The 57,168-nt window shown below is 57.2% G+C and carries 52 protein-coding genes and 2 tRNA genes (1 of these 54 only partly in view); 25 read left to right on the top strand and 29 right to left on the bottom strand.

Features of this window, described 5'->3' with window-relative positions; all coding sequences use genetic code 11:
• The 7 genes from C7J97_RS11210 to C7J97_RS11180 form a co-directional block, all read left to right on the top strand.
• Positions 1-1,000, top strand: the 3' portion of a protein-coding gene (locus C7J97_RS11210) for a C40 family peptidase (protein WP_113993089.1). Its footprint begins 986 nt before the window's first position; only the last 1,000 of its 1,986 coding nucleotides appear in the window; its start codon lies off the left edge, out of view; it ends in the stop codon at positions 998-1,000.
• 18 nt (positions 1,001-1,018) lie between these two features.
• Positions 1,019-1,270: a DUF4315 family protein gene (locus C7J97_RS11205; protein ID WP_097769763.1), complete on the top strand. Its 252-nt coding sequence runs from the start codon at positions 1,019-1,021 to the stop codon at positions 1,268-1,270.
• Entirely contained in the window at positions 1,260-1,982 is a 723-nt protein-coding gene (locus C7J97_RS11200; RefSeq protein ID WP_113993088.1) for a DUF4366 domain-containing protein, read from the top strand. Before C7J97_RS11205 ends, C7J97_RS11200 begins: the two co-directional genes overlap by 11 nt.
• Entirely contained in the window at positions 1,979-4,096 is a 2,118-nt protein-coding gene (locus C7J97_RS11195; protein WP_113993087.1) for a DNA topoisomerase 3, read from the top strand. The genes C7J97_RS11200 and C7J97_RS11195 overlap by 4 nt, the downstream gene beginning before the upstream one ends.
• A 98-nt stretch (positions 4,097-4,194) precedes the next feature.
• Positions 4,195-7,389 carry a YodL domain-containing protein gene (locus tag C7J97_RS11190; protein ID WP_113993086.1) on the top strand — a complete coding sequence of 1,065 codons (3,195 nt, stop codon included), beginning with the start codon at positions 4,195-4,197 and terminating at the stop codon, positions 7,387-7,389.
• A gap of 3 nt (positions 7,390-7,392) precedes the next feature.
• Positions 7,393-8,337 carry a hypothetical protein gene (locus tag C7J97_RS11185; protein WP_455709120.1) on the top strand — a complete coding sequence of 315 codons (945 nt, stop codon included), beginning with the start codon at positions 7,393-7,395 and terminating at the stop codon, positions 8,335-8,337.
• A 3-nt stretch (positions 8,338-8,340) separates the two neighbouring features.
• Positions 8,341-8,541, top strand: coding sequence for a transposon-transfer assisting family protein (locus C7J97_RS11180; protein ID WP_113993085.1), 201 nt, complete (start codon positions 8,341-8,343; stop codon positions 8,539-8,541).
• Positions 8,542-8,658: 117 nt separating this feature from the next.
• On the opposite strand, the gene C7J97_RS11175 is transcribed toward C7J97_RS11180, so the two are convergent.
• The 5 genes from C7J97_RS11175 to C7J97_RS11155 all read right to left on the bottom strand — a co-directional run bounded on the left by C7J97_RS11175 (position 8,659) and on the right by C7J97_RS11155 (position 12,081).
• Positions 8,659-8,874, bottom strand: coding sequence for a hypothetical protein (locus C7J97_RS11175; RefSeq protein WP_113993084.1), 216 nt, complete (start codon positions 8,872-8,874; stop codon positions 8,659-8,661).
• A 20-nt stretch (positions 8,875-8,894) separates the two neighbouring features.
• A complete protein-coding gene (locus C7J97_RS11170; RefSeq protein ID WP_113993083.1) occupies positions 8,895-9,788 on the bottom strand; it encodes a BRO-N domain-containing protein in 894 nt (297 codons plus the stop codon).
• Positions 9,789-9,899: 111 nt separating this feature from the next.
• On the bottom strand, positions 9,900-11,228 hold the full coding sequence (locus C7J97_RS11165; RefSeq protein WP_113993082.1) for a relaxase/mobilization nuclease domain-containing protein: 1,329 nt from the start codon (positions 11,226-11,228) through the stop codon (positions 9,900-9,902).
• Positions 11,189-11,518, bottom strand: coding sequence for a plasmid mobilization protein (locus tag C7J97_RS11160; RefSeq protein ID WP_113993081.1), 330 nt, complete (start codon positions 11,516-11,518; stop codon positions 11,189-11,191). The genes C7J97_RS11165 and C7J97_RS11160 overlap by 40 nt, the downstream gene beginning before the upstream one ends.
• Before the next feature lie 194 nt (positions 11,519-11,712).
• The gene (locus tag C7J97_RS11155) at positions 11,713-12,081 is read right to left on the bottom strand and encodes a helix-turn-helix transcriptional regulator (protein WP_113993080.1); all 369 of its coding nucleotides are present in this window, start codon (positions 12,079-12,081) and stop codon (positions 11,713-11,715) included.
• A gap of 143 nt (positions 12,082-12,224) precedes the next feature.
• On the opposite strand from C7J97_RS11155, the gene C7J97_RS11150 reads away from it, so the two are divergent.
• From C7J97_RS11150 to C7J97_RS11135, 4 genes are all read left to right on the top strand, one after another.
• Positions 12,225-12,887, top strand: a complete 663-nt coding sequence (locus tag C7J97_RS11150; RefSeq protein ID WP_097779868.1) for a response regulator transcription factor — start codon at positions 12,225-12,227, stop codon at positions 12,885-12,887.
• Positions 12,884-13,900 (top strand): sensor histidine kinase, encoded by a 1,017-nt coding sequence (locus C7J97_RS11145; protein ID WP_113993079.1) that lies wholly within the window; start codon positions 12,884-12,886, stop codon positions 13,898-13,900. Before C7J97_RS11150 ends, C7J97_RS11145 begins: the two co-directional genes overlap by 4 nt.
• A gap of 126 nt (positions 13,901-14,026) precedes the next feature.
• Complete coding sequence (locus tag C7J97_RS11140; protein WP_113993078.1) at positions 14,027-14,797, top strand: ABC transporter ATP-binding protein; 771 nt, start codon at positions 14,027-14,029, stop codon at positions 14,795-14,797.
• Positions 14,784-16,799: an FtsX-like permease family protein gene (locus C7J97_RS11135; protein WP_113993077.1), complete on the top strand. Its 2,016-nt coding sequence runs from the start codon at positions 14,784-14,786 to the stop codon at positions 16,797-16,799. The genes C7J97_RS11140 and C7J97_RS11135 overlap by 14 nt, the downstream gene beginning before the upstream one ends.
• An 88-nt stretch (positions 16,800-16,887) precedes the next feature.
• Here the strand turns inward: C7J97_RS11135 and C7J97_RS15050 are convergent, their stop codons facing one another.
• Positions 16,888-17,067, bottom strand: a complete 180-nt coding sequence (locus C7J97_RS15050; protein ID WP_170126666.1) for a hypothetical protein — start codon at positions 17,065-17,067, stop codon at positions 16,888-16,890.
• A 338-nt stretch (positions 17,068-17,405) separates the two neighbouring features.
• Between C7J97_RS15050 and C7J97_RS11130 the strand changes: the two genes are divergently transcribed.
• The 4 genes from C7J97_RS11130 (at position 17,406) to C7J97_RS11110 (ending at position 20,431) form a co-directional block, all read left to right on the top strand.
• Positions 17,406-17,837: a sigma-70 family RNA polymerase sigma factor gene (locus tag C7J97_RS11130; protein ID WP_113993076.1), complete on the top strand. Its 432-nt coding sequence runs from the start codon at positions 17,406-17,408 to the stop codon at positions 17,835-17,837.
• Positions 17,838-17,843: 6 nt separating this feature from the next.
• Positions 17,844-18,089 carry a helix-turn-helix domain-containing protein gene (locus C7J97_RS11125; protein ID WP_113993075.1) on the top strand — a complete coding sequence of 82 codons (246 nt, stop codon included), beginning with the start codon at positions 17,844-17,846 and terminating at the stop codon, positions 18,087-18,089.
• A 264-nt stretch (positions 18,090-18,353) separates the two neighbouring features.
• Positions 18,354-18,623 (top strand): hypothetical protein, encoded by a 270-nt coding sequence (locus C7J97_RS11115; RefSeq protein ID WP_113993074.1) that lies wholly within the window; start codon positions 18,354-18,356, stop codon positions 18,621-18,623.
• A 98-nt stretch (positions 18,624-18,721) separates the two neighbouring features.
• Positions 18,722-20,431 (top strand): recombinase family protein, encoded by a 1,710-nt coding sequence (locus tag C7J97_RS11110; protein WP_113993073.1) that lies wholly within the window; start codon positions 18,722-18,724, stop codon positions 20,429-20,431.
• Positions 20,432-20,487: 56 nt separating this feature from the next.
• On the opposite strand, the gene C7J97_RS11105 is transcribed toward C7J97_RS11110, so the two are convergent.
• A tRNA-Leu gene (locus C7J97_RS11105) sits at positions 20,488-20,574 on the bottom strand.
• Between the two features lie 271 nt (positions 20,575-20,845).
• Between C7J97_RS11105 and C7J97_RS11100 the strand changes: the two genes are divergently transcribed.
• Positions 20,846-21,868: a threonine aldolase family protein gene (locus C7J97_RS11100; RefSeq protein WP_113993072.1), complete on the top strand. Its 1,023-nt coding sequence runs from the start codon at positions 20,846-20,848 to the stop codon at positions 21,866-21,868.
• A gap of 171 nt (positions 21,869-22,039) precedes the next feature.
• Here the strand turns inward: C7J97_RS11100 and C7J97_RS11095 are convergent, their stop codons facing one another.
• The 9 genes from C7J97_RS11095 to C7J97_RS11060 form a co-directional block, all read right to left on the bottom strand.
• Positions 22,040-23,065, bottom strand: a complete 1,026-nt coding sequence (locus C7J97_RS11095; RefSeq protein WP_113993071.1) for a Gfo/Idh/MocA family protein — start codon at positions 23,063-23,065, stop codon at positions 22,040-22,042.
• The gene (locus C7J97_RS11090) at positions 23,058-24,182 is read right to left on the bottom strand and encodes a Gfo/Idh/MocA family protein (RefSeq protein WP_113993070.1); all 1,125 of its coding nucleotides are present in this window, start codon (positions 24,180-24,182) and stop codon (positions 23,058-23,060) included. The genes C7J97_RS11095 and C7J97_RS11090 overlap by 8 nt, the downstream gene beginning before the upstream one ends.
• Before the next feature lie 54 nt (positions 24,183-24,236).
• On the bottom strand, positions 24,237-25,175 hold the full coding sequence (locus C7J97_RS11085; RefSeq protein ID WP_113993069.1) for a GTP-binding protein: 939 nt from the start codon (positions 25,173-25,175) through the stop codon (positions 24,237-24,239).
• A gap of 61 nt (positions 25,176-25,236) precedes the next feature.
• A complete protein-coding gene (locus C7J97_RS11080) occupies positions 25,237-28,272 on the bottom strand; it encodes a putative bifunctional diguanylate cyclase/phosphodiesterase (protein WP_113993068.1) in 3,036 nt (1,011 codons plus the stop codon).
• A 34-nt stretch (positions 28,273-28,306) separates the two neighbouring features.
• Entirely contained in the window at positions 28,307-28,429 is a 123-nt protein-coding gene (locus C7J97_RS15520; protein ID WP_278320579.1) for a hypothetical protein, read from the bottom strand.
• Between the two features lie 76 nt (positions 28,430-28,505).
• Complete coding sequence (locus tag C7J97_RS14880) at positions 28,506-28,601, bottom strand: twin-arginine translocation signal domain-containing protein (RefSeq protein WP_147232769.1); 96 nt, start codon at positions 28,599-28,601, stop codon at positions 28,506-28,508.
• 285 nt (positions 28,602-28,886) lie between these two features.
• Positions 28,887-29,438, bottom strand: coding sequence for a TetR/AcrR family transcriptional regulator (locus C7J97_RS11070; protein WP_097782328.1), 552 nt, complete (start codon positions 29,436-29,438; stop codon positions 28,887-28,889).
• A gap of 96 nt (positions 29,439-29,534) precedes the next feature.
• Complete coding sequence (locus C7J97_RS11065) at positions 29,535-30,053, bottom strand: transcription repressor NadR (RefSeq protein ID WP_113621426.1); 519 nt, start codon at positions 30,051-30,053, stop codon at positions 29,535-29,537.
• 176 nt (positions 30,054-30,229) lie between these two features.
• On the bottom strand, positions 30,230-31,591 hold the full coding sequence (locus C7J97_RS11060) for an alpha-amylase family glycosyl hydrolase (protein ID WP_097778647.1): 1,362 nt from the start codon (positions 31,589-31,591) through the stop codon (positions 30,230-30,232).
• A 230-nt stretch (positions 31,592-31,821) separates the two neighbouring features.
• On the opposite strand from C7J97_RS11060, the gene glgB reads away from it, so the two are divergent.
• The 7 genes from glgB to C7J97_RS11025 all read left to right on the top strand — a co-directional run bounded on the left by glgB (position 31,822) and on the right by C7J97_RS11025 (position 42,702).
• Positions 31,822-33,777, top strand: coding sequence for a 1,4-alpha-glucan branching protein GlgB (gene glgB / locus C7J97_RS11055; protein ID WP_113993067.1), 1,956 nt, complete (start codon positions 31,822-31,824; stop codon positions 33,775-33,777).
• A gap of 135 nt (positions 33,778-33,912) precedes the next feature.
• A complete protein-coding gene (locus C7J97_RS11050) occupies positions 33,913-35,835 on the top strand; it encodes a hypothetical protein (RefSeq protein ID WP_113993066.1) in 1,923 nt (640 codons plus the stop codon).
• Between the two features lie 30 nt (positions 35,836-35,865).
• The gene (gene tig / locus C7J97_RS11045) at positions 35,866-36,840 is read left to right on the top strand and encodes a trigger factor (RefSeq protein WP_113993065.1); all 975 of its coding nucleotides are present in this window, start codon (positions 35,866-35,868) and stop codon (positions 36,838-36,840) included.
• Positions 36,841-36,844: 4 nt separating this feature from the next.
• The gene (locus tag C7J97_RS11040; RefSeq protein WP_113993064.1) at positions 36,845-38,152 is read left to right on the top strand and encodes a 4Fe-4S dicluster domain-containing protein; all 1,308 of its coding nucleotides are present in this window, start codon (positions 36,845-36,847) and stop codon (positions 38,150-38,152) included.
• Positions 38,153-38,174: 22 nt separating this feature from the next.
• The gene (locus C7J97_RS11035) at positions 38,175-39,902 is read left to right on the top strand and encodes a class I adenylate-forming enzyme family protein (RefSeq protein ID WP_113993063.1); all 1,728 of its coding nucleotides are present in this window, start codon (positions 38,175-38,177) and stop codon (positions 39,900-39,902) included.
• A gap of 33 nt (positions 39,903-39,935) precedes the next feature.
• On the top strand, positions 39,936-40,973 hold the full coding sequence (locus C7J97_RS11030; RefSeq protein ID WP_113993062.1) for a GDSL-type esterase/lipase family protein: 1,038 nt from the start codon (positions 39,936-39,938) through the stop codon (positions 40,971-40,973).
• A gap of 310 nt (positions 40,974-41,283) precedes the next feature.
• Complete coding sequence (locus tag C7J97_RS11025) at positions 41,284-42,702, top strand: AAA family ATPase (RefSeq protein WP_113993061.1); 1,419 nt, start codon at positions 41,284-41,286, stop codon at positions 42,700-42,702.
• A gap of 242 nt (positions 42,703-42,944) precedes the next feature.
• On the opposite strand, the gene C7J97_RS11020 is transcribed toward C7J97_RS11025, so the two are convergent.
• The 6 genes from C7J97_RS11020 to C7J97_RS10995 all read right to left on the bottom strand — a co-directional run bounded on the left by C7J97_RS11020 (position 42,945) and on the right by C7J97_RS10995 (position 47,512).
• Complete coding sequence (locus C7J97_RS11020; RefSeq protein WP_097784825.1) at positions 42,945-43,340, bottom strand: metal-dependent transcriptional regulator; 396 nt, start codon at positions 43,338-43,340, stop codon at positions 42,945-42,947.
• 137 nt (positions 43,341-43,477) lie between these two features.
• Positions 43,478-43,633, bottom strand: coding sequence for a FeoB-associated Cys-rich membrane protein (locus C7J97_RS11015; RefSeq protein WP_005927399.1), 156 nt, complete (start codon positions 43,631-43,633; stop codon positions 43,478-43,480).
• A gap of 24 nt (positions 43,634-43,657) precedes the next feature.
• Positions 43,658-45,844, bottom strand: a complete 2,187-nt coding sequence (feoB, locus tag C7J97_RS11010) for a ferrous iron transport protein B (protein WP_113993060.1) — start codon at positions 45,842-45,844, stop codon at positions 43,658-43,660.
• Between the two features lie 29 nt (positions 45,845-45,873).
• Complete coding sequence (locus tag C7J97_RS11005; protein ID WP_005927392.1) at positions 45,874-46,095, bottom strand: FeoA family protein; 222 nt, start codon at positions 46,093-46,095, stop codon at positions 45,874-45,876.
• A gap of 52 nt (positions 46,096-46,147) precedes the next feature.
• Complete coding sequence (locus C7J97_RS11000; protein ID WP_005927389.1) at positions 46,148-46,363, bottom strand: FeoA family protein; 216 nt, start codon at positions 46,361-46,363, stop codon at positions 46,148-46,150.
• A 561-nt stretch (positions 46,364-46,924) separates the two neighbouring features.
• Complete coding sequence (locus tag C7J97_RS10995) at positions 46,925-47,512, bottom strand: DUF3793 family protein (RefSeq protein ID WP_015536681.1); 588 nt, start codon at positions 47,510-47,512, stop codon at positions 46,925-46,927.
• Positions 47,513-47,831: 319 nt separating this feature from the next.
• Between C7J97_RS10995 and C7J97_RS10990 the strand changes: the two genes are divergently transcribed.
• Entirely contained in the window at positions 47,832-48,431 is a 600-nt protein-coding gene (locus C7J97_RS10990) for a uridine kinase family protein (protein ID WP_113993059.1), read from the top strand.
• A gap of 178 nt (positions 48,432-48,609) precedes the next feature.
• On the opposite strand, the gene rfbB is transcribed toward C7J97_RS10990, so the two are convergent.
• From rfbB to C7J97_RS10955, 7 genes are all read right to left on the bottom strand, one after another.
• Positions 48,610-49,674 (bottom strand): dTDP-glucose 4,6-dehydratase, encoded by a 1,065-nt coding sequence (gene rfbB, locus C7J97_RS10985; RefSeq protein WP_055187037.1) that lies wholly within the window; start codon positions 49,672-49,674, stop codon positions 48,610-48,612.
• 20 nt (positions 49,675-49,694) lie between these two features.
• Positions 49,695-50,165 carry a hypothetical protein gene (locus C7J97_RS10980; RefSeq protein WP_113993058.1) on the bottom strand — a complete coding sequence of 157 codons (471 nt, stop codon included), beginning with the start codon at positions 50,163-50,165 and terminating at the stop codon, positions 49,695-49,697.
• 44 nt (positions 50,166-50,209) lie between these two features.
• A complete protein-coding gene (rfbD, locus tag C7J97_RS10975; RefSeq protein WP_005927376.1) occupies positions 50,210-51,127 on the bottom strand; it encodes a dTDP-4-dehydrorhamnose reductase in 918 nt (305 codons plus the stop codon).
• 22 nt (positions 51,128-51,149) lie between these two features.
• Positions 51,150-52,037: a glucose-1-phosphate thymidylyltransferase RfbA gene (gene rfbA / locus C7J97_RS10970; protein ID WP_015536678.1), complete on the bottom strand. Its 888-nt coding sequence runs from the start codon at positions 52,035-52,037 to the stop codon at positions 51,150-51,152.
• A gap of 233 nt (positions 52,038-52,270) precedes the next feature.
• Complete coding sequence (locus tag C7J97_RS10965; protein WP_236130904.1) at positions 52,271-53,122, bottom strand: glycosyltransferase; 852 nt, start codon at positions 53,120-53,122, stop codon at positions 52,271-52,273.
• Positions 53,100-55,514 (bottom strand): glycosyltransferase family 2 protein, encoded by a 2,415-nt coding sequence (locus C7J97_RS10960; RefSeq protein WP_113993056.1) that lies wholly within the window; start codon positions 55,512-55,514, stop codon positions 53,100-53,102. The genes C7J97_RS10965 and C7J97_RS10960 overlap by 23 nt, the downstream gene beginning before the upstream one ends.
• A gap of 126 nt (positions 55,515-55,640) precedes the next feature.
• Complete coding sequence (locus C7J97_RS10955; RefSeq protein ID WP_113993055.1) at positions 55,641-56,687, bottom strand: SpoIID/LytB domain-containing protein; 1,047 nt, start codon at positions 56,685-56,687, stop codon at positions 55,641-55,643.
• Positions 56,688-57,061: 374 nt separating this feature from the next.
• Between C7J97_RS10955 and C7J97_RS10950 the strand changes: the two genes are divergently transcribed.
• A tRNA-Leu gene (locus tag C7J97_RS10950) sits at positions 57,062-57,140 on the top strand.
• The last annotated feature ends 28 nt before the right edge of the window (positions 57,141-57,168 follow it).

Below are 57,168 nucleotides of genomic sequence, written 5' to 3'. Positions count from 1 at the left end.
CTTGATAACGGGTTTGCAGTCCTGCACCGTGATGGCGGGCACCGCTGGAACCGGCGTGACGGCATCTTCTTATTTTTCCAAGGACAAGGATATGCTGGGTGCAGAGAAGGCTTATGCCAAGCTGGAACAAAAGCTGCAACGGTATCTCGACACCTACGAGGCCACCCACAACTATGACGAGTATCATTTTTATCTGGATGAAATCGAGCATGACCCCTATGTGCTGATCTCGATTTTGTCCGCGCTGCATGACGGCGTGTTCACACTGGCCGAGGTGCAGGGCGAACTTGAAATGCTCTTTGAAAAGCAATACATCCTGACCGAGACCGTGACCATGCAGATACGCTACCGTACAAAAATGATGGTCATTATTGGCCCGTATGGTGTGCCGCAAGTTATCACCTACCAAGAACCGTATGAATACTACATCTGCACGGTCAAGCTGAAAAACAAGGATTTGTCCCATTTGCCCGTGGAAGTGCTGACCGAAGAACAACTCAGTGCTTATTCGCTCTATATGCGCACGCTGGGCAACCGGCCGGATTTGTTCAGGCAGGCACAGTACCCCAATGCGTCCACCATCAAGCAGCCCACCTATTACGACATTCCACCGGAAGCCCTCAAAGATGATAAGTTTGCCGCCATGATGGAGGAAGCCACCAAGTACATCGGCTACCCGTATGTGTGGGGCGGCAGTTCGCCCAGCACCAGCTTTGATTGCAGCGGCTACATTTCGTGGGTGCTGAATCACTCCGGCTGGAACGTGGGCCGCCAGACCGCACAGGGCCTTTACAACCTCTGTGCTCCTGTTTCGACGGCGCAGGTCAAACCGGGCGACCTTGTGTTTTTCAAGGGAACCTACGATACCCCCGGCGTGAGCCATTGCGGTATCTATGTGGGCAATTCCATCATGCTGCACTGCGGCGACCCGATCTCTTACACAAACCTCAACTCGAAATATTGGCAAGAACATTTTTACAGCTATGGGCGTTTACCGTGACGCCAGAAAGGATTTTGTATGGCAAAAAGACTTTCCCGCATTGAGCGCGACATTGAACGGCTCAAAGAAAAAATCAGCGAATACCAGCAGCAGTTGAAAGAACTGGAAGCTGAAAAGACCGAACAGGAAAATTTGCAGATCATTCAGTTGGTGCGTAGCATGAATATGAAGCCGGACGAGTTTGCGGCCTTCCTGCGCAGCGGTGCGCTGAACGCCGCTCCTACCGTCACCCCGTACCACAAACAGGAGGATGCCGCCGATGAAACCTGACAACTGGAACCGTTTCGCTGCCGGACTGCTGGCTATCCTGCTCTGCCTCTGCTCCTTTTCCATGCCCGCTTTCGCAAGCGGTACTGACCCTGCCCCGGAACCTCTGCCGGAGATTATCGAAGAAGAACCCACTACGGGCGGCATGGAGCCGGAGGGTGTGCCCATCACGCCCAAAGGCAACGCAACACTGGTGGATGATTTTTACGGGGACAAACAGCTTATCACCGTGACCACCAAAGCCGGGAATTATTTTTACATTCTCATTGACCGTGCCAACGAGGACAAGAAAACTTCTGTTCACTTTCTGAACCAAGTGGACGATGCCGACTTGCTGGCCCTGCTGGATGAAGAACCGCAGGATATCGAAGTCTGCACCTGCACGGTGAAATGTGAGGCAGGGAACGTCAACGAAAACTGCCCCTTGTGTGAAAAGAGCCTGCGGAACTGCACGGCCCCGGAAGCGGTGAAAACCGACACCGAAACGCCGCAGGAAAAGCCGAAGTCCAACATGGGCAGTCTGATGATCCTGCTGGTGCTGGCTTTGGCGGGCGGCGGCGCGGCCCTCTATTATTTCAAGTTCCGCAAACCCAAGGCCGACACCACCGGGCACGATGATCTGGACGAGTACGATTTTGGCGAGGACGAGGATGCAGACGAGGAACCGGCTGAAATCGAGATTCATTCGGAGGACGGACAGGAGGATGAAACATGAGTTTTCAGCTGGTGATTGCCGAAAAGCCCAGTGTTGCCCGCAGCATTGCCACCGTGATCGGAGCCACTGAAAAGCAAAACGGCTATTGGCAGGGCAGCGGGTATCTGGTCAGCTGGTGCATCGGGCACCTTGTGTCCTTTGCCGAGGCGGGCCAGTACGATGAAAAATACTGTAAGTGGCGGTATGAGGATTTGCCCATCCTGCCCCAGCCGTGGCAGTTCATCGTGCCGGACGAGAAGAAACAGCAGTTTGAAATCGTCCGCGCCCTGCTCAACCGCCCGGATGTGGACAGTGTGACCGCCGCGACCGATGCAGGCCGGGAGGGAGAACTGATTTTCCGTTTCGTCTACCAAATGGCCGGTTGCACAAAACCTGTAAAGCGGCTCTGGATTTCCAGCATGGAGGATGCCGCCATCCGGGAGGGCTTTGCAAACCTGCGCCCGGATTCGGATTATGATGCTCTGTACCAATCGGCCCTCTGCCGTGCAAAGGCGGATTGGCTAGTGGGTATCAATGCAACACGGCTGTTTTCGGTGCTGTACCATAAGACCCTAACCGTGGGCCGGGTGCAGACCCCGACACTGAAAATGCTGGTGGACCGGGATGCAAAAATTCTGCGCTTCCAGAAAGAAAAGTATTATACGGTCGGCATCCATTCCGGCAGCCTGAAAGCAGACAGTGGGCGCATTGCCAGCATGGACGAGGCCAACACTTTGAAATCTACTTGTGCCGGAACATCTGCCATCTGTACTTCTATCAAGCGTGAGAGAAAGGCAGAACAGCCGCCCAAGCTCTATGACCTGACCACCTTGCAGCGGGAAGCAAACCGCCTGTTCGGATTTACGGCAAAGCAGACCCTTGATTATGCCCAGCAGCTTTACGAAAAGAAACTGCTGACCTATCCCCGCACCGACAGCCAATATCTGACCGAGGATATGGGCCAGACAGCACAACATCTTGTGTCTGACCTGCTGGGGCTGCTGCCCTTTACCCAAGGGCTTGACTTGACCCCGGAAGTGGGCCGGATTCTGAACAGCAAAAAGGTATCGGACCACCACGCCATCATCCCCACGTCCGAATTTGTAAAGCAGGGTTTCACTGGTCTTGCCGAGAGTGAATGCAAGCTGATGAACCTTGTCTGCTCCAAACTGCTCTGCGCGATAGCCGCGCCCCATGAGTACAAAACTGTGACTGCTGTGTTCTCCTGCGCCGGGAACGAGTTCACCGCCAAGGGAAAGTCCGTGCTTGTCCCCGGCTGGAAAGAGATCGACCAACGGTTCCGCTCCACCCTGAAAGCAGACACCGAGGAAGAAGTGCTGAACACCCTGCCGAAACCGGCCGAGGGGCAGAGTTTTTTCGTGACAGCGGACGTTTCGGAACATTTCACGTCCCCACCGAAAGCCTACACCGAAGATACGCTCCTGTCAGCAATGGAGCGGGCCGGGGCCGAGGATATGCCGGAGGACAAGGTGAATTGCTCCGCAGGAGCAAGAGAGTGTGGCCTGGGCCACGCAGAACGCAAAGGACTGGGCACTCCGGCCACCCGTGCCGCGATTCTGGAAAAGCTGGTGCAAATGGGCTTTGTGCAGCGCAAGGGCAAACAGCTTGTTCCCACCAAGGATGGCATCAATTTGGCGGTGGTTCTGCCGGAAAGCCTGACCTCTCCCGCCCTGACCGCTGAATGGGAAAATCGCCTGACCGAGATTGCCAAGGGCAATGCAGACCCGGACGATTTCATGGCCGAAATCGAGGCACAGGTGCGCCAGCTGGTCAAGACCTATTCCTGTATCAGTGCAGACAAGCAAAACCTGTTCCAGTCGGAACGGGTTATCATCGGCAAGTGTCCCCGGTGCGGAGAAAACGTCTATGAGGGCAAAAAGAATTTTTATTGCGGGAACCGTGGCTGTCAGTTCGTGATGTGGAAGAATGACCGCTTCTTTGAGCAGCGCAAAAAGGCGTTCACACCGAAGATCGCCGCTGCTCTGCTCAAAAACGGCAAGGCAAAGGTCAAGGGCCTCTATTCCGAAAAGACAGGCAAAACCTATGATGCAACGGTGCTTCTGGCAGATACGGGAGGCAAGTACGTCAATTACCGGGTAGAGCGCAAAGAGTAAGGCAAAAATACGAGGGCCGGTTATGGTAAGGTGAAGCATTCATTTTGCCATAACCGGCTCTCTCTATCCGTAGGATAGCAAAAAAGGAGTGTGACCAAATGAGCGAATTATTTTCCATCCAGCTGCAAAATCGGCAGCAGCAAGGCAGGGATAGCGTCTGGCTGGACCTGCCCACTACAACCGAACAGGTACAAGCGGCCCTGCGGCAAATCGGCATTTCGTCCGATAATCCGCAGGGCCTTTTCATTTCTGGCTACTTTGCCGAGGAAGAAAAGCGTTTTGCGATTCCCTACAACATGGTACTGGCATCCAATGTGGACGAACTGAACTTTCTGGCATCACGACTGGAAACGCTTTCTGCCGGGGAACGCACAGAGCTGAACGCCGCCCTGCAAGCCCCGCAGAGTGAGCTTTTCAGCATCGGGAGAATCACCGACTTTCCTGAAAACGTGGACTACTATGTGCATCTGCCGGATGTGCACGGGCCTGCCCAGCTAGGAGATTACTACCTGAATCGCTCCGGCATGGTGGATATGCCGGAAGAATGGAAAGGCGGCATCGACACGGCGCAGTTCGGCCGATATGTGGCCCAGCAGGAGCAGGGCGTGTTTACCGAGTATGGCTACCTTGTCAAAAGCGGGGACGCGTGGCACAAAGTCCACGAGGGCCAGCCTGTGCCGGAGGAATACCGGGTACTGTCCTTTCCTGCGCCGGAAGTTTTGCGAGATTCGGCCAACATCCCGCCACCTGTTCAGCCTGAAACGGAACCGCAGAAAGTTATTCCCATTATCCTAAACGGCAAGGACAGCGCGGAACGCATGAAAGAAATCACGGACCGGCTGGAAACAGGCATTCAAGAATTATTCCACAGTGACCGCTACAAGGCCTACCTCACCACGATGGCGAAATTCCACAATTACAGCTTCAACAACACCTTGCTGATCGCCATGCAGGGCGGGCAGCTGGTGGCGGGCTTCAACAAGTGGAAAGACACGTTCCACCGCACCGTAAAGAAAGGCGAAAAGGGCATCAAGATTCTGGCTCCTGCGCCGTACAAGGTCAAGCAGAAGATGGAAAAGCTGGACGAACAGGGCAAGCCGATTCTGGACAAGGACGGCAAGCCGCTGACCGAAGAAAAAACGGTACAGATTCCGGCCTTTAAGGTGGTTTCCGTGTTCGATGTCAGCCAGACTGAGGGTGAACCACTGCCGTCCATTGCTGTGGATGAACTGTCCGGCAGCGTGCAGGACTACCAAGATTTTTTCAAGGCATTGGAGCAGACATCCCCGGTGCCCATCGGGTTTGAGGACATCGAGGGCGGGGCGCACGGCTACTTTCATCTGCTCGACAACCGCATTGCCATCCAAGAGGGCATGAGCCAGTTACAGACCATCAAGACGGCTATCCACGAAATTGCTCATGCCAAGCTGCACGCCATCGACCCCAACGACCCGGAACAGGCCAACCGCCCAGACAGCCGCACCCGCGAGGTACAGGCCGAAAGTGTGGCCTATGCTGTTTGCCAGTACTACGGGCTGGACACATCCGAGTATTCCTTTGGCTATGTGGCCGGGTGGAGTTCTGGCCGGGAACTGGCCGAACTGAAAGCCTCTCTGGAAATTATCCGCAGCGCGGCCCATGAGCTGATCTCCGCGCTGGACGAACATCTGGCAGAACTTCGCCAGCAGCGGGAAGCAGACCTTTCCGCTGCACAGGAGGCCGCATTTGCACTGGATAATGGCAATACGCTGTTCATCCAGACCTGCGATTCCGGCTATGACTACACCCTGTACGGACCGGACAATAAAGCTCTGGACGGCGGGCAGTTGGACGCGCCCGGTCTGACCCTGCCGGATGCCGGGCAGGAAGCGCTTAATCTGTTGGGGCAGACAGCCGCGGTGTCGGAAGTCCTGTTGGGCGATAAGCTGGCGGCATTCCAAGAGGCCGCAGAAAAGGCCAACGAAATTCCCGCACCCGTTAAAATTCCAGACCCCGCCGCAGAGCCTACGGTCACAATTCTGTGGAGCGAAAGCGACAAGCTGCAGGACGGCGAAATCATGCCGCTGTCCGTGGCAAACCGCGTCTTTGAAGAACTGGACACCACCCAGCACACGGAACGGGAAAAGGACGGCTACACAGGTGGCTGGTACGACAAGACCGCATTCCGCATTGATTTTACCCTGAACGGCCAGCCAGACAACTACGAGGGGCGGCAGGATTTTGGTGACGGAGAGGGTTCTTTGGTTCAACACATCCAGAACTACCACGAATACTACGCCAAAGATGAAAACTGGAAGAATTTTGTTCTGCATAACAAAGGCCCGAAAGCATGGGAGCAGGACAAGGCAGAGCGGGAAATGGTGCTGACCGAGTTTATCCCGTACCTCAAACAGCATTGCAATCTTTCCGCTATGGAGCAGACGGCTACCGCCGCTTTGCGAGAGGGACAGAACATTTCGCCGGAACAGGCGGCCTATTACAACGCTGTTGTGGCCTATGTGCAGGACTGCCGCCCGCTGCTCAACCAAGGCCAGTATAACTTGCCGGAACCGCCCAAGCTGGCCGACTTCGACCAGAGCTTGCAGGATTACAAGGCACAGGTGCAGGCCGAGATCGCGCAGGAAGCGGCGGCCGCCGGAATGACCGTAGAGGAATACGCAGCGGCAGGCTTTGAAGCACCGCAGCAGGGCAGCTTTTCCATCTACCAGCTGCGCAATGAAGATTCCACCCGCGATTACCGTTTTGAGCCCTACGACCGCCTGCAGGCCGCTGGCCGGACCGTGGACAAGGCCAACTATACGGAAGTATACGCCGCGCCGCTGGCTGCGGGTACCACATTGGAGGACATCTACCGTACATTCAATGTGGACCATCCGGCAGATTTCAAGGGACACTCGCTGTCCGTTTCGGATGTGGTAGTGCTGCACCAGAACGGACAAAATACCGCTCACTACTGCGATAGTGTGGGCTTCCAGCAGGTGCCAGAGCTCTTGCGGGAAAACCCGCTGCGCACCGCAGAACTTTCCACCGAACAAAACGAAAACATGATTGACGGTGTGCTGAACAATGCGCCCTCTTTAGGTGAGTTGGAAGCCAAAGCAAAGGCCGGAGAACAAATTTCTCTGACGGACCTTGCCGCCGCAGTCAAGGCCGAGGAAAAGGCACCAAAAGCCAAGAAGTCACGCACAGCCAAGCCGAAAAAGCCGTCCATCCGGGTACAGCTGGATGCCGCAAAAAAGGAGCAGAGCAAGCAATCGCAGCCACGGGAAAAGACAAAGGAATTGGAGGTATAAGCCGTGCAAAAATTTGAAAATATGGATGTGATCGCTGCGCTGGAAGCCATTATGCACCAGAACACCGCATACTATCAGAGCGATTTTGCCTATGACATCAAGATGCTGCGGGAGGCCACCCGCAGCGACCAGCCGGAAGATAAGCTGCTGTTGTGGCTGTCCCGGCCTTCTGGAACATTCTGCTTCCGGGAACGGGACGTGCTGCTCGAAGACACGCAAGCCTACAACACATGGAAATTCTGCGGCGAACAGACCCATGACAGGATTCTTGCCTATGCGGTGGAGCCGACCGGCGCGGCCAACGGAACCGTGCAAGGCAATCTGTATGAACTGGACTATCAGCAGCACTTCCAGCATATCCGGGATGCCGCCCTGCCTGTGGGTGCCAATCGCCTGATCTACGAAAGCGGGATGCGGGAGATTGGCCCGAAAGAGCATTTCGACAGTCGCCCGGACAAATATTTCGGGGAATTCGTGCGGTATGAAATGCAGCCCCTTGACCCGGAACTTCTGCAAGCGACCATCCGACAGGAGCAGCGCAGTCGAGAACCGGCACGGCTCGGTGACTTCAAAGAACATCTTGCGGCACTGCACACCGGGCTGATCGAGGCCGAGGCACAGCGCATTGTGGCCGGTATGAAGCGGCTGGCTGCTCCCAACAGCCCGGACAAGAATCATTTTATGGTGGAGGTATCACCCTATTTCACCAAGCTGGCATCCAGCCGGGACACGGACCAGCTGCTTGCCATGTTGCCGTACAAGTCCCTGCACCTGTCCAGCGTGAAAGACCGTTTTGGCATCTACGCGCTGATTGACAAAAACGAGAATCGGGACAAGGGCATTTGCAAGCCCCGCGCTTCTGTCCGCAAGCAGCTTTCCGAAACAAAGCAGGCCGCCAGCCCGAAAAGGGCAGCAGCCCGCAGTAAACAACATGAAATGGAGGTCTGACGCATGAATTTCAGCGTAGAAGAAGAAAATTTGATCTGTATGTACCACACTTCTGACCGCTGCCGTACGATGGCGCGGATGCTGGCCGCCCTGCCGGACATGGACACGGAAATGCGGCGGCTGGCAAATGGCACCATTGCAAAATTGGAGCGCATGACCGATGCTGATTTTGATGGACAGAGGTTTGATTTTGCGGGTGAGTGATACTTCCAGCTTGACAATGGCACATTATTTTCAGCAAAAGTAATGTGTCATTGTCAACGCAAAAATAGCCGGACACGGTGGCCTTGCGGCTGCTGTGTCCGGCTATTTTTCTGTCAATCACTTCCTGATAAAGCGAATGATATTTCCTCGTACCGAAATGTATTTTTCCTTTTCCAATGCTTTTATATCGTTGTCAAAACTAGCCGCTACGCCCTGAATTACACCGGGCTGCTCAGGCGGGAGGTATCGTTGCTTTAATTCTTCACAAGAAATTTCTCCTGCCTCTGAAATAAGGGCTAAAAGTCCCAGATTATAGGGTTCGGTCACTTTCATATTAAATCCTCCCAATCTTATTATTTTTCTTTCTTCTCGGTAGATTGCTCCGGCAGTTCGGCGGCATCTTCTACAATGTCAGTCACAAGCTGCTGGAAGTCAAACGCATTCTTTTCCGTGATAACGGGTTTGCCGGTTTCCGCTTCAAGAGCCTGCCGCGCAATGCCGGCCACCTTGCCGCCGCGTTTGGCAACCTGCTTGTTTTCTTCAAAGGTCTGCGGCTTTGCAGTCTTGGAAATATCCGTAGTGGAGGCTTCGGCCAGCATGGTCAGAACAAGCTCTAAATCGGTCATATTGTCACGGAGATTTTCTTTCGTCAGACCTTTCAGCCGCTTATACTGCCCTGTGGTCATACCAGACCATGCACGGGAGATTTCATCGGTCAGAATGGCGTACTCCCTGCCTTTTTGCACTCCGCGCTTCTTCCATTCATCTGTCAGTTCGTTGCGGATGCGGATTGCCAAAAGCCGCTGGTGAATCCATTCTTCGGAGTAGCCTTTCTTCAAATAGGTATCAAGCGCACGGTCAATGGCCTGTTCCGGGTCGATGGTTTCTTCGATGCGTTCCTTGCCTACCATTGCCAGCCATGCCTTGAACGGCTCAGCTTTTGGAGACGGAATAGACTGGATAATGCGTAGGAGCTGTTCAGTGTTAGCAACATCCGTCTTATACCGTTTTCCATCAGAGGATAACATTTTCAGTTGTACGATTTTTTCGTACAACTCATTTGCTCCCTCAGTTTTCAGCTTACGTTTCAGGTCGCTCCAATATCGCCGTGGATTTGCTGTTCCAGTTAAAACAGAAATAACATCAATAATTGAAAAATACCATTCTTCCTTTTCTGCATCCCATGCAGTACGGATTTTCTGATCTTCAAAAAGCTGGATAGAGCTATTGTCTTTCACTTCTGCCATAGAGGGTTCCTCGCTTTCGTTGTCTGGTTCTATTTTACATGATTTCGGGTGGAAACGCCACCCAGTCTAAGCGTTTGTAGTTCAAAAATCCAACCAATATTTTGTGCAAATTTACCGTTCCTGCATCTGCTCCTTTCCCGGTGTTGTCCGCAGGATGCCATCCACATTCTGCTTGATGATACCATACTCCTGCATCTGGCGTTTGGCTTCGCTGTACCGCCGCTGCATCTGGTCTTTCTGCTCGGCCAGTTGCTTATACTCGTTTTTCAGGGCGTAGAGGTCGGGTAGCTTTTGAAAGCCCTGCTCTTTTAGAGCTTTCGCCGCTGCTTCATAGAGAATCAAGGTTCCTTCATGTTTACGTCGGAACTGCTTTTTGTCAGCAGCCCGCTGATACTCCTGCAACAGTGGGCGCAGTTCTTTACAGGTGGTGACATCCTTTATCAGCACGGCCATTTCAGCAAGTCGGCGCTCTGCTGCTTTCAATGCGGCGGCAGCTTCGGTGCTGGCGGCGGTGATCTCGGCCACCCGGCTTTCCAAATCCGGGTAGCTTTCGATTTCATGCTCGGTCAGGAAGTTCAGCGTCCGGGCCGCCTGTTTCAGATTGTGGAGTTTTGCCCACTTCTCATACCCTGCGGACTGCTGGGCCTTGATGCTGTTCTCCAAATCAATCCGCAGCGAAATTTTGCGGTTTTCTTTGGGCTTCCGCTCCACGAACCGCCCTTTGATGCGTTCGATGATGGCTTCCTCGGTGTAGGCTTCGCCCAGCGTTTTGCAGCGGGTGAACCGTTCCTGTCCGGGCGCGCGGAACGAAACATACTTGCCACGCTTGACCTCGTAGCCCTGCTCCTGCAGGAGCCGCAGAAAATCGTCAAAATCCTTGGCCTGCGGGATGGCTGCATCTATGGCAGCTTTCAGCTTTGCCTTCCAGCTTGTGCCCTTGCGGTGTGCGTCCCACTCGGCATAGCTCTTGCCCCGGTCTTGACCGGGCATCACCACGGACAGGCCGTGTTCTTTGCACAGACGGTCACTGGTGCGCCGGATGTAGGCATAACTCTGTCGGTTGGAAACATACTTGCGCTGGTTCACCATGTCCACTGCACAAAAGATAATGTGGTTGTGGACGTGCCCTTTGTCAATGTGGGTGGTCAGCACATACGGGTATTTGCCTTGCAGGACTTCATCTGCAAGCTGCCGGCCGATCTCGTGGGCCTGCTCCGGCGTGGTTTCGCCCGGCGCAAAAGACTGTATCAAGTGGTGGGCCAGATTGTTGCCTTTCTGCATGGCCTGTGACAGCAGCAGTTCAAATTCGATGTCGGCGGTTTCGTAGGAGCAGGCAAAGGAGGATACCAGCATTTTTTCATCCGTCTTTGCCGGATTCTCGATGTAGTCCAGTGCCTTTTTCAGCGTTGACTTGATAGGATGTATCTTTGTAACTGCCATATCTGCGCCAATGCTCCCTTGATGTCCGCAACATCTTGTGTGTACAGCGGCCCCATGCTGTTCAGCCGCCGCGCAATCTGATTGATGTTGACACCAATCTTCTGCAGTTCGGCGGTTTGCGCCCGGATGTCGGTGGTGTCGATGTGGACAACATATCCGTCTATCAGCATCTTCCGGGCGTAGGCAGAAAAATTCCGTGTGTGCAACAGAGCCATCTTCTGCCGGATAAGTTCCTGTTCCTCCGGCATCACGGGAACACGCAGAACAATTTTTCGGGTTCGGTTCGCCATAGTTTCACCTCGTTTCTTGGGGGTCTGGGGTACTCCCCAGCAAGCATTTCTGCCGGGAGTGGCTACACTCCCTATGCTTGCTACGTTACCTTTCCCCACTACTATGACACCACAACGCCCCCGTTTTGCCCGCAAAATGCAAAAAAAAAAATAAGAGGACGCTTTTGCATCCTCTCAATGACCGTGCATGACAATCAGACACACACGGGCTCTTTTTCCTGTTCATGGATTCGTAAGGCACCGTCAATGGCACCTTCTACGATAGGTAAGTATTCTTCCGGGCAAAGCTGCAGCTTGTGGCTGACCCGCTGACGTTCCGCACTTTCTTCCCGCATGAGTTCCGGGTTGAAGTACCGCTCCACGGGCAGACCACATATTTTTATCAGCTGAATCACCACCGGCAGGCTGGGCAGCGTGCCTTCATTCTCGATATTGGCAAGATACCGGCTGTCACAATGTATTATGTCAGCCAGCGCACTGCGGGAAAGTTGTTTTGCCTTTCGAGCTGCCTTGACATCCGCTCCGAACGTTTCAAAGCCGGGACAGTCCTCAATTTTCGCCATTCTGCATCACCCATATACATTTTATAGTTCATGAGCGATTGGCGAAATGTTGCAAAGTGCATTGCTGCTAAACTTTATTGTTCATGGCTTGAGCATTGTATTCTCTGGAAAATCGAAATATAATAGAATATGGAGGTGTGAGCATGAAAATCTTCATTATAGAAGATGAACCGGCAATCCGCGAGGAACTTGTTCAGCTTCTTCAAAAGTACGGCTACCAATGCGACAGCAGCGATGATTTTCACCACATTGTGCAAGCTGCTCTTTCATCAGGGGCTAACTTGATTCTCTTAGACATCAATCTGCCCTATCAGGATGGTTTCCGAGTATGCAGAGAAATCCGACAGAAATCCAATCTTCCTATCATTGTACTTACCAGCAGAAACAGCGATTTTGACGAGTTGATGAGCTTGAACATCGGCGCAGATGATTATATTGCAAAGCCGTACAATGCACAGATTCTTTTGGCGCGAATCCAAAAACTTCTGGCTCGGACCTATGAAGTACAGGACAACATCGTTCTCACGCACAAAGGCTTGACCTTAAATTTGCTCAAGGCGGAAATCAGCTATCAAGGAAACAAAAAATCACTTACCAAAAATGAACTTGGGATTTTGCGCCTGCTTATGGTGAATAAGGGCAACATTATTCCCCGTGACGCTATTATTGATGAACTCTGGCAGAGTGAACAATTTATAGACGAAAACACATTGAATGTCAACATCGTTCGGTTACGGAAAGCACTGACCGAAATCGGTCTGCCGGACTATCTGGAAACGAAACGTGGTTTAGGGTATTGCGTATGAAGTTATCCGAGTATCTGCTTGACCGTATCTTTTCCCTGATTTGTATGCTGGTGGCTGCACTCGTGCTGCTTGCGCTCCTCTGGCTGATTGAAACACCTGCTGTGTTTATTCTGTTTGCCGAGGTGATTTTACTTGCAGCGTACAGTACAGCGCTGCTGTATGACTTTTTTCGCAAGCAGAGTTTTTATAATCTGCTTCAAAAAATGACAGAGCAGCTGGACATAAAAACACTTTTAGGTGAGTTAATGGTACCGCCTCATTTTTTAGAGGGGCAGATTTTGGTGGACGTTCTGCGGTGCTGCAACAAATATCAGAACGACCAGCTTGCCTGTGCAGAACAGGAGAACCGTGAATATCGGGAATACCTTGATTCATGGGTGCATGAAATCAAAACGCCTATCACCTCTGCCCGACTGATCGTTGAAAATGAAAAGAATCCCACCACACTGCGAATTGACGATGAACTGCGGAAAATTGATGCTTATGTGGAGCAGGTGCTATATTACGCCCGCAGTACCGATGTGGAAAAGGACTTTAAGGTGGAGAAAACCACCTTGCAGGCATTGGTGTACGCTGCGCTAAAAACGTACTCAAAGCCGTTGATTCAGGTCGGTGGAAAGCCGGTTCTAAAGGAACTGGATATTCCCGTGGCCGCAGACAGCAAGAGCTGCACCTTTGTGATCGGACAGATTCTTTCCAACGCTATCAAGTATCGGAAAGATAATTTACAAGTTGAATTTTCAGCCAGAGCAGAGAAAAACACGGTATCTCTTTTCATTTCCGATAATGGCATTGGTATTTCTGCTGCTGACTTGCCGCGTGTGTTCGACAAAGGCTTTACCGGTGAAAACGGCCGCCGTTATTCCAAATCAACCGGCATTGGTTTGTACTTGAGCCAAAGGCTATGTCGAAAAATGAATATTTCACTTTCTATTTCCAGCGTTCCGGGACAGGGAACGACTGTGACGATGGTTTTTCCTACGGAAAGCTATTTGCAGGCGGCGGGGCTGTAAAGCCCCGCTTTTTTCAACCTTACATTTTGGTAATACAAATGTAATCTAACTTAATGGCATCGGAAAATTCCTTGTGGTAGAGTAAAAGCACAAAAGCAAGGCGCTTTTGAGAAAGGAGCCTGACCTATGGGCGATACGATCTTACGGGTGGATGACATCCAAAAATTTTACGGTAACAAAGGCAACCTGACAAAAGCCATCGACCACATTTCTTTTTCTGTTCGCAAAGGAGAATTTCTCGGCATCATGGGTGCTTCTGGCTCTGGCAAAACCACCTTGCTGAACTGCATTTCCACGATTGATACCGTCACCAGCGGTCATATCTATGTAGAGGAAAAGGATATCACGATGCTGCATAGAGCACAGCTTGCAGATTTCCGTGGGAAAAAGCTGGGGTTTATTTTCCAGAATTTCAATCTTCTGGACACCTTGACCGCCTATGAAAATATCTCTCTAGCCCTTTCCATCGCAGGTGCCAAACCCAGTGAAATAGAGCAGCGTATTCCACAGATTGCCCAAGCGCTGAACATTCAGGATGTATTGGATAAATATCCCTATCAGATGTCTGGCGGTCAGCAACAGAGAGTAGCTGCTGCAAGAGCGATGGTGACAAATCCGGCAATCGTTCTGGCAGATGAGCCGACCGGCGCACTGGATTCCAACTCTTCCCGAATGCTGTTGACAATGTTGACCGAATTGAATGAACGGCTTTCAGCAACGATTCTCATGGTAACGCATGACGCTTTTTCTGCCAGCTATTGCAATCGCATTTTATTTATCAAAGATGGGCAGGTGTTCAACGAACTGCATCGTGGGACGGATACGCGCAAAGAATTTTTTACAAAAATTCTGGAAGTAGTTTCCGTCTTGGGAGGTGAACAGAGTGAACACATATAAGCTGATTTTCCGAAATGTGTGCAAGAACATTCGTGACTATCTGATTTACTTTCTTACGCTGACCCTTTCGGTCAGTTTGTTCTATGCGTTCAATTCCATTTCTGACCAGCCGGCTTTTTCCAATATGGGCATGACTGGCACGCTCTTATATCGTCAGCTCGGCATTATGCTTTCTACGCTTTCCACTATGATTGCGGTTGTTCTGGCTTTTCTGATTCTTTATGCCAATCAGTTTTTATTGAAACGTCGCAAAAAAGAATTAGGCGTGTATATGATGCTCGGCATGAAAAAAGGGCGTATTTCCCGGTTGTTTGCAGGCGAAACGCTTTGTGTTGGCATCATTGCGCTGGGCACAGGATTGCTTTTGGGCTTTTTCTTTTCGCAAGGGTTTTCTTTGATTGCATTGCGGCTTTTTGCAATCAATCTTGAAAAGTTTCGGATCGTGTTTTCAGCCAGAGCGCTTCGCCAGACCGTGTTGTGTTTCACAATCATCTTTTTTATCGTCATGCTTTTCAATATTCGGTCTGTCACCAATGTTAAATTGATCGACCTATTGACGGACGGCAGAAAAAACGAAAGTATGCAGACTGAAAACCGTATCTTGCCGGTTTGTCTGTTCCTGCTCTCACTGCTTTGCATCGGAATTTCTGCCGCGCTGTTCAACAAAAACGGGATTCTGCCATCGCATGAAAATAATCTGTTCCAGTTGGCAGCGGCGGCATTGGTCGCGGGAACTTTTCTGCTGTTCTACTCACTGTCAGCCGTTTTCATGCAAGTAGCAAGTGCAAGGAAATGCTTTTACCTGAAAGGTCTGAATACGTTCCTTGTCCGTCAGATTGGCAGTAAAATCCGAACCAATTATCTTGTGGTAACGGTTGTATGCGGATTGCTGACCATCACGATCTGCGCCGTGTCGATTGGCGCGAGCACAGCGCTTGCTATGAACAAAATGTCTCAATCTGCAACGCCCTATGATTTGAACGTGCTTTCCAATGTTTCTGTTGATGGGGACAGCGATATTGCTGCCTATCTCGCTGCACACGATATTACCATAAGCAACTACGCCAAAGCTACAGAGCAAATCAGTGTTTACGAGGCCGATATGACCTACTCTGAACTATTTGAAGGACAGAAAGTCAAATTTTGGCCAATTGATGAAAAAGTTCCTGACAGCAAGGTTTCCGTAATCTCCATTTCGGACTTGAATCGTGCCTTAGCCATGCAGAACAAAGCACCCATCACGCTGAACGATGGCCAATACCTCTTGAACTGCAACTACAATGGAACGTATCGGTATATTGCTGCTGCATTGCAGAGCCACCCGGAAATCACGGTTGGTGGGGCGACTTTACAGCGTGCAGAAGATAAAGTGTTGCAGGAAACATACATTATGACGTCGGTTGGCAACAATGACCGCGGCACCTTGATTGTTCCCGATTCCGTCACCGCATCACTTGAAAAAGATGTAAATGCGCTTTTGGTGCAATATGAGCCGAATGCAGATTCCAATGAAATTTTGCAAAAGATGATTCCGATTGGATTGGATAGTACACACGGCTATCGGTATGCCGAAAAGAACATGATGTATGAGACATTCTACGGCCTTGATGCCTTGGTGAGCTTCCTTTGCTGCTATATCGGGTTGGTCTTTTTGCTGATTTGCGCCGCACTTCTAGCGTTAAAACAGCTTACCGAAACGACCGACAATGTGTATCGTTATGGCTTGCTGCAAAAGCTGGGTGCAGGCCGCAGGCAAATCGATCATACGCTTTTTGTGCAGACAGTCGTGTTCTTTGCCATTCCGCTAGTCGTCGCTGGCGTGTATTCTGCTTTCCTGATTGGCAAAGCAATGGCTGTGGTGGAAGAATTTATGAATATCCATATCGCAACCAATATCGGACTGACAATCGTCCTTTTCCTGCTTGTCTATGGAAGTTATTTCCTTGCAACGTATCTTTCCTGTAAACGTATTGTCACAGAACAGCGAGAATTGGAGGTCTAAACTATGTTGCCCGAAAATGTAAACTGGAATGCCGTATTGCAAAGCATCACCGACACATGGCTTCCTTTAATTGGTATGATCGCCGCAATTATTTTAGTTGCCATAATCGTCCATGTGGCACAAAAGAATAAAAAGTAAAAACACCTGCCGCACGACGGCAAAAAAAAAAAGCCGTCGTATAGCAGACATATCCGCGCGCCCATTTTGAACCGGCGGCTTTTGAGAAACTCAAGGCCGCCGGTTCTTTTTGCTTATCAAAGCGTTTCATCGTCCGTATGGCGGCCACTAGGAGGATGCCGCCATGCGTCTGATATTCTATCGAACGCCTAGCTTTGAACTGTCAAAAAAAGCCTTGCTCCCGCACAGGGTCAGCAGGGCTTTTACTATGTACTATACGATGTAACTGCTGCGCGTTTCGTGCTGTCATTATGTCCAGTTGGCCGTTTTCGGTCTGCTGGGCTTTTCTATTGCCGCCTGAAAATCTACCTGTTTCAAAAAATATTTTTGGAAATTTTCAAAAAAGCGGGTAGAATCGGGTATTTCAGGTGTCATATTAGCGGAAAGGGAAAAATCCACCCGACATCCCCACGGAAAGGGGGTGAGAAGATGGAAGCTATCCCTCGCAACGATGGCGAACAGTACCGATTCGATGCGTTCTGCAAAGCGGTGCTGCGAAATGAGGCCCGGAACTATCACCGAAATAAGAAACGTCTGCTTGACCGTGAAAAGTCATTCAGCGTTCTGTCGATGGAAGAACTGGGGCAGCTCACGAGTGTAGACCATTATCCGTGTGAAGAATTTGTATTTTCGTCCTACGGCTGTGATCTGCACATCGACAATGAGCTTGTTGCCAATGCGTTTGCCGCTCTGCCAAAGCAAGAACAAAGCATTCTGATTCTGTTTTGTGTTCTGGAACTGGGCGACGGTGAGATTGGCGACCTCATGGGAATGTCCCGGAGTGCTGTTCAACGGCACCGGGCAAAAACGCTGAATGAGCTGCGAAAAAAGCTAAAGGCGCACTTGCCGGAGGGAGGTTAGGCGTAAATGGGCTCCTATGAACACACAAGCAGAGAGCTTTTACCGCTCTCGGTGATTCGCTCTGCCTGCGCTGGGGATACCGATGCTGTTGAACAAGTTTTGCAGCATTACAGAGGTTACATCAACAAGCTCTGTACAGGCGTTCTCTATGACAAGCACGGTCAGCCTCATGTGTGCATAGACGAGTACATGAAACGCCATCTGGAAATCAAACTTATTTCCTCTATTGTGACCAGAGCCGAAACGGTCTGACCCTTTCCACGTTTCGGGACAGCACCTTGAAAAATATGCCCGCAGGACAATGGCGGTGCATCATAGGGCAAACGGACACGTTGCTGTCTGTATCGAGCCGGACGGCGGGTGCGCCAAGATGCTTTTCTTTGAAAAGTGGAGCGATCATCACCACGCCGCAATGCAAGCGCGGCTGCTTGCGGGCCATGACATACCGACAGGCTGATACTCCCTTACCGTCAAAGTCCGAGCGTTCAGAGCGTCGCAGGCAATGAGTAGGGCTGCATGAGGAATGCAGGGGTGAGATTCCCGTGGGTTGCTGCCAGCAGCCATCCGTTGGCTCATTTTTTGATTTTTAAGAAAGGGGATTTTACGATGCAAGCGAAAAAGACAAACCCTGAAAAAACAAAAAATCCAGAGGTGCTTACTCTGGATTCAACTTATCGTATTGGCAATCGCTCCTTTATCGTTGAGCCGGTGTTCAAAGAAGAAAGTTTCCAGACCTTAGGAGAAGTTCTTCTCCGGCTGATGAAATCCGAAAGCGAAAAATTATAATGACCTTTCGGGAGGCAGCGGACAGAGAAAGCGGATTGTGTTATAATATAGGTGTACAAGTGAATTTGCTATTCGACTGTCCCAAGAAAGGAGCGAATATGAAACAGTCGAGTAACAAGAAATCCCGTGAAGCAACCGCTTTTCTCTATGAGCGTCTTTCCCGTGATGATAATTTGGAGGGCGAGAGTTACAGCATCGGCAACCAAAAGAAGCTGCTCACCAAAGTTGCAAAGGAAAAAGGCTATACCAATCTGGTTCACTTTCTGGATGATGGCATTTCCGGCGTGACCATGAACCGTCCCGGTTTCGTTGAAATGATGCAGCAGCTCGAACAAGGGAAAGCCTCCGCTGTGTTCGTCAAAGACCTTTCCCGTCTGGGCCGAAACTATATTGAGGTCGGACGGCTGACAGAAGAATTTTTCCCGGACCATGACATCCGACTTGTTGCCGTTTCGGACAACATCGACACGGCCGAGGGAGAAAATGAACTGGCACCCATCCGAAACCTGTTCAATGAGTGGTATGCCCGCGACATCAGCAAGAAACGCCGTATCAGTAATAAAATCAAAGGCAACTCCGGCGAACCGATGGGACTTCCTCCCTATGGGTATATCAAGGACCCGAACAATCCCAAGCATTGGGTCGTTGATGAAGAAGCTGCACAAGTTGTCCGGCGCATTTTTGATATGACGTTGGAGGGCTTTGGCACGGAACAGATTGCCACCCAGTTTGAAAAGGAAGGCATCCTGACGCCGCAGGCCTACTGGATTCAGAAAGGCATCGGCCGTCCCGGAAGGAGCAAGATTCGTCCAGCAACCAAGTGGAATGGTTCCACGATTACCCTTCTTCTGTATCAGCAGGAGTATTGTGGAGATGTTTTGAATTTCAAAACCTACTCCAAATCCTACAAGAATAAGAAGCGGATTCATAACGACCCGGAAAATTGGGTAGTGTTCCAAAATGTTCACGAACCCATTATTGAACGTGCCGTGTTTGAACAGGTACAGCAGAAGCGTGGAAAGATGCGCAAACGCCGTACCAGCAACGGAGAACACAATATGTTCTCCGGCCTGCTTGTCTGCGCAGACTGCGGCTGCAATCTGCACTTCCACTTCAATCAGGGCAACCCGGAAATCAAGTATTTCAACTGCTCCAACTACAAGGGCAACCGTGGCACCTGCCAATCCACCCACTACATCCGGGTAGACTTTCTGGAAGAAGTGGTGCTGGGCGAGATTCGGCGGCTGACCAAGTTTGCCAGCCTCTATGAGGACGACTTTTTGAAGGCTGTTATCGGGCACTCCCAGCAGGCAGACGAAGCCGACCGCAAGCTGAAAGAGAAAGAGTTGAAAGCACTCCTTGCCCGTGATGAAGAACTGGACGGCCTCTTTGAGCGCATCTATGAGGACAATGTTTCCGGCAAGATCTCTGATGAACGCTTTTCCAGAATGTCCCGGAGATATGAGGACGAGCAAAAGGAGCTGACCGAGAAAATCAAACAGCTCCGCTCCGAAATCGAAAAGCAGAGCAGCCGAACTATGACAACGGATATGTTTATCAGTCTAGTTCGCAAGTACACCAGAGCAAAAAAGCTGACACCCCGGATGCTGAATGAACTGGTGGAAAAAATCGAAGTGTTCAATGCAGAAAAGGTCAACGGTGTATGGGAGCAGCGGCTCCGCATTCACTACAACTGCGTGGGCACCATCGAGATTCCAAGTGCCCTTCCTTTGCCGACACCCGATGTGTCGGTGAATACAAGAAAAGGCGTAGTTGTGAACTACGCCCCTTGTGATGTCGCTATTTAGCAAATAAAAAATGACGAATGTTCTTTGACAGCTAAATGCTGTAAGAACATTCGTCATGGTGCGGATAAGAGGACTTGAACCTCCACCGAGTTGCCCCGATTAGAACCTGAATCTAACGCGTCTGCCAATTCCGCCATATCCGCATATTCTGTTGTGTTCCTGCGCCGTGGCGCCGGGAACGATAGTTATTATACCAGATGCAGCAGAATTGTCAAGCATTTTTTTGAAAAACTTTTCATCTTTTTGGAAAGGATCATACTTTCGCATTTTTTGCAGACAGCGCGGCTGTTACTGTGCAGGCGTTTTTGCGGTGCCTTGCGTGCGCTGTGCACGGTTTTGGGTTTGACAGGGTTTTCGCGGCGATGTAGAATAGAGGTACTGTTTTCTTACAATTATATAGAGGAGCGTTTTGCCATGCTGTATTTTGAAAACGACTACTGCGAGGGTGCACATCCCGCCATTCTGCAAAAGCTGACCGAGACCAACTTTGAAAAGGTCTCCGGCTACGGCACCGACCCCTACTGCGCCAGCGCCCGCGAGAAGATCCGCGCCGCCTGCGCCTGCCCGGAGGCCGATGTGCAGTTCATCTCCGGCGGCACCCAGAGCAACGCTATCGTCATCGCGTCCATGCTGCAGCGGTGGCAGGGCGTAGTGGCTGCTGCCACCGGTCATGTAGCCGGGCACGAGGCAGGTGCCATCGAGTACACCGGCCACAAGGTCATCACCCTGCCCCAGCACAACGGCAAGCTGGACGCTGCCGAGCTGCGGGCACTGGTGGCCACCTTCTACGCCGATGACAACCACGACCACATGGTGTTCCCCGGCATGGTATACATCTCCCACCCCACCGAGTACGGCACCCTGTACACCAAGGCGGAGCTGGAAGCCCTGCACGCTGTGTGTCAGGAGTACAAGATGCCGCTGTTCCTCGATGGTGCACGGCTGGGCTATGGTCTGGCTGCCGAGGGCACGGACGTGACGCTGGCCGACCTTGCCCGGCTGACCGATGTGTTCTACATCGGCGGCACCAAGGTGGGTGCGCTGTGCGGCGAGGCTGTGGTGTTCCCCCACGGCGCACCGGCGCACTTTATGACCATGGTCAAGCAGCAGGGCGCACTGCTGGCAAAGGGGCGGCTGCTGGGCATCCAGTTTGACGTGCTGTTCACCGATGACCTGTATTTCTCCATCAGTAAAAACGCCATTGCCACCGCCAACCGCCTGAAGGCCGGTTTTGCGGCAAAGGGCTATCGCTTCTTTATGGACTCCCCCACCAACCAGATCTTCCTTGTACTGGAAAACGCCCAGCTGGCTGCGCTGGAAGGCAAGGCAAAGTTCGGCTTCTGGGAGAAGTTCGACGACACCCACACCGTGGTGCGCATCGCCACCAGCTGGGCTACCCGCATGGACGAGGTGGAAGCGCTGATCGACCTGATGTGATCCTACGCTCCTTTTGAGGGTATAACGTTTTGAATGCCCTCCGCGTTGCTCTGGGCATTTTTAGCGGAAAAGCATTTATAATTTTGGGACAGCGGAGCGTCTGCGGACGCTCCGCTGTCCCGTTTTCACGGAAAAGGCTCAGAAGCACCTGTCGGCGCTTCTGAGCCTTTTTTATTTTTCTTCTGTATTCCACGGCTGCGGGGTGCTTTCCACCGACTGACCGGGGACGGCAAGGGCGCGCTCCATCAGCAGGGCAAGGTAGGCGTCCTGCAAGGCGTCTGCCAGCGGATACACCTCTGCCCCGCCGGCAAGATAGCCCTGCATCCTGTCCAGAAAACAGGCGATGGCGGTCTCGTCCTCGTTAAGCCCTGCCTGCGCGGCGGCAGCTGCCAGCGGGTCGGGCAGCGGGGTCAGTTGACGGCACACCGGCTCCCCGGCGGCATCCAGACAGCGCAGGGTGTCGTCGAACACTTCGCCCCGCTCTCCCTGCACACTGGTGTGGGTGCTGCGCAGATAGGAGTGGTACTGCACACCGTTAAAATCCAGAAACGCTGTGCCGCCGCCTGCAAATTCCAGCGTGTGCTGCTGCAAGGTCTTTTCCACCAATGCGCCGTTATGCACCGCACCCCAGCGGGAATCCGTTTCGATGATCTTTTCCGTCCAGCTGCGTCCGATCACCCGCACCGGCTGCTGCCCGGCGTTCAGGAACTGCCGCGCCAGACTGACCGCGTGGTAGCCGTGCGCCACCGACAGCCGGGCAAACTGCGGCGTGCCCAGCGCGCCGCTGTGCACCGCCGCCAGCCGTTTTGCCAGCGTGGGGTACAGCCAGTACTGTTCTGCAACCTGCAGCTTTGCGCCCTGCTGGTGCAGCTGCCAGAGGGCGCGCAATGCGTCCTCCTCCAGCGCCGCCGGGGTCTCGCTCAGCACGGCAAAGCCCCGGGCAAGCCATTCGGTGCTGACGGCGGCGATGGACGCTTTATTCACTGCCACCACCACGAAATCCGGGTGCAGGGCAATGCACTGCTCCGCCGAGGTGCTTACCGGCACGCCGTACTCCCGGTGCATTTTTTCGGCCTTTTCCTCGGTGCGGCAAAGCATGGCGCACAGCTCGAACCGTTCCGGCAGCGCCTGCGCGATGCGCCAGTAAAACAGCGACCGCCAGCCGGAGCCTACTACGATAAACCGCAGCTTATCCATTTGCCTGTTCCTCCTGAATATGCTTTTGCAGTTCCTGTTCAAACCGGTCTGCGTCCAGCGGCAGGGTGAGCTTTTCCCCCAGCCATGCGGACAGGTAAGCCGCATCGGTCAGTTCCAGCGCCCGCACGCCCTCCACGCCGGGGGCGGTCAGGGGCGTGCCGTGCAGGATGGCGTCCGCAAAGTTTGCCAGCATCTCCGGGTAAGGCTCTGCCTGCGGCGCGAACTGCTCGGTGGTGGTGGTCTCGGTGAGCTGCTGGCGCTCGGTGCAGTCTGCGGTACGGCGGTAGGTCTCGGTGTCTGGCGTGTAGGTGTGCAGGGTGAGGGTGTCCTCTTCCAGCAGGGCGGTGCCCTTGGTGCCCACGATCTCCAACCGCTCGGTGTAGCTGCCCTCGCCGGTGGAAAGGATAAAGGTTGCCGTGCGCTGCTGCGGGTACTCCATGAGCAGGGTGGCTTCGTCGTCCACCATGAAATCGTTATACTTTCCGTAGGGTATCACAGCATAAATACTGGTCGGCATCCCGAACAGCCACTGCCAGATATCCAGAATGTGCTGGCCCTGATTGAGCAGCGCACCGCCGCCCTCCCCTGCCCAGCTGGAACGCCAGCTGCCGGAGCGGTGGTACATCCATGTGCGGAAGTAGCGGCTGTTTTCCAGCTGCACCCGCTTGATCTCGCCCAATGCCCCATCATCCAGTAATTTTTTAAGCCGCATATACTTTTTGTAGCGGCGCTGATGGAACATCATGGCAAAAACAAGGCCGCTTTCCTTGGCGGCGCGGTTCATTTCCAGCGCCGGTGCCAGCGCGTTTGCGCTGGGCTTGTCGCACAAGACGTGCTTGCCGTGGGCAAAAGCCTGCATCACCAGCGCCGGGTGGGTCTTGTGCGGGGTGACCACCAGCACGGCGTCAAACTCTTCTGCATAATCGTACAGCTGGTCGGCGCTGGGGCACACCCGCACCGTATCCGGCAGGGTATCCTTTGCCCACTGCTGCGCCCCGGCGCTGCGGCAGACCACGGCGGTCAGGCGCAATGCGCCCGCCTTTCCCTCTGCGATCATCTGGGCATACTTGCGCCCCATGACCCCTGTACCGATAACGGCTGCGCGTACTTCCTGCATGATAGTCCCTCCTGTTTTTCCACAATGCGTTTTGTTATGGGGGAAAACTGCCTTTCACCCCTTCAATTTTGCTTCAATGGCGGCTTTATCCAGCCCCTCGCCGATGACGATGACTACCTCCTGCCCCTGCGGGATAGGCGCAAGGGTGCAGCCGGCGGCGGTGGCGTTCAGCTCCAGCCAGCCGCCTGCCGGGGCGGGCGCAAAGCCCTTTACCCGCAGCACCTGCCCGCACTCGGGCGCTGCGAACAGCCGCTGTGCGGCGGTCTGCAGCTGCTGTGGGGTGAGGTGCAGTTCCAGAAAGCAAAGGGAGGTAAAGGCCGCGTGCTGGTCAAAATGCAGCTTTTCGCAGCTGGCCTGCCGGTAGCCGCAGGCGGCAAGGGCGGCAAGGTCGGCATCGGTCAGAGCGTCCCAGTCCTTGGCAAGGATCTCCCCCGGCGCAAAGCGGCGGGAAGATTTTGCGGCTTCCAGTGCACGCTCCAAGTGGGCAGCGGCGGCGGCGCACTGGGCGGGCGCTGCCAGCTGGGCACGGCTCAACAGCACGCAGCCCGCGTTCATGGTCTCGGAGGCCAGCAGATACTCTGCCTGCGGCGAAAGCGTTTCCGGCAGAAGGGCGTCCACGATGGCGATGACGCTGCCCAGCTGATACCACCGGTCCAGCGGGTCGTCCCGCAGGATATCGAAAAACTCGTCCACATCAAAGATGCCGCTGGGCTCCACCACCACCCGGTCAAAGCCGCGCATGGCCATGGCGATGAGTTTGGTGCGCATCCGGCGCTGGTGGGTGTCGCAGTCGCAGCCGCCGCTGATGGTCTCCACATCGCAGCCGGGACCCAGCACCTCCTGCACCAGCATGGCGTCCACGTTCACCGCGCCGAAGTCGTTTTCCAGAATGCACACCTTATGCCCCTGCTGTACCAGATACCGCACATAGCGGCGCAGAAAGGTGGTCTTGCCTGCGCCCAAAAAGCCGGTGATGAGATCCACTTGAACCATATCTTTTTACCTCCGTTGCAAAAACCCTCCCAGCGCCGCAGCGCCCGGGAGGGCATATATTTCAGTCTTTTTTCCGGCGCTGCAACTCCTGGATGATCCCCGCTGCTTCCGGCGCGATCGCTCCCGGCACAATGGCCGGGCGCGCCAGGAAATAGCCCTGCAAAAGGTCTGCGCCCAGCTCGATGACCGTGCACAGCTCGGCGGCGGTCTCCACGCCCTCGGCAACGATCTTCATGCTGCGGGGGTGGGCGTAAGCCACCATATTGCGCAGGATCTGCTGCTTGTCCGGCGAGGTATCAATGCCACGGATGATGGTAATATCCACCTTGACGAACCGGGGTGCAAGCTGCAATAGCGTATTCTCGTTGGAATAGCCGCTGCCGTAATCGTCCAGTGCAAACATCCCGGAAAAGCCCGGTGCATTGCGCTTTTTCTCCAGTGCTTCGTAGTCGATGGCTTCCTCTTCGGTGATCTCAATGACCATGCGGCGGCGCAACTCATGCCAGCGGCTGTCTATATAATCAACATCCGCCTGCGTCAGGCAGGTGTTGGCGATGGAGTTGACAAAGAGCATGGCATCCCCGGACACGCTGCCCGCCCGGCACAGGCTGTCGAAGGTCTCCAGCGCCTTGGTAAAGGTGAGGCGCTCGATCTCGTACAGTGCCCCCTGCTCCCGCGCCAGCTTCATGATGGTGGCCGGGGAGCGCAGGGTGGGCAGGTCGGAGCGCATCAGCGCCTCGTAGGCGACTACCCTGCCGCTGCGCGCCGAGAAGATGGGCTGGAAGCAGTAGAACACCTGCGCATTGCTGAGCAGCTGCCGGAACTCCCTGCGGGTGCGCTCGGCGTAGGCTTCGCGGTTGTACACCCCGATGTCGAACTCCTCCACCCGGCCCTTCTCCGAATGCTTGACCTGATACATGGCAAAGTCGGCGTATTTTTTTAAGGTCTCCCAGTCCTGCCCATCGTCCGGGTACCACGCAATGCCGCCGGAAAGGCTGATGTGCAAGGCGTTGCCGCTGGGCAGCAGCGCCACGCTCTGCTGCATGGCCTTCGTCAGGCGGTCGATCTTTTCCCGCACTGCGTCCCGGCTGCGGTAGCCGTGGAACAGCACAAGGAACTCGTCGCCGGAAAGGCGGGCGCAGACCGTCCCGGCGGGGGTATTGTCCCGCAGGCACTGACCGGTGCGGCGGATGTACTGGTCGCCCCAGTCGTGGCCGTAGGTATCGTTGATGTGCTTGAGGTTATCCAAGTCCATCATCATCAGCGCCGCCACGCCCATGCGCTCCGGCGCGGCAAACAGCTCGGTGCACACCCGGTTGAAGGCCTGCCGGTTGTACAGCCCGGTCAGGATATCATGATCGCGCTCGTGCTCGATGCGCTTCCGTTCCAGCACAGCGGCGGTCACGTCCTCAGCAAGGCCGATCTTGGCGTGCCCCTCGATGGTGCTGCGCAGCATGATGTACCGCACCCCGTCCGGCTGCTGGATGGTCAAAAGCTCGTCGCCCTCGGCGGTGTGGTCACAGGGATTCTTTTCCCGGATGCCCTTGAGCACCTCCTCGAACCGGCGCACGCTCAGCGGCTCGTCCTGCATCTCGGGCTTGCCCAGCAGGGAGAAGAAATTATCGGTCACAAACACGCTGCCGGTGTCGGTGCGCAGCTCGTAGCCGCCGATCTCCACACTGGCCATATCCATGATGCGCAAAAACTTGGTGGAGTTGGTCACCAGCTCCTTGTTCAGCTGGGTAATGGTCTCGGCAAAGCGGTCCACCTCCCGGATGGCGGTGCGGGACAGGCGGGGGAAGGTCTTTTTCTCCTGCGCGTCTATCACCTCGCGGTACAAACGGTTGATGGGTCTGGCCAGCCGTGCCGAGACCAGCAGGCTGCCCAAAACGCTCAGCACCAGCGTGATCGCTATGGTGGTCAGCAGCACCTCGCGCACCCGGCTGGAAAAAGCCAGCAGCACCGACTGCTCCATGGTACCGGCCAGAAACCACTTTTCGGCGGCAAAGGGCGCGTTGCGGTTATACACCTGCAGCGGCTCCAGCACCATATAATAGCGCTTATCGTTCAGCTCCACCCAGTTGCCGCCGTTGCCGTTGCTGCGGCAGTTCAAAACGCCCAGCGGTGCATCTGCCGTTACCAGATCCTCGCCGGAGGTCACGGTCTTGCGCAGGGAGAGTACGCCGTCCGTCAGCGCATCATCGGTAGTGGTCACGATAAAATAGGTGCCTGCCTTGTCCTCGTCCAGCTCGGTGAAGGGCAGCTTTGTCTGCAGATAGTCCGTGAGCAGTTCCACGCCCACCACGCCGTATACCGTGCCGTCCGGCAGGATCAGCGGCATGGAGTAGGCAATGGCGTGCCGGTCGTCCCCGGCCAGACAGTAGGAGTTGGTGGTCCAGCGGCCATAGCTTTCCGCCGAAAGGCCGGCATCGCTCTTATACGCGGTCTGAAATACCGTGCGCAGGATGCCACCCTTGGTATCTCCCTGATAGGGGAAAGCGGGCTGCCAGCCCTTATCCGTGCCGATGGCCAGCTCTTTTACCACTGTGGCGCTGGCGCGTTCCAGCAAAAGGTCGCTGTTGCGCTCCGAAGGGCGGGCGTCCGGGTCCATATCCCGCAGGTAGATGCCGGGCATTTTTTTGCCCACCTCGCAGGTGTCCAGATCGTGGGTGTTCAGGATGAGAAAGATGCCAGTCACCTGCTTTGTGCGCAGGGTGTCCAGAAGCCGCGGGGCAAGGGCTACCAGCAAAGCATCGCTCTGTTCGCTGCTGTTATCCAGCGTGTCCAGCGAGATATCGCCGCTTTTCAGCAGCTGCTGGGTGGTGGCGGTGATCTGCTCGCTCAGCCGCTCCAGATCCTCCGCGTTCCGCAGGATCTCCTGCACATAGCTGGCGCGGTTGCGCACCCGCATGGTAAGCAGATCCTTGGCGTTTTCGTCCAGCTGCCCGGTCACGTTGATGGCAAGGATGCTGGCGGCCGACATCAGCAGCTCCACCGCCAGCACCAGCATCATGGTAGCAAAAATATTGTAGAACACGGTTCTTTCCGGTCTGTTTTCCAAGCGCTGCCGCTGGCGCTGTTTCCATGCGTCAAACATCGCCCTGCCTCCTTTCCGTCTTTTTTGCGGGCGGTCAGCCCTCGTACTGCTGTAACTGCGCAAGGGTGGCCTGATACCACGCCTCAAAATAGTCGTCGGTCAAAAACTCTGCCGTGGCTGCCTCCGCGCTCTGGCCTGCGGCGATGCGTTCCAGCACCGTGTCCCGGTGGTCACCGGCAGATAGCCCGACTCCACCGCGAAAGCGATGTTATTCTGCGGCTCGGTGAACCACTTTAAAAAAGTGACTGCGCCGTTGATCTCGGCCTCGGTGCCGCTGCCGAGACCGCAGCCGCCGCCAGAAAGCTGCGGCGCGAGATCTTGTTCTTCATCCCATACCCTCCCGGAGTATGCAGGCGCATTTTACCCCATACCATACTATTTTATATAATACCACCGTTTCCGGCATAGTGTAAACTCTTTCTTAAGAAATATGGTAAAAAAGTGCAGATGACGAATTTTCGTCTTATTTTTTGGTGGTTCTGCCAAAAGCACGCATCCCCTATAAAAAAATGGGATAGCGGAGCGTCCGCAGACGCTCCGCTATCCCGAAGTAAAAATAATTATTCCTCTGAAGATGCGCAGAGCACAGCGGCGCGCATGCAAAGCCAGTCTCGTTACATGCGTATCCGCTGCGCGGCGCGGGCGATGGAGGCCAGCAGGGTCACAAGGCGCTTTTCGTCCATCTGGCCGCAGTAGGTGGTAAAGGTGTAGTAGCACCCCTGCACGCAGAAGGAAAGCACCACCTTGCGCACTACGTCCGTCTCAAAGGTGGGGTCGGTCTGGGCGATGCACTGGCACATGGCCTGCTCCACCCGGTTGATGAACAGCCCCTGCCGGGAGCCGGAGAAGAGCACGCTGATCTCGGCCTGATGCGCGGTGAAGGCGCGGAACATCTCCCGCGCAAGCCACTCGGTGCGCTCGCTCACATCGCTGGCGGTCAGGCGGGGCAGGCTTTCCACCACCGCGTGCACCATCTCGTCCTCCATGGCGTTGGCCAGCGCATAGATATCCTGATAATGGGCGTAGAATGTGGATTTATTGATGCAGGCGCGGTCGCACAGCTCCTTGACACGGATCTTTTCCACCGGCTTTTCGCGGCGCAGCTCCATAAAGGCCTGCTTGATGGCGCGCTCGGTCTTTTCAATGCGGATATCCAGAAAACCCACCTCTTTTGCATTTTTGTTGATTTTCCAACATTTTTCCGGTTTTGCGGATAGACAAGCCCCGCAGCCCTTTTTATACTGGGTATAAGCGGAGCGGCGTTACTCCTTGCGGTACAAAAGCCCCTGCTGCTCCAAAGCCGTGCGGATGCGGGCAAAGGTGTCCTTGTCCGGGCAGCGCAGGGTGTGCAGGTGCACACCGCCGGTCATGCGGCTCAAAAGGCTCTCGGGTGCATCGGCTGCCTGACGGATAAAGTTATCCACGTCGTACCGGTTGCACAGGTTCAGCGTGGCGCGGATCTCGCCGTACAGGCTGTTTTCCACCGCCACATCCACCACCGTGCCGCCCTGATCCACCACGGTGTACAGCTCCCGTCGCATCTCCTCCTGCGTGCGGTGCACACAGGCCAGAATGCCGGTATAGCCCTTCTCCGCCGGGTGCAGCTGGTAGCCCCGGGGGGTGGCATCGATCTGCGCCCCACCGGCGCGCAGCAGCGCCACATCCCCTACCACGATCTGCCGCGACACCCCCAGCTCGGCCGCCAGCGTGCTGGCGCTTAAGGGGGCACCGGCACTGTTCAGCCGGGTCAGGATGCGTTCTCTGCGCTGTGCTGCATTCATAGGGGGTCAGGCTTCCTTTCCGTAAAACGACTTTTCTCTCCTTATTGTAGCAAAACGCGGCAAAATGTGCAAGGTTATTCCAATCTCAGCTTTCTGAACAAAGGCTTCCCCCGGAAGGGGGAAACCTATCTCCAAAGGGTAAAGGCTTTTGCGCCGGTCACGCCGCAGGCGTTGCTTTATTCCAATCTCAGCAGGGTGGCGTAATTGGAGGGCAGCTGCACCTTCATGCGGTTCCACTCGGTGGAGACCAGCACCTCCTGCGCACCCACGGTGTCCGCCAGCAGGTCGGTGACCTTGGCGGTTTCCACCGGCAGCTGGAACTCCAGCTGTGCGGGGGTATCGCCGTTGTTCAGCACCGCCACCACGGCCTTGCCGTCCAGCACCCGGGCAAAGGCGTAGCACTGGGTGGTGAGCTGCAATTCCTTTACCTCGCCGTAGGTCATTTCCGGCAATTCAGCCTTGCATTTCCCCAGCGCTTTGTATACACTGGTAACAGGATTTGTACGTTCTGCATCGGCGTAGTCACTGAGCTCCAAGCAGGGACGCAGCGGCCAGTCGCTGCCCCACTCCTTTTTGCCCTCGATACCGAACTCTGAGCCGTAGTAGATGGACGGAATGCCCCACAGGCTGTACACCAGAATGGCAATATGCCGGATGTGCTCCCGGTTGCGCAACTTGTTGGGCAGGCGCTCCACATCGTGGTTATCCGAGAAGAGATACAGCCGGGTGTCGTGGCACAGCCCCTGCAGACGGCGCATGGTGTGGGCGATTTCAAAATAGTTGTGGTCGTTGTGGCCGCTCCACAGGCCCTTGTGCAGCTCGTAGTTGGTCACGGAGTGCAGCATTTCCGGGTTTGCCCAGCGGCTGTAATCGCCGTGGATGACCTCGCCCATCAGCCAGAACTCCGGCTTTACCTCGTTTGCCAGACGGCGCAGCCCGCGCATGAAGTCGAAATCCAGCACGTCCGCTGCGTCCAGACGGATGCCGTCGATGTCGAACTGCTCCACCCAGAAGCGGACGGTATCATAATGGTACTGCTGCACCTCCGGGTTGCGCTGGTTCAGCTTGACCAGCAGGTTGTAGCCGCCCCAGTTGCCGTAGGAAAAGCCGTCGTTATACTCGTTGTTGCCCCAGAAGTTCACATCGCAGAACCAGTCCTTATAGCGGGCGTTCTCGCGGTTTGCTTTCAGGTCCTGGAACGCGAAGAAATCGCGGCCCACATGGTTGAACACGCCGTCCACGATGACCCGCTGCCCGCGGGCGTGGCAGGCCGCCACAAAAGCCTTGAACTCCTCGTTGGTGCCAAGGCGGCGGTCCACCAGACGGTAGTCGATGGTATCATAACCGTGGGAGCCGCTCTCAAACAGCGGGCCGATGTAGATGGCTGTACAGCCCAGCTTTGCCGCGTGGGCTGCCCATGCTTCCAGCTTTGCAAAAGCGCCCGGGGTGGGCTGGCCGTCGTTTTCGTGCGCACAGCCGCACAGCCCCAGCGGATAGATGTGATAAAATACTGCTTCGTCATACCAAGCCATGATCATTCGCTCCCATTCTATTGCTCTAAAAAGTTGCACCGCCCGCAAGGCGGTAGCAACAGTATACCACACCCTCTGGCAAATATGTGTATTTTTGCTGATTTTTGTCAAGATTCGCTAAGATTATCGGCCACTGTGCCGGTAAAAAAGCGTTTTTCTTGGATAGTTTGCCCAAACAGCCTTGTATCAACCGGCGCACACCGCCGGTCAACATAGAGAAGTAAGGAGATCTTTGCATGAATTACCCTGTGATCCCCCGCACGTTTTTCAGTGGCGACTGCTTCGATGCCTACCGCATTCTGGGTGCGCACCCCTGCACCGACCCAAACGGCGCCGAGGGCTGGCGTTTTGCCGTGTGGGCACCCGGTGCCACCGCCGTGGAGGTGTGCGGCGGCTTTGACGGCTGGGAGCGCGGCGTGCCCATGGAAAAAGCCGATACCGGCGTGTGGAGCGCTTTTATCCCCGGCCTTGCGGAAGGAGATCTGTACAAATACCGCGTGCATGGCGCGGACGGCAGCGCCGTGATGCGCAGCGACCCCTACGCCTTTGCCACCGAGCTGCGCCCCGGCACCGCCAGCAAACTGACAAAGCTGGATTTCACCTTTGACGACACCGCGTGGATGGAGCGGCGGGACAAATGCCGCAACCGCCCGCTGAACATCTACGAGCTGCACGCTGGCAGCTGGAAGCACAAGCCCGGCGCAACCCGGCCGGACGGCTCGGACGGGTGGTACAACTACGAGGAGCTGGCGCGGGAGCTGATCCCGTGGCTGCTGGAGCACCACTTTACCCATGTGGAGCTGCTGCCGCTGGCCGAGCACCCCTTTGACGGCAGCTGGGGCTACCAGACCACCGGCTACTTCTCGGTGACCAGCCGCTACGGCACCCCTGCCCAGTTTGCGGGCTTTGTCAACGCCTGCCACCGCATGGGCATCGGCGTCATCATGGACTTTGTGCCGGTGCACTTTGCCGCCAACGCCGACGCACTGGCAAAGTTTGACGGCACCTACCTGTACGAGTACGACAGCGACGTGGGACAGAGCGAGTGGGGCACCTGCAACTTCAACTACTACCGCCGGGAGGTGTGCAGCTTTTTGAGCAGCGCCGCCGGGCTGTGGATGGACGTGTACCACTGCGACGGCATCCGCATGGACGCCATCTCCCGGGCGCTGTACTGGCAGGGCGACCCCAACCGGGGCGTGAATCAGGGCGCGGTGAACTTTTTGCGCAGTTTGAACCACGGGCTGAACGAGCGCTGGCCCACCGGCATCTACATGGCGGAGGACTCCACCAACTTTTTAAAGGTGACCGCCCCCACCCGCTACGAGGGCGTGGGCTTTGACTACAAGTGGGATATGGGCTGGATGCACGACACGCTGGACTACTTTGCCACCCCCTTCGGCGAGCGCCCGGGCTGCTACGGCAAGCTGCTGTTCAGTATGCACTACTTCTACAACGAGCTGTATCTGCTGGCGCTGAGCCACGATGAGGTGGTGCACGGCAAAAAGACCATCATTGACAAGCTATGGGGCAGCTACGCGGAAAAATGCGCCCAGCTGCGCACCCTGTATTTTTATATGTATACCCATCCCGGCAAAAAGCTGAACTTTATGGGCAACGAGCTGGCACATTTCCGGGAGTGGGACGAAAAGCGGGAGCTGGACTGGAATCTGCTGGAATACCCCTTCCACGATGCCTTCCAGAAGTACTTTGCAAACCTGTGCCGCGTCTACGCCTCCGAGCCTGCCCTGTATGATGGCGAATACAACCCGGACTGCTTTGAGTGGGTGGCAAACGAAAGCTGCGCCGAGGGTGTGTACGCATGGCTGCGCAAAGGGCGCGGGCAGAACCTGCTCTGCGTGATGAACACGCAGGACCACGCCCACAAAAAGTTCCCCCTGTACCTCAAGTTCCCCTGCAGCGCAGAGCTGGTGCTGGACACCGAGGCCGGCACTTGGGGCGGCGTGCACAAGGCGCACCGCAAGCAGAGCTTCCACACCACCGACGGCGGCGTGTTCGGCCGGGACTATACCCTGACGCTGGACCTGCCCGCCATGGGCAGCTATCTGCTGCGGCTGTCCCCGGAAGCCCCGAACCCGGACGCCGCCCGCCTGAGCGCCAACAGGGCGCTGGCGCAAAAGCGCAAGGCGGCAAAGGCTGCTAAGGCCGCTGCGGAAGTTTCCGATAAGTAATATTTACGCAAAAATGTCCCGTCTGCTTTGAAAGCGGCGGGACATTCTGCATTTTTCGCCGCCGGGGTGCTGGACAGTGCCCGGGGGAGTTGTTATACTGTAAGGTGTGAAATTTTGCAAGGAGGGTCCTATTCCATGTCCGAACCCATTACGAAGCCCCGCGTTTCCGCTGCGGCGAAAATCGTGCTGGTGCTGGCGGCAGCAGCGGTGCTGCTGGCCGTTTTTGCGCTGGCTGCGCCCGGCAGCAAGTTCTTTTTCCCGCTGGTGAGCCTGTGGTGCAACCTTGCCCTGTTTGCCTGTGTGCTGCTGGTGCTGCGGGTGGCGGGAATCAAATTTGACCTCTTCCACAAGGCGGTGCTCGTCGGCGTGTGGGCGGCGGCGCTGGTCTACTTTTTCTGGGCGCTTGGCCGCCGCAGCTTTGTGTATATCTGGGATTACGTCAACTACATCAACAAACAGTACTGGGCCGAAGCTGCCTTTCTGCAAGGCCCGGCGGCGGGCTTCCAGTTCATCTTCGGCTCCTTTGCCGAGGACTACACCAACTTCATCACCCTGTTTCTGGAGTTTCCCTTCTGCCTGAGCGACCGCACCGGCGACAGCTTTGCCTTTTGTCAGGTGTTCAGCGTCCTGCCCATGCTGCTGGTGCTGCTGGCGGGGCTTACCATCAAGGTAGGGCAGATGCTGCGGGTGAAAAACCGCTTCTGGTACTTCCTCATCGGCATGACCTGGATGGTCACCTACCCGTGGCTGCGCATGAGCGCCATGCTCAGCCAGCCGGACTGGTTCGGCCTCATCTTCGGCTTCAGCATTCTGCTGCTCACGCTGGACTTCCGGTTTGAAAAGCTGGAGCCGGTGCGCTTTTGCCTTTTGTTTGCCGCCACGGCAGCCATCATCCTTTCCCGCCGGTGGTACTTATATTTTGTGGTGGGCTACTACTTTGCCTACGCGGTGCTGGTGCTGGTAAGCAGCGCGCGCATTGCCCGCGCCGGGCAGAAAAAGCAGGCGCTTTTGCAGGTGCGCAATCTCGTGCTGTTCGGCCTGATGAGCATGGTGGCCATGCTCATCCTGCTGTGGCCGATGGTCAGCCGCATCCTCGCTTACAGCTACGCCGAGCGCTATTCCTACTATAACGGCGGCGGCTTTGCAGCCGAGATCAGCCTGCAGTTCTGGCGCATGGGTCTGATGAACCTTGTGCTCGTGGGCATGGGGCTGTGGTTCAGCCTGAAAAAGCGCAAAATGCCCGCGCTGCCCTGCCTTGCCGGGCTGGAGATCCTGCTGAGCATGCTGCTGTTCACCCGCATCCAGAACACCGGCTCCCACCAGATGCTGCTGTTCCTCCCGGGGTGGTTTCTCCTGTTTTTGCTGGGCGCGGCCGCGCTGGCCGAGGGCATCAGCCGCTTCCGGGCGGCAAAGGTCGTGTTCTGGGTGTTCACCCTCGTGTTTGCCACCTCGGTGCGCTGCTCTCCCCTGACCACCATTGCCCTGCCGGGCTTTCTGGTGGATCACTTCCCGCTGGCAGTCACCGAGGAGTTCGTCCGGCTGGACAAGCTGATCTATGACCGCAAGGATCTGCCGCAGATCAAGGCCATTGCCAACTGGATCGACACCCACTGCACCGAGGGCGAGATCAGCTACATGATCCCCCACGATATGCTGTACTGCCCGGATCACTTCAAGAACTGCCAGCTGCCCGCAACCCCCATCAACGATAAGCTGGCCTTCGGCTTCTCGGTGCCGGGCACCCACAACTTCCCCATGCAGTTCTTCGAGGCCAAATATGTCCTCACCGCCGACCCCTTCCCCCAGACCTTTGTGGGCAACGGCGAGATGTCCCACAAGCTGAACGAGAGGTTCCTTGCGGTGCGGGACGAGTACTTTGCGCTGGAAGCCACCTTTGATATGGGCAACGGCACCACCTTTACCATCTGGCGGCGCACCGTGGCCCCCACCCGCGCCGAGGTGGAGTACTACCTGAGCGCCTTTAAAGAAGAAGATGCCCAGTACCCGGAGATGTTCTCCCAGATCGCAGAAAGCTGGCTGGCCGCCCGCGGGCTGTAACGCCGCTTTTGTAAAAAGGAGTGTTCGACTATGGAACAAACTGCAAACACCATGCCCGCTGCCACTTTGGGGCAGTACAAGGGGCTTGCCTTCACCCGCCGGGTGCGCCCGGTATCGGATAAGGCCGTAGAGGCGGATATCGGCAATCTGGCGCGGGTCCACGCGCCCTTTGTGCCCACTGACGCGCCCGCCGCCCGCGGGATGCGGGTCACGCTGGATTTCGAGGGCTTTCTCGCGGGTGCTTCCATCCCGGACAGCCGGATGGAAGCCGTGACCGTAGTGCTGGGCACCGGGCAGCTGATGCCCGCCGCCGAAGAAGCGGTGTACGGCCACTGCGCAGGCGAGACTTTCCGCTTCGATTTCACCTACCCTGCCGACTTCCGGGTGCCGGAGCTTTCCGGCAAGACCGCGCAGTTTGAGATCTGCCTGCACACGGTGGAGCGCAAGCAGGTGCCCCCCGTGGACGATGCCCTTGCAAAATCGCTGGGCTATGCGGACTTGGAGGCCCTGCGGGAGAGCCTGCGGGAGAAAAAGCGCCTTTCCCACGAGGCCAACGCCGACCGCATTGCCGGGGCGGCGCTGCTGGATATGGCAGGCGCGAACCTGACCGTGGAGCTGCCCGCAGAGCTGCTGGCGCAGAACGCAGAATATCAGATGAACCAGCTGCGCCAGCGGCTGCGCAAGAGCCAAATGACCATGGAGCTCTACTGCAAGAGCGCCGGGCTGACCCCGGAGCAGGTGCGGGAGGGCTACCGCAAGGAAGCCGAGCGCCAGCTGCGGGCCATGCTGGCAGTGCGCGCCATCGCTGAAGCCGAAAAAATCACCGTGACCCAGCAGGAGGTGGACGCCGAGATCGCCCGCCTTTCCAAGCTGCACGACACCCCGGAAGAAGAGATCCGCAAGGTGCTCAGCCGGGACGCCATCGCCGCCGCCGTGACCAACCAGAAGGTGCAGCGTTTCCTGCTCGACCACGCCGCCCTTACCTCTGTTGTGGAAAAGGAGTAAGACCATGGGCTTTTTTACCAGAACTGCAATGGATGCCCTGATGAAGACCAGCCATCCCGAGATCAACCGCCGCCAGTGCTGGAATTTGCACCCCCACCGCAAGCCCTGCACGACCTGCAAGGACATCTGCCCCTACGGCGAGGAGATCTTTACCCGCCCGAACCTCGTCAAGGACTGGGACCCCTGCACCGACTGCGGACTGTGCGTTTCCGCCTGCCGCAGCGGCTGCATTGCGCCTTCGCCCGAGCAGGTGCAGCGGGATACCGCCGCAGCGGACACCGACAACGATACCATCTGGATCGGCTGTGAGAAGTCCAGCCGCAAGAACACCGTGGTGCGCAGCTGCATCTGTGCCCTCTCGTGGGAGGCGCTGGCGTATCTGGCGCTGAACAAAAAGATCGTGCTGGATTTGACCCCCTGCGGGCAGTGCGAGAACGACCTGTGCGCCGAGCAGCTGCGCAAGGAGCTGACCCGCCTTGTGGACTTTTTCGGTCAGCCGATGTTTGAAGCGCGGTTCTCGCTGGCATACGAGGAAAAGGAGTACCCCTACCATGTGCAGGAGCTGACCCGCCGCGAGATGCTGGAACAGGTGAGCCACGGCTCCAAGAGCGGCACCAAAAAGCTGCTGCAGATGCTGCCCGGTCTGCGCAGCGAAGAGGACAGCGGGGTGGACTTCCGCCTGCTGCTGCACCAGCGCACAAAGCAGCTGAAAGCCGCCATGGAAACGCCCCTGCAGTACGGCTACTATATGCCCAAGTTCACCGACAACTGCTTTGGCTGCGGCCGGTGCGAGAAAGCCTGCCGCGCCAACGCCCTGAAGTTTGAGGAGATGCCCAATGGCCAGACCCGCATGGTGCTTACCCCGTGGAAGTGCAGCGAGTGCGGCGTGTGCATGAACGTATGCTCCAACAAGGGCTTTGACGGCATGAAGCTGTACCAGCTGACCACCCTTGGCCCCGTGGTGCTGTACAAGTGCACCAAGACCCTGTGCAAGCAGTGCGGCAAGCCCATTGCCCCGGACAGCGCCGAGGGTCTGTGCTCGGTGTGCCGCATCAAGGCGCGCACCCTGAAACGGCAGGAGGAGGCACGTCAGCGCGCCGAGCAGCTGAAGGCCGAGCGCGCCGCCAAGGCCGCCGAGGAGGCCGCCAAGGCAGCGGAAAACGCTGTCGGAACCGCTGCGGAAGCCACCGCCGAGGCCACGGCCCAGACCGTGGAGACCGCTGCCGCCCTGCCGGAGACCATCCCCGCCGGGCAGAGCGCTGCCCCTGCCAATGTAACTGCACCTGCCCTTGGAGAGCCGGTCTCCGAATGATGATAAAGAAAGGTCTGATCCTATGATGGAAGATGACAAGGAGCCGGTCTACGCCTCCAAGGCAAAGCCATGGCTGAAATATTATGACGAAAAGTACATCCACCAATCCGTGCCGGAGTGCTCGGCCTTTGCGCTGGTCTGCCGCAACAACGAGCGGCATCTGGGCGACACCGCACTGGAATACTACGGCCGCAAGTTCAGCTACGCCGACCTGATCGTGCAGATAAAAAAGACCGCCGCCGCCCTGCAGGCGCTGGGGGTGAAAAAGGGCGATATCATCACGGTGGTCAGCGTGATGACCCCGGAGGTGGTCTACACCTTCTACGCCGCCGACCTGCTGGGCGCTACCCTGAATCTGGTAGACCCCCGGTACAGCGCCGAGGGCATCCGGGAGTACATCGAGGAGGTGGAGTCCCGCCTGCTGATCTGCCTGAACGTGGTGTACCCCCGCTGCCATCAGGCCGCAAAGCGCACCAGCGTGGAGCGGGTGGTGGTGCTCAGCCCCGCCGACAGCCTGCCGCTGGCCAAAGCCGTGGGCTACAAGCTGACAGAGCCGGATAAAAACCGCTACGCCTCCAACGTGCTGCGCTGGAAGGCTTTTATCGCCGCAGGCAAAGGGCACAGCCCCGCCGCCGTGCCCTACGACCCCCAGCACACCTGCGTGGTGGTGCACACCGGCGGCACCACCGGCTCGCCCAAGGGCGTTATGCTGACCGACTACTGCTTCAACGCCCTTGCACAGGAGTTTGCCGCCCAGAGCCGTCTGTTCCACCGCGGGCAGAAGCTGCTGAACGTCATGCCGCCCTTCATCGCCTACGGTTACAGCTGCGGCATCCATATGCCGCTGGTCATGGGGCTGCATGTCATCATCATCCCCAATCTGGACCCGGAAAAGCTGGGCGCACTGGTGTGGAAGTACAAGCCCGAACACATGTTCGGCGTGCCCACCCACTACCAACAGCTTGCCGCCGACCCGCTGCTGAAAAACAAAGACCTCTCCTTTATCCGCAACTACGCCGCCGGAGGCGATTCCCTCTCGCTGGGCGCGGAGCAGACGGTGAACCGGTTCCTCAAAGCCCACGGGGTGGAGTTCCCGCTGGCAAAGGGCTACGGCATGACCGAGGTATCCTCGGCTGCCACCATCGCCGCCGGCAACGTGACAAAGCCCGGCAGCGTGGGCATCCCCATGGTCAACACGGTGGTCTCCATCTTCGAGCCGGGCACCGAGACCGAGCTGCCCATCGGTCAGCGCGGCGAGATCTGCATCTGCACCCCCACCGCCATGAAGGGCTACTACAACAAGCCCGAGGAGACCGCCTACCTGCTGCGCCGCCACGCGGACGGCCAGCTGTGGGCGCACACCGGCGATATCGGCTCCATGGACGAGGACGGCTTTGTGTATCTGGACGCCCGCATCAAGCGCATCATCATCCGGCACGACGGCTTCAAGGTGTTCCCCTCCATGATCGAAAACGTCATCAGCCGCCACCCCGCCGTGCAGCAGTGCTGCGTGGTGGGCTGCGCCGATACCGACCACACCCAGGGACGTCTGCCCTTCGTCTTTGTGGTGCTGGAGCCTGCCGCCACCGGCAAAAAGCGCCAGATCCTGCGGGAGCTGCGCCAGCTGTGCCGCGAGGAGCTGCCGGAGTATGTGCAGCCCGCCGCCTCGGCCTATAAGATCATTCCCGAAATGCCCCTGACCCCCGCCGGTAAGGCCGACTACCGTAAGCTGGAAGAAGAGGCGGGGTAAACCCGTCTGCCTTTAAGAAAGAAGGAATCATCCATGAAACATCCCCGTTTTACCGCATGGCTGTGCAGCGCCGCTGCGCTGGTGCTGCTGGCTGTGCCTGCCTTTGCCCAGCAGCCCGACGCCCTGCCGCCGGAACAGACCGCCCCCGCCGCGCAGGAGCAGACCGCCGAGGCAGCTGCCCCGGACGCGGAAGCCCCCACTGCGGAAGCCCCTGCCGCCGATCCTCAGCGCACCTATGTGGCGCTGGGCGACAGCATCGTTTCCGGCGTGGGTCTGCCGGATTTCAAGTACACCGAAGCCGCCATCGGCATAGACGCGGCCCCAAACTTCGAGGGCTACCCGGAGCAGTGCTATGTTTCGCTGGTGGGCAAAGGCCTTGGGCTGGACCGTCAGCACGCCATCAACCTTGGCCTGCCCGGGCTGACCACCGGCGACCTTGCGGATATGCTGCACACCGGCGCAATGCCCCAGATGAACCAGCAGGCGGGCACCTACTACGTCTACCCCCAGATGCTGGACTACCTCAAGCGCGCGGATGTCATCAGCGTGCAGATCGGCTCCAACGATGCGCTGGTGCCCGCCCTTGTGGCGCTGGGCAACGCCACCAACTGGAAGAGCGAGCAGCTGGTAGCCACCATGGTCAGCGGCGTGCTGCGCGAGCCCAGCTTTGAGAACCTGCAGCGGCTGAACAGCGACCTTTCCCGCCTGCGGCTGACAAAGGAAGAAAAGCAGGCCACCACCCAGCTGCTGCTGGGCGGCGGTACGGACGCCATCTGCGAGCAGGCGTATCAGGAAGCCGCCGTGCATATGCCGCAGGTCGTAGCGGAGCTGCGGGCGCTGAACCCGGACGCGCAGATCATCCTTTTGGGCTACACGAACCCTGTGCCCCTGCTGCCGGAGTGGACACAGCTGTTCCGGCGGCTGAACGCCCTCAGCAAGAACCTTGCCGCCCAGAACGAGAATGTGACCTATGTGCCCATCCCCTTTGCCATGACCGCCACCGATGCCCATCCCACCGTGAGCGGGCATAAGTACATCGCCAACCGCATCCTGCGGGCGATCAAAAAATAAACACAACGCACCATGCCGGGCAGCCTGCAAGCTGTCCGGCATTTGCTGTCTCCCCCAAAAATCGCACGTTTTCGGTGGATTACGCGGGGGGAAATACTTCGCCAGTTTTTGGCAGAGTTTTCCCGCGCGGCGGGCGCTGCCATGCGCTGCTGCGTTTGTTTTTGTTTTGCAGCGGCTGTGCTTGCATTTACAGTATGTATATCCAGCGTGCAATAATACCCTCTGGCCCTCAAAAAGTACACACTGGTTTTTCCGCGTCCATCGCCTTAGGATAAGGGTAGATACTTTATGTCCAAAGGAGGTTTTTTACATGGACGCAAACAAGTACCGTACCGCCTACGACAAGGCGCAGGCCGTCCAGCACGAGGTGTGGACGGAGCTGTGCCAGCATCTGGAGCACGCGCCGGACGCCCAATTGCTCAGCGATTACACCGCCACGCTGGTGTATACGCTGGACAAAGACCGCCGCGAGGAAGCCCTGCGGCTGCTGCGGGGGCAGCTGTACAGCCGTCAGCTGCGGGACACCGGCCGGGTGGAGAGCTGGTTCACCGATTGCGGGGCGCGCATGGGGCAGGATATCGAGGGCTTTGTGGCAAACGCCCGCCAGCAGTATGTGCAGGCAGGCCTTGCCGAGGAGCAGCGCGCCGAAGCCGAAGCCAAACAGAAGGCCGGGCACGGGCGGTTCCGCATCCGTCCCGCCAGCGCCTTTGCGCCGGAGCGCGCCGCCTATCTGGTGCAGCCCTACCTGCCCCGGGGCATGGTAAGCATTCTGGGCGGCGTGTCCGCTGCGGGCAAGACCAGCCTTGCGCTGGACGTGTGCGCCCGGCTTACCCGGGGCGCAGCCTTTGCGCCGGACACCCCGCCGCAGCCCCCCGCCACCGTGCTCTACCTTACCGCCGAGAACGACCCCAACAAGGTGCTGCGTCCCCGCGCCGAGGCCATGGGGGCAGACCTTGACCGGCTGTATTTTCAGGATGGTGCCAGTTACAGCATGGGCGACGAGGAGCTTGCCGCTCTGTGCCGGGTGTACCGCCCGGCGCTGCTGGTGTTCGACCCCATCCAGAGCTATCTGGGGCAGGGGGTGCAGATGAACCGCGCCGAGCAGGTGCGCCCCTTGCTTGACCATCTGGGTGCCCTTGCCAAGGAGCTGGACATGGCAGTGCTGCTCATCAGCCATATGAGCAAGCCCGGCCCCGGGGTATGCAGCGCGCTGGACCGTCTGCTTGGCTCCAGCGATTTCCGCAACGCCGCCCGCAGCATCCTCATTGCCGGGCGGGACCCGGAGCACCCGGAGGTGCGGGTGGTGGCCCACGCCAAAAACAGCCTTGGCCAGCCCGGCGAAAGCCAGCGCTACCGCATCTGTCCGCAGGGCACGGTGGCCTACGACGGCCCCTGCACCCTTACCGCCGACGCCATCATCCAGGAGGCGGGCACCCCCGCCACCGGCAACGGCCGCCCCTCTGCCGCCCTTGCCAACGCCATCGAGGCGCTGGAAAAGCAGCTGTCCTTTGTGGGCTGGGTAGAGGCGGGCGAGGTGTACCGCCTGTGCGCCGAGCGGGATATCTCGGTAAGCACCATACGCCGCGCCCGCGTGGCACTTGGGTTGAAGGTGCTGCGCGTTGGGATGCAGCCCAACCAGAAAAATTACTGGTACAGACCAGAGCTTACTGAATCAACTGTATGTGCGGAGGTCAAAAACCTGAATCAACAATTAAAGCTATCCGGCTGAACAATGTTGCCGGGCATTTCCAGCCTGAACAATGAGTAACTCTATTACAACTTTTTATATTTGATCAGTGTGTAAAAAGAAGCTATCCTACGTCAAGTATTCACATCGTTCAGGTTGAACATTGTGGATACGGAATGCTGTATTTCCGGGGCTGAATGTCCACATTGTTCAAAACTCTATGGGTCATAGGGGACTTTTGAACAGTCACCCTTGCCGGGGAGAACCCTCTCAGTCAAGCCCTGTCAGGCTTTGACGGAGGGAGTCTCCTCCTCTTCCACCATCCGCTCATAGTCGGCGGTAAAAAGGCGCTGGGGCAAAGCGCTCGTCATGGCAAGGGCGGCGTTCCACTGCTCCTCGCCCGTCAGCTCCCCGCTCACCGGCGGGAAGTGCGCCAGAATGGCGTCCAGCTCCTGCTGCACCCGCTTTGCCACCCAGATGCCGCGGTCGGTCAGGTAAATTTTACCGTAGTACTCCTTTACGATCATGCCCTGCTCCATGAGCAGGTTCAAAATGCGCACCACCGAGGGTTTTGTCACCCCCAGCTTTTCCGCAATGCTGCGGGAGCTGATGTCCAGATGGGTGCGGCTTACCTCGTAGATGGCCAGCAGATAGCGCAGATGCGCTGCGGTCAGCTGCATACCGGTCACTCTCCTTTTTACGCGCCGGGGCCTGCCCGGTGTTATCATAAGCTAACTTTATTTCACTTAAAAAAGGAGCACGAGCCGAGAGTTTCAGCCCGCGCTCCTTTGCGGTTCAGTGCTTATTAGTTCAGTGCTCAGTGGCAGCCCTTGCAGTGGCTGCAATCGCCGCCGCAGCTGCAGCCGCCGCCGTGCTTGTGGGTGTGCCATACGACCCAGCCCAGCGCGCCGAACACCAGCGCTGCCACGATGATGGTGGGCAGATTAAAGTTTGTAGCAATAAATTCCATCATACAGCACACACCCTTTCGTTTCTATCAGATACGGGAAGTATCCAGCTTTACTTCGTTGTTGTCGGCGTACTTGTTGGGGCGCACCATCAGGTAAATAAACGCTGCCAGCACCACAACAGCCACCACGGTGAACAGGCCAAAGTGCACCTCGCCGGTGATAAGGCCGCCCAGCTGATACACCACCAGTGCAGCGCAGTAAGCCAGTGCGCACATATAGCCGATGGCAAAGGCCGTCCACTTGCCGTTGTTCATCTCGCGCTTGATGGCACCCATTGCGGCAAAGCAGGGGGCGCACAGCAGGTTGAAGATCATGAAGGCGTAAGCGGACAGTGCGGTGTAGTCCTGTGCGACCGCTGCCCAGATCTCGTCGCCGTTCTCGGAAAGCTCGCCGCCGAAGTGGTACAGCACACCGAGGGTGCCAACCACGTTCTCCTTGGCGATCAGGCCGGTAACGCTTGCCACAGTGGCCTTCCAGTTGCCGAAGCCCAGAGGTGCAAAGATCCATGCGACCTTGGTGGCGATAGCAGCCAGCACGGAGTTGTCCTGATCCTCGACCATACCGAAGGCACCGTTCTCAAAGCCGAAGCCCTGTGCAAACCACAGGATGACGGTGGCGAGCAAAATCACAGTGCCTGCGCGCTTGATGAAGGACCAGCCGCGCTCCCAGGTTGCCCGCAGCACGTTGCCCCATGCGGGCACATGGTAGGCGGGCAGCTCCATGACGAAGGGGGCGGGGTCGCCCGCAAAGGCCTTGGTCTTTTTCAGCATGATGCCGGAGCAGATGATGGCTGCCATGCCGATGAAGTAGGCAGACACTGCCACCAGCGAGGAGCCGCCAAACAGTGCACCGGCGATCAGGCCGATGATGGGCATCTTTGCGCCGCAGGGGATGAAGCAGGTGGTCATGATGGTCATGCGGCGGTCACGCTCGTTCTCGATGGTACGGCTTGCCATAACGCCCGGCACGCCGCAGCCGGTGCCCACCAGCACCGGGATAAAGCTCTTGCCGGAAAGGCCGAACTTGCGGAAGATGCGGTCCATGATAAAGGCCACGCGGGACATATAGCCCACGTCCTCAAGGATAGACAGCAGGAAGAACAGCACCAGCATCTGGGGCACAAAGCCCAGCACCGCGCCAACACCGGCCACGATGCCGTCCATGATCAGGCCGTACAGCCAGCCTGCCACGCCGATGCCTTCCAAAAAGCCGCCCAGCGCATTGGGAACGATCTCACCGAACAGCACATCGTTGGTCCAGTCGGTGGCAAAGGTACCGATGGCCCAGCCGCCGTCCGCAATGGAGGTGCCCATGGACAGGGAGTACATCAGGTACATCACCACTGCAAAGATGGGCAGTGCCAGCACGCGGTTGGTAACGATCCGGTCGATCTTATCGGAAACGGTCAGGTGCTCCACGCGGGCCTTCTTCTTGACAGCCTTGCCCACCACGGTGTTGATGTAGGCATAGCGCTGGTTGGTGATGATGCTCTCGGCGTCATCGTCCATCTCTTTTTCGCAGTCCTGAATGTGCTCGTCGATGTGATCCATCAGGGTCTTGTCCAGCTTCAGCTCATCCTGCACCTTGTCGTCGCGCTCGAAGAGCTTGACAGCGTACCAGCGCAGGAAGCGGTCATCCACCTTGCCCTGAATGGACTCTTCGATGTGGGCAATGGCGTGCTCCACACTGCCGGTGAACACATGGGGCAGCTCGCCGGTCTTGCCGGCCTTGGCAGCTGCCACCGCAGCCTTGGCGGCGGCCTCGGTGCCCTCGCCCTTCAACGCGCTGATCTCCACAGCCTGACAGCCCAGCTCTGCGCTCAGCTTCTTCAGGTCGATGGTGTCGCCGTTCTTGCGCACCAGATCGATCATGTTCACAGCCATGACCACCGGGATGCCCAGCTCGATCAGCTGGGTGGTCAGGTAGAGGTTGCGCTCGATGTTGGTGCCGTCGATGATGTTCAGGATGGCGTCGGGCTTCTCCTTCACAAGGTAAGTACGGGAGACCACCTCTTCCAGCGTGTAGGGGGACAGCGAGTAGATGCCGGGCAGATCCTGAATGACAACGTCCTTGTCGCCCTTGAGCTTGCCTTCCTTTTTTTCCACGGTCACGCCGGGCCAGTTGCCCACGTACTGGTTGGAGCCGGTCAGGTTGTTGAACAGGGTCGTTTTGCCGCAGTTCGGGTTGCCGGCCAGTGCAATTTTAATGCTCATTGCGGATACCTTTCCTCCCTTTGGTCTTATCAGACCACTTCGATCATCTCAGCGTCGGCCTTGCGCACGCTCAGCTCGTAGTTGCGCACGGTCAGCTCCATGGGGTCGCCCAGCGGCGCCACCTTGCGCACATAGATCTGCACCCCCTTGGTGATGCCCATATCCATGATGCGGCGCTTCACCGGGCCTTCGCCGTGCAGCCGTGCCACGGTGGCGGTCTCGCCCACCTTTACGTCTTTCAGTGTTTTCATCGTACTCGTTCCTCCCTTGCAGTATTTCATGCAGCACCGGGAAGGCGCTGCCTCAGTCCACCATGATGCGGCTTGCCATGGTCTTATCCAGTGCCAGACGGCTCTGCTTGACCTGCACGATCAGGTTGCCCGCGATCTCGTTGACCACGGTCACCTCGCTGCCAACCACGAACCCCAGCTCGGCCAGATGCAGCCGCACCTCGTCCTTGCCGCTGATCCTGCGGATGGTGACGGTCTCGCCTGCTTTTGTCATCGTCAAAGGCATCATCGCTGTGCTCCCCTTCCCTTGAAAAATATGTGATGCTGCGGTGGTTAGTCAGCCGTAACTATCAGCGTAGATAGTTTACCGCTGCTAACCAAGCTTGTCAATAGATTTTTCATATCTCATAGTTAGTTTATATGAACAAACAAATTTTATGCCGGAACCGGCCTGCATTTTTATCAAAATCATCAATGACTAACTCTATTTCTTGAGTTAAAGTTAGCCAATGTTTACATTTTCAGGGGGTCGTTTTGCCATTTTATAGGGCAGGGTGACGGAGAATGACCCCTCCCGTGAAAAGGCAATTCTGGAAAATCCGCAGATTTTCCAGAATTGCGAAATAAAAATAATCTTTCCGCTATTTATGCGCAGAGCAACGCGGAGCGCATTCAAAATCGTCCCACCCCGCGCGGGAGTGCATTCCCCCAAACACACGACCGCCCGGCGCAGGGGTCAAAACTGCACCGGGCGGTCATGTGTAAAAAGGAGGATCGCTCTCTCCTGTGTCGGATGCATAGGAGAGTTGCCAGGATAAAAGAGAGTATTTGAAAAGAGAATATCAATTTTTCAGGCGGCGACTGCCAACTTTAGAATGGGCGTGCCGCTGTGGAACAGCCGCAAGTACACCGCCGTGCACTTGGCAAGCTGGTCAAAGTGCTGCCGGGCGGCGGCGGGGTCGCCATAGGACTTCCAGCACCCGCAGCAGGTAAAGCACTTGCCCCGGTGCCGGATAAAGCCCACCACATCCTCCAGCGGATAGCCCAGAAATACCCCGATCTCGTGGGGGAAATCCGCCGCCTCCGCCGCGCAGCACAGACGCAGGCTGAGCTGGTCCAGCAGCGCGTTGCAGTCCGCAGCATCCTCCGGCAGACGGTAGCCCTCCCGGGCTAAAAAGCCGCGCACAGCGGCATCTGCCAGCACCGTTTGCAGCTTGGCGGCGCGGTAGACGTACACCAAATACTGCCGGGTAGCGATGCACCCCCGCAGCACCCGCACCTGCAAGCCCTTGGGGTTCAGCTGGGCATTCCAGCCCGCCACCCGCCGGGCAAGGTCGGCACGGTTTCGCGTTTCGTAGCGGAACAGCCCCGCAGGCTTCAGCCCCGCCAGTACCGGGGCACATTGTTCGATCATTACGGTCTCAAAATCACGCTCCATGGCGGTTCTCCTTTGGCGGCGGTGTCGGGGTCAGTGTGCCCCGGATGCCGGGCGGTTATAAGTAAGACGCAGCTAACCTCCACCCCAAAAAAGAAGCAGCACGCCCGGGCTGCGGGCACTGCCGGTGGGGTCTCATATGGTTAGTTGTTTCTAACGCCAGTAGTGTACCACACCGCAGCGGGGCCTGTCAAGCCTTTCCGGCAAAAAAGTTATTTATGGCAAACCACGCCCGCGCTACCCTTCCGGCGGCGGCTGTGGTATAATTGGGGCATTCTCGGGTCTGCCCCTTGGGGCGCACCCTGCCAAGGAGGCCAAACCCATGCCCACACCCATCACCGCGTCCACCCTGTCTGCGCTGCTGAGCGCCGCGCTGGCGCAAACGCCCACCCGCCCGCTGGTGCTGGCGCTGGACGGCCGCTGCGGCAGCGGCAAGACCACCCTTGCCAACGCACTGGCGGCGCAGCTGCCCGGCTGCACCCTGCTGCGCACGGATGATTTCTACCTGCCGCCCGCCCGGCGCTGCCCGGACTGGGCGCACACTCCCTGCGCCAACATGGACCTTACCCGCCTGCGGGACGAAGCCCTGCGCCCTGCCTACGCGGGGCAGCCCGTAGCCTACCGGGCGTACAGCTGTCGGGAGGGGGCTTATCTGCCCCCGGCACAGCTGCCCGCACAACCGCTGGTGATCTTAGAGGGCAGTTACAGCCACCACCCGCTGCTGCGCCCCTACGAAACGCTGCGGGTGTTTGTGACCTGCACCAAGGCCGAGCAGACCCGGCGCTTACAGGCGCGGGAGGGCGCACGCTACGCGGATTTTGCCGCCCGGTGGGTGCCGCTGGAAGAGGGCTATTTTGCGCAGTACGGCATAGCCGAAAGCGCGGATTTTGTGGTGGAGACCACCCAAGGCGGGACGATTTAGAATGCGCGCCGCGTTGCTCTGCGCATAAATAGCGGAAAGAATATTTATAATTTCGGAATAGCGGAGCGTCTGCGGACGCTCCGCTATTCCATTTTCACGGGAGGGGTCGTAACGGGAATGACAGCAAAAAACTCCCCCTGCACCGTGAGATGCAGAGGGAGTTTAAATTTACAAGCTGTTACTTATTCTTGTACATATCCTGATAGTAGTTCTGGTAGTCGCCGCTGGTGACGTGGTTCATCCACTCCTCGTGGTTCAGGTACCAGTCGATGGTCAGCACGATGCCCTTCTCGAAGGGAGTTTCGGGGTACCAGCCCAGATCGTTCTTGATCTTGGTGGGGTCGATGCCGTAGCGGCGGTCGTGACCCAGACGGTCGGCAACGTGCTTGATCAGCTCCTCGCTGATGCCCTCGTCCTGCAGACGGTCGTGCAGCTGGTTGATGATGGTCTTGACGATGAAGATGTTGGGGCGCTCGTTGTGGCCGCCCACGTTGTACACCTCGCCGATCTTGCCGCCGTTTGCCACCATATCAATGGCCTTGCAGTGATCCTCCACATACAGCCAGTCGCGGATCTGCATACCATCGCCGTAGACGGGCAGCTGCTTGTGGTGCTTGACGTTGTTGATCATCAGGGGGATCAGCTTCTCCGGGAACTGGTAGGGGCCGTAGTTGTTGGAGCAGCGAGTAATGTTCACCGGCATGCCGTAGGTGTCGTGGAAGGCCATGACGAACATATCGGCGCTGGCCTTGGAGGAGGAGTAGGGGCTGTGGGGGCACAGGGGCGTGGTCTCCATAAAGAAGCCGTCTGCACCCAGAGCGCCGTACACCTCATCGGTGGACACCTGCAGGTACTTCTTGCCCTCTTTCCAAGTCTTGGCATCGGCGTCGTACCATGCCTCCTTGGCGCGCTGCAGCAGGTTGACAGTGCCCATCACGTTGCTCTGCACAAAGATCTCGGGGTTCTTGATGGAGCGGTCCACATGGCTCTCGGCGGCAAAGTTGATGACGTAGTCGAAATCGTACTTTGCAAACAGGCTCTCCACCAGCTCCTTGTCGCAGATGTCGCCCTGCACGAACACATGGCGGGGGTCGCCCTCCACGTCCTTCAGGTTTTCCAGATTGCCCGCGTAGGTCAGCTTATCCAGATTGACCAGCAGGATCTCCGGGTATTTTTTGAGCATATAGTGCACAAAGTTGGAACCGATAAAACCGGCACAGCCGGTGATCAGATAGGTTTTCATAGGTCAGTATCCCTCTTTATTTATTTGTTGTTGTTCCCGGACTGCGGGCGGGCTGCGGCGCGGGCGCGTTCCTCCTCGGCGCAGCAGTGCTTTGCCACAAGGTAGAGGTTCTTGTTCATGCTGTTCATGGTCTTGCCCATGGCCTTGGTGTATGCTTCCAGCCCTTTGTTCATGCTGTGAAGCTCCTCATAGGTGGCTTGGGTGTACCGTGCCAGACCCGCGCTCATGTTGCTGAGCTCCTTGTGGGTGGCCTCGGTATGCTCCACCAGTTCCGCAAAGGCGTACAGCGCCCATGCAAGGAACATTTGCAGCACCCAGAACACCACGGCGACCACCAGCCCCAGCACGATGGCTGAAAACCGACTAAAGGGCTTCAGCATTTCATGGACCGCGCCGCACAGCATGGCTGCAAGCACAAAGGCCAGCACACACTGCACCTTTGCAAGGATCTTTAATATCTTGACAGATCTGCCAAAAATCGCATCAAACATGATACATCCTCAGTTCTTCCGCAGGGGGGATTTTCAGTTTTTTCTCAGCCCTTCATGCCGTTTTCGCCGTCCCAGTGGGCGAAGAAGCAGGCCAGCGCGTCCTTCCAGTCGCGGACATCGTTGCCCACGGTGCAGCGCAGCATCCGGTTGTCCAGTGCGCTCCACTTGGGGCGGTCGGCGCTGTCCGGGTGCTTTGCCTTGTACTCCTCGCTGGTGCAGGGGGCAACGGTAGCGTCCACACCGGAAAGGCGGATGATCTCGGCAGCAAAATCGTACCAGGAGCAGATGCCCTCGCCGGTGCAGTGGTACAGGCCGTACTCGTGGGTCACGCACAGCTGCAAGATCTCGTGGGCAAGGTCGGCAGCGTTGGTGGGGTTGCCGCACTGGTCGTTGACCACTTCCAGCTTGCCGAACTTTTTGCCTGCGTTCACGATGGTCTTGACGAAGTTTTTGCCGTAGTAGCTGTACAGCCACGCGGTGCGCACGATGAAGTGGCGGTGGCAGAACCGCTCCACATACTTTTCGCCCATGAGCTTGGTAGAGCCGTAGGCGCTGATGGGCCCGGGCAGGGTGGCTTCATCCTGCGGGATGCCGCCGTTCTCCCGGCCGGAGAACACATAGTCGGTGGAAACGTGCACCAGCCGTGCGCCGGTCTTTTCGGCAGCCTGTGCCAGATTGCGGGGGCCGAGGGCATTTGCCTTAAAGGCATCGTCGTGGTGCACCTCGCACCCGTCCACGTTGGTGTAGGCGGCGCAGTTGATGATGATATCCGGGCGGTTGCGCCGCACGAACTCATCCACCATCCTGTAGTTGGAGATATCCAGCTCCGGCAGATCCACCGGGATCACCGTAGCGTTGAGCAGCTTTTCGGGGATGGGGCCCAGCTCGCTGCGGCCCTCCTGCAGCTGCTTGAGCAGCTCTGTGCCCAGCTGCCCCTTGCAGCCTGTGACAATGATTTTCATACCAATGTGCCTTTCCTTATGCTTAGTAGCGCAGCTTGCCGTCGGCCACGTTCTTCAGATGCTGGCCGTAGGGGCTCTTGCCGTAGCGCTCGGCGCTTTCCAGCAAAGTGTCGCGGTCGATCCAGCCGTACTTGAAAGCGATCTCCTCCGGTGCGCTGATCTTGATGCCCTGACGCTTCTCGATCATGTGCACAAAGTCGGCAGCCTCCACAAGGCTTTCCATCGTGCCGGTGTCCAGCCATGCAAAGCCGCGGCCCAGCAGCTGCACATCCAGCTCGTCCTGCTTCAGGTACATATCGTTCAGGGTGGTGATCTCCAGCTCGCCGCGGGCAGAGGGCTTTACCTGCTTTGCCATCTGCACCACTTCCTTGTTGTAGAAGTACAGGCCGGTGATGGCGTAGTTGGACTTGGGATGCTGGGGCTTTTCCTCCACGCTGAGCACCTTGCCGTCCTTATCGAACTCCACGATGCCAAAGCGCTCGGGGTCCTGCACATAGTAGCCGAACACGGTGCAGCGGCCCTTGTTCTCTGCGTTGGCCACGGCGCTCTTGAGCAGCTTGGAGAAGCCGTTGCCGTAGAAAATGTTATCGCCCAGGATCATGGCGCAGCAGTCGTCGCCAATGAACTCCTCGCCCAGAATAAAGGCCTGTGCCAGACCATCCGGAGAGGGCTGCACCTTATACTGCAGATGGATGCCGTACTGGCTGCCATCGCCCAGCAGCGCCTCAAAGCGGGGCGTATCGGTAGGGGTAGAGATGATCAGGATATCCTGAATGCCCGCCAGCATAAGGGTGGACAGCGGATAGTAGATCATGGGCTTGTCGTAGACCGGCAGCAGCTGCTTGCTGGTGACCATGGTCAAGGGATAGAGCCGTGTGCCGGCACCGCCGGCGAGAATAATGCCTTTCATACTTGTGCACTCCTTTTTTCTGATAAAAAGATGTGCAGCTTAATTCAAAGCGGAGCTGCGTCCGCTGTAAACGATTTTGGGTCTGCCATGGCCGCATTTTTGCAAAAGACGATGGCAGTACACTTTATTTTACTATGAAAGCACGCAAAATGCAAGAGGCGGAAACGACAGAAAGCGGTGTGCCGTCGGCACACCGCTTTCTGCGAATCAAAAACACTATTTTTCTTCCCCGCTCACCACGCAAAGCCCCACTTGGAAAAGTAGCGCAGCAGGCTGCGCAGCTGCCACAAAAAGGGCTTCAGGCTGCGGTGCGCCGCACGGTGCCATGCGTGGATGGCGGTGTACTGGGGCACCAGATACGCCTTGCCCCGGGTGCGCATCTTCTGGGTCAGGTCGGCGTCCTCCACATACATGAAGTACCCCTCGTCAAAGCCGCCCACGGCCTTGAAGGCGGCAGTGTCCACCGCCGAAAAGCTGCCGGTGCAGAACTCGATCTCGGTGGGCTTTGTCAGGTCTTTGTCTGCCATCAGGTAGCGGTCGTTGCACTTTGCCCAGAAGCGCAGACAGGGCAGCTGACGGTAGACCATGGCGCGCACGTTGCACCGGCGCAGCGGCAGCTGCTGGGGCTTGCCGTCCGGGAAGGTCAGCCCCGGGCGGGTCATCACCACGCCGGGGTGCGCCGCCATCCAGTCCGCAAGGTCGCTCAGGGTGTCTGCCGTCAGCTGGATATCCGGGTTCAGGATAAAGTGCACCCGGCTGTGCAGCAGCGAGAGCACCGTGTTGTGCCCGGTGCCGAAGCCGCCGTTTTCCAGCCGACAGAGCACCTGCACCGTCTGCCCGGGGGCGGTGCGCAGGGTGCCGTCCTTTGCGGCGGCGGTCAGCTGCTGGCCGCTGCCGTCCGGGCTGGCGTTATCCACAAGATACAGCGTGAGCGGGTAGCGGCGGGTGCAGTCCAGCACGGTCTGGGCGGCCCTGATGGCCTCCCCGGCGCCGTTATACACCACGATACAGGCCGAAAGCTCCATCTGCGTTCCCCCTTTCGGTTCGGTTTGGGTCAAAGGCTCACTCCAGCGGCTTGATGTCAAAGCTGAAGTCCTCCTTCATCAGGTCAAAGTTGGGGTTCATGCAGGGGTCGCCCGCAGCCAGCTGCTTTGCCCACCGCTTCTGGAACCGCTCCACCTCAGAGGCAAAGCGCTTGCGCTTGGCAGGGCTCTCGTCCAGCCCGCGGCTCTTGCTCTCGTAGTGGTACAGCTGGGCAAAGGGGGTGAACACGTTGGTGTAGCCCGCCTCCCGCACACGCACGCAGAAGTCCACGTCGTTGAAGGCCACGGCAAAGCTCTCGTCCAGCCCGTTCACCTGCTCGTACACGTCCTTGCGCACCATCAGGCAGGCGGCGGTCACGGCGTACACATCCTGCGCGTAGGAGAGCCGTCCCATATAGCCGGGGTGCCCCACAGGGAAGTTCTTGTGCATATGCGCCGCCAGCGTCAGGAAACCGAAGCCGATGCCCGCGTGCTGGATGGTATTGTCCGGGTAGAGCAGCTTTGCGCCCACGCAGCCCACACGGTCCTGCTGGGCATACATGACCATCTCCTCCATCCAGCGGGGAGAGATGACCTCGGTATCGTTGTTGAGCAGCAGCAGATACTCGCCGGTGGCGGCGCGTGCGCCAAAGTTGTTCAGGGCGCTGTAATTGAAGCCGGTGCCCTGCCATGTGAGCACATGCAGGGTGTCCGGGTGCTCCTTTTGCAGCTGCTCGTAGCAGCGGAAGGTGGCAGGCTCCTTGCTGTTGTTCTCAATGATGATAATCTCAAAATCCGGGTAGGTGGTCTTGCGGTAGATGGACTCCACGCACACCCGCAAATCGCCCGAATGGTCGCAGCTGGGGATCAGCACGCTGACCCGCCCGGGCTTTGTGATGGTATAATCAGTCTTGTAGAAGCCCGGGGTGTTGGGCACCATGGTCACCGCGTCCACCGGCACGCCCATGCGGTCGTAGTGGGCACGCAGCGCCTTCATGGCTGCTTCCAGACAATAGGTCTTGGCAGAGATGTTGCTGGCCACGCTGGCGGGGCTGGAACGCCAGTAGTACAGCAGGTGCGGGATGTGCACGATCTTTTCCGCCTGCTCGGTCAGGCGCAGGTAGAGGTCGTAATCCTGACTGCCGTTGAACTCTGCCCGCTCATTGCCGCCCACCTTTGCCAGCAGCGCCGCGCTGAACACGCTCAGGTGGCAGATATAGTTGTTGGAGCGCAGGTTGTCCAGCATATAATCCGGCTTGAAGTGGTAGACCGTCAGATGGTCGATATCCCCTTCAAAGGTCACTTCGTCGGTGTACACAAAGTCCGCGCCTTGCTTTGCAATGGCTTCCGCCACATACCACAGTGCGCAGGGGTGCAAAATGTCATCATGGTCCAGCAGGGCGATATAGTCACCGGTGGCAAGGGCAAACCCCTGATTGGTGTTGCCCGCAATGCCCTCGTTGCTGTCCAGTTTCCGGTAGCGGATGCGGCTGTCGGTGCGGGCACGCTCCTGCACGAGGGCACCCACGTCCGCGTCCTGTCCGGCATCCACCATGCACAGCTCCCAGTTGCGGTAGGTCTGATTCTGCACCGAGTCCAGCAGCTCCACCAGAAAATCGTGGGGGGTGTTGTACAGCGGCACCACGATGCTGATCAGGGGTGCCGCGGGCTGGTCTGCGGCCTGTTTTACCAGCAGCTCCACGTCCGCAAAGCGGTCGGCGGGCATCGCCTTGCCCGGGAACAGCTTTTTGTACTCCTTTTTGGCCTTGGCCTGTGCCATTACGCCCGCAAAGCCCACCCGGCGCAAGGTGGCAAAAAAGACGAACAGCGGGAAGGTGCGCCACAGCTGGCGGCACTTGCTTACCAGATACCGCAGCGGCCAGCTGGCCTTCCAGAAGGTGGAGTTGACCACGCTGTTCAGGGTCTTTTCCAGTTCCTGCTCGTGGCTGCGGCTCAGGGAAAGGTCGCTGCGCAGCCGCTCCAGCTGGGCAGTCTGCTGGGCGGCGGTGCGCTCGGCCAGCAGGGTGCGCTCCCGCAGAACGTCCAGCTGCTGCTCGTAGCCATCCTCAAGTTCCGGCAGCTCCGGGGCAGCCATGCGGCAGAACAGCGCCGTCAGCTGCTCCTTGCCGCAGTCCTTCCACGCAAGCTCCCGGCAGAAGCCCTGCGCGGCAAGCTGCTTTGCGCAGTCTGCCATGCCGGCGTACTCTGCGCACACCAGCAGCACTTTTTCCGCCTGTACGGCGGGCAGGGTGACCCACTGGGGGTCTGCCACCACCAGCAGCTCCGGGGCGCTTTGCACCACCGCAGTATTCATTTTACAAAAAGCTTTTTCCAGCAGCCCGCTGTCCTCCAGCACCTGTACGCTGCGGGGAGCCAGCTCCCGCACGATGCGCTGTGCCAGTGCACGGCAGCGCTCGGCGGCCTCCTGATTCTGCTTTTCCTGATCCAACTCCATGCTGATACTCCAATCCGTGCGCTTTTCTACGCAGTTATGTTTCCCGTTCATTTTTCACAAACGGATATAGTATACCAAATCTTGCGGCGTTTGAGAAGGTTTTTCCAAAATTTCAGTGAAACACGTTCAGCGGAACAATCCCGCCAGCCAGCCGAACAGTCCGCCGCTGCGGGTAGTGCTGGTACGGATCTTCGCCCCGGTGTAGTAGTGCTGCAGGATCTGCTTGTAGTTCATACCCTCCTCGGCGGCGTAGCCCACTGCGCCGCACTGGCTCATGCCCACGCCATGACCATAGCCGTAGTAGGTCATGCAGGGGGTGCCGCTGGCATCGGTGCCGAAATCGAAGCAGTAGCGGGAGGAAACGAACTGGTTGATATACCGGTAGCTGCGTCCGTTGGACACCAGCGTGTTGTACTGCACAAAGCCGCCCAGATCCTTGTGGGTGGTGTCGGCGCTCTGGTAGGGCTCGCCGGTGCGGCTGTCGTTGTATTCTATATAGGTGTAGTCCTTGCCGATCACCCGGCGCAGCAGGTTGTGGTACTGCTCCTCGTAGGGGCTTTCCACGCTTTGCAGGTAGGGCACATCCGTGCCCCATGCGTCCAGACTGGCGCAGGTACCGTACACACCGGTCTGGGTGTTGTAGCCCGCACTGGCCGACCATACCGCATCGCACACGCTGCCGTTGTACACCAGTACCTCATCCTTGACCGCCTGCACCGCCTTGCGGATGGCATTGCGGGCAGAGGCCGGGATCTGATCGACCGGGGTATAGATCAGCGCATTGGTGGACGAGCCGTACTGCTTGTGGTATTCCAGATAGGAGTGCACCGCCACCGCCTGCGCCTTCCACGCCTGCTGCGCGGCGCTGGCGCTGACATAGCTGCCAATGGAGCCAAGCTCGGTATAGGTGATGCCCACCAGACAGTCCTCAAGATCCAGCGTAACATTGCGCTTGAGCCCCTGCCCCTTGATGTTCAGGTAGGGCATGGTGATCTTATCCTTGGAGCCAAACAGCCAGCTGAGACAGTTTTCGTCCTCTGCAGGGATCAGGGTCGTATCGGCCCCGCCGATGGTGGTGGCAGCCGAAGCCGCTGCCGCCGGGATGCAGACGCACAGCACCGCCGCCAGCAGAAAAGCCGCCGCGCGGCGGGCAAAAGAATGCAGATGTTTCAAAGTCCGGTTCCCTCCTTGTGGGTATCATTTACGTTTTGATCTGACCTTAGTGTAGCACAGCCGGTGCCGCCGGGCAAGAACCGGAGTCATGTATTTTACGCCATGCAGGACGATCTGAAAAAAGACGCAAACTTTCTCTTGATTTTGCCCAGGGAATCCGGTATAATAAAAGTCGTTCAAACCGATGCGCCGGTGTGTCGGAATGGCAGACGAGGGGGACTCAAAATCCGCTTCGTGATTTTTCTTGTCTGTACGAGAAATTCACGAGTGTGCGTTGAATTTTGAAGGTTTGTCGAAGCAGGATTTCTTACATCCCTCCTGAACATCCCTCCAATCTTCAGAAACCGGTACGAATGTCTCAAAATTGAATATCAGCCGATGTGGCGGAATGGCAGACGCAAACGACTCAAAATCGTTCGGGAAACCATGTGGGTTCGAGTCCCACCATCGGCACTTCATCATAAAACAGCTTAGGATCGAA

The sequence above is a fragment of the Faecalibacterium prausnitzii genome (genome assembly GCF_003324185.1).
Taxonomy (GTDB): Bacteria; Bacillota; Clostridia; order Oscillospirales; family Ruminococcaceae; genus Faecalibacterium; species Faecalibacterium prausnitzii.
This window is presented reverse-complemented; position numbering and strand designations above follow the sequence as displayed.

What these genes read in the sequence shown, in the direction of transcription:
- C7J97_RS11205 (WP_097769763.1), top strand. Translation starts at nt 1,019, where the DNA reads ATGGCAAAAAGACTTTCCCGCATTGAGCGCGACATTGAACGGCTCAAA.
- C7J97_RS11200 (WP_113993088.1), top strand. Translation starts at nt 1,260, where the DNA reads ATGAAACCTGACAACTGGAACCGTTTCGCTGCCGGACTGCTGGCTATC.
- C7J97_RS11195 (WP_113993087.1), top strand. Translation starts at nt 1,979, where the DNA reads ATGAGTTTTCAGCTGGTGATTGCCGAAAAGCCCAGTGTTGCCCGCAGC.
- C7J97_RS11190 (WP_113993086.1), top strand. Translation starts at nt 4,195, where the DNA reads ATGAGCGAATTATTTTCCATCCAGCTGCAAAATCGGCAGCAGCAAGGC.
- C7J97_RS11180 (WP_113993085.1), top strand. Translation starts at nt 8,341, where the DNA reads ATGAATTTCAGCGTAGAAGAAGAAAATTTGATCTGTATGTACCACACT.
- C7J97_RS11175 (WP_113993084.1), bottom strand. Translation starts at nt 8,874, where the DNA reads ATGAAAGTGACCGAACCCTATAATCTGGGACTTTTAGCCCTTATTTCA.
- C7J97_RS11170 (WP_113993083.1), bottom strand. Translation starts at nt 9,788, where the DNA reads ATGGCAGAAGTGAAAGACAATAGCTCTATCCAGCTTTTTGAAGATCAG.
- C7J97_RS11165 (WP_113993082.1), bottom strand. Translation starts at nt 11,228, where the DNA reads ATGGCAGTTACAAAGATACATCCTATCAAGTCAACGCTGAAAAAGGCA.
- C7J97_RS11160 (WP_113993081.1), bottom strand. Translation starts at nt 11,518, where the DNA reads ATGGCGAACCGAACCCGAAAAATTGTTCTGCGTGTTCCCGTGATGCCG.
- C7J97_RS11155 (WP_113993080.1), bottom strand. Translation starts at nt 12,081, where the DNA reads ATGGCGAAAATTGAGGACTGTCCCGGCTTTGAAACGTTCGGAGCGGAT.
- C7J97_RS11150 (WP_097779868.1), top strand. Translation starts at nt 12,225, where the DNA reads ATGAAAATCTTCATTATAGAAGATGAACCGGCAATCCGCGAGGAACTT.
- C7J97_RS11145 (WP_113993079.1), top strand. Translation starts at nt 12,884, where the DNA reads ATGAAGTTATCCGAGTATCTGCTTGACCGTATCTTTTCCCTGATTTGT.
- C7J97_RS11140 (WP_113993078.1), top strand. Translation starts at nt 14,027, where the DNA reads ATGGGCGATACGATCTTACGGGTGGATGACATCCAAAAATTTTACGGT.
- C7J97_RS15050 (WP_170126666.1), bottom strand. Translation starts at nt 17,067, where the DNA reads ATGAAACGCTTTGATAAGCAAAAAGAACCGGCGGCCTTGAGTTTCTCA.
- C7J97_RS11130 (WP_113993076.1), top strand. Translation starts at nt 17,406, where the DNA reads ATGGAAGCTATCCCTCGCAACGATGGCGAACAGTACCGATTCGATGCG.
- C7J97_RS11125 (WP_113993075.1), top strand. Translation starts at nt 17,844, where the DNA reads ATGGGCTCCTATGAACACACAAGCAGAGAGCTTTTACCGCTCTCGGTG.
- C7J97_RS11115 (WP_113993074.1), top strand. Translation starts at nt 18,354, where the DNA reads ATGAGGAATGCAGGGGTGAGATTCCCGTGGGTTGCTGCCAGCAGCCAT.
- C7J97_RS11110 (WP_113993073.1), top strand. Translation starts at nt 18,722, where the DNA reads ATGAAACAGTCGAGTAACAAGAAATCCCGTGAAGCAACCGCTTTTCTC.
- C7J97_RS11100 (WP_113993072.1), top strand. Translation starts at nt 20,846, where the DNA reads ATGCTGTATTTTGAAAACGACTACTGCGAGGGTGCACATCCCGCCATT.
- C7J97_RS11095 (WP_113993071.1), bottom strand. Translation starts at nt 23,065, where the DNA reads ATGGATAAGCTGCGGTTTATCGTAGTAGGCTCCGGCTGGCGGTCGCTG.
- C7J97_RS11090 (WP_113993070.1), bottom strand. Translation starts at nt 24,182, where the DNA reads ATGCAGGAAGTACGCGCAGCCGTTATCGGTACAGGGGTCATGGGGCGC.
- C7J97_RS11085 (WP_113993069.1), bottom strand. Translation starts at nt 25,175, where the DNA reads ATGGTTCAAGTGGATCTCATCACCGGCTTTTTGGGCGCAGGCAAGACC.
- C7J97_RS11080 (WP_113993068.1), bottom strand. Translation starts at nt 28,272, where the DNA reads ATGTTTGACGCATGGAAACAGCGCCAGCGGCAGCGCTTGGAAAACAGA.
- C7J97_RS14880 (WP_147232769.1), bottom strand. Translation starts at nt 28,601, where the DNA reads ATGAAGAACAAGATCTCGCGCCGCAGCTTTCTGGCGGCGGCTGCGGTC.
- C7J97_RS11065 (WP_113621426.1), bottom strand. Translation starts at nt 30,053, where the DNA reads ATGAATGCAGCACAGCGCAGAGAACGCATCCTGACCCGGCTGAACAGT.
- C7J97_RS11060 (WP_097778647.1), bottom strand. Translation starts at nt 31,591, where the DNA reads ATGATCATGGCTTGGTATGACGAAGCAGTATTTTATCACATCTATCCG.
- glgB (WP_113993067.1), top strand. Translation starts at nt 31,822, where the DNA reads ATGAATTACCCTGTGATCCCCCGCACGTTTTTCAGTGGCGACTGCTTC.
- C7J97_RS11050 (WP_113993066.1), top strand. Translation starts at nt 33,913, where the DNA reads ATGTCCGAACCCATTACGAAGCCCCGCGTTTCCGCTGCGGCGAAAATC.
- tig (WP_113993065.1), top strand. Translation starts at nt 35,866, where the DNA reads ATGGAACAAACTGCAAACACCATGCCCGCTGCCACTTTGGGGCAGTAC.
- C7J97_RS11040 (WP_113993064.1), top strand. Translation starts at nt 36,845, where the DNA reads ATGGGCTTTTTTACCAGAACTGCAATGGATGCCCTGATGAAGACCAGC.
- C7J97_RS11035 (WP_113993063.1), top strand. Translation starts at nt 38,175, where the DNA reads ATGATGGAAGATGACAAGGAGCCGGTCTACGCCTCCAAGGCAAAGCCA.
- C7J97_RS11030 (WP_113993062.1), top strand. Translation starts at nt 39,936, where the DNA reads ATGAAACATCCCCGTTTTACCGCATGGCTGTGCAGCGCCGCTGCGCTG.
- C7J97_RS11025 (WP_113993061.1), top strand. Translation starts at nt 41,284, where the DNA reads ATGGACGCAAACAAGTACCGTACCGCCTACGACAAGGCGCAGGCCGTC.
- C7J97_RS11020 (WP_097784825.1), bottom strand. Translation starts at nt 43,340, where the DNA reads ATGCAGCTGACCGCAGCGCATCTGCGCTATCTGCTGGCCATCTACGAG.
- C7J97_RS11015 (WP_005927399.1), bottom strand. Translation starts at nt 43,633, where the DNA reads ATGATGGAATTTATTGCTACAAACTTTAATCTGCCCACCATCATCGTG.
- feoB (WP_113993060.1), bottom strand. Translation starts at nt 45,844, where the DNA reads ATGAGCATTAAAATTGCACTGGCCGGCAACCCGAACTGCGGCAAAACG.
- C7J97_RS11005 (WP_005927392.1), bottom strand. Translation starts at nt 46,095, where the DNA reads ATGAAAACACTGAAAGACGTAAAGGTGGGCGAGACCGCCACCGTGGCA.
- C7J97_RS11000 (WP_005927389.1), bottom strand. Translation starts at nt 46,363, where the DNA reads ATGATGCCTTTGACGATGACAAAAGCAGGCGAGACCGTCACCATCCGC.
- C7J97_RS10995 (WP_015536681.1), bottom strand. Translation starts at nt 47,512, where the DNA reads ATGGAGCGTGATTTTGAGACCGTAATGATCGAACAATGTGCCCCGGTA.
- C7J97_RS10990 (WP_113993059.1), top strand. Translation starts at nt 47,832, where the DNA reads ATGCCCACACCCATCACCGCGTCCACCCTGTCTGCGCTGCTGAGCGCC.
- rfbB (WP_055187037.1), bottom strand. Translation starts at nt 49,674, where the DNA reads ATGAAAACCTATCTGATCACCGGCTGTGCCGGTTTTATCGGTTCCAAC.
- C7J97_RS10980 (WP_113993058.1), bottom strand. Translation starts at nt 50,165, where the DNA reads ATGTTTGATGCGATTTTTGGCAGATCTGTCAAGATATTAAAGATCCTT.
- rfbD (WP_005927376.1), bottom strand. Translation starts at nt 51,127, where the DNA reads ATGAAAATCATTGTCACAGGCTGCAAGGGGCAGCTGGGCACAGAGCTG.
- rfbA (WP_015536678.1), bottom strand. Translation starts at nt 52,037, where the DNA reads ATGAAAGGCATTATTCTCGCCGGCGGTGCCGGCACACGGCTCTATCCC.
- C7J97_RS10960 (WP_113993056.1), bottom strand. Translation starts at nt 55,514, where the DNA reads ATGGAGTTGGATCAGGAAAAGCAGAATCAGGAGGCCGCCGAGCGCTGC.